The organism is Mycobacterium fragae (assembly GCF_002102185.1).
Classification (GTDB): Bacteria; Actinomycetota; Actinomycetes; order Mycobacteriales; family Mycobacteriaceae; genus Mycobacterium; species Mycobacterium fragae.
The window spans coordinates 225,589-283,259 of the sequence record NZ_LQOW01000006.1 but is presented as its reverse complement, the minus strand read 5'-3'; the positions used below and the strand labels follow the sequence as shown (position 1 = coordinate 283,259).

The window sequence follows — 57,671 nt, the reverse complement described above, 5'->3', positions numbered from 1 at the left end:
CTTGCCCGTTGCGCCGGTCAGTCCTGAGAACGCGCTCGCCGGAGCATAAGCCGCTGACGACACCGCCGACGCCCCAGTGCCCATCACCATCGACGGCAGCCCCGATGTCGACGTCGACTGCAACGGCTGGGCGAGTCCCTGAAGCGCCTGCGGCACTGTCGACATCGACGCCAGGGTGTGGACACGGGTGGCCGCCGATATACCCGTGGCGTGGGCCACCGCGGCCGACTGACCGGCCAGTCCTCCCGGGTTGGCGATGGGCTTCGGCGGCGTGAATGGCGCCAACGTCGCCGCAGCCGCAGAGCTGCCGGCATAGCCGTACATCGCCGTCGCGTCCTGCGCCCACATCTCCGCGTAGTGGGCCTCGGTGGCCATGATCGCCGGCGTGTTCTGACCGAGAAGATTCGTTGCGACCAGCGTCATCAGCTGAGCCCGGTTGGCCGCGATCAGCGGTGGCGGCACCGTCATCCCGAACGCCGCCTCGTAAGCGCTTGCAGCCGTCCTGGCTTGGTTCGCCACCTGCTCACATTGGGCTGCGATCGCAGTCAACCAGGTCACATACGGCGCCGCTGCCGCTGCCATCGCCGTGGACGCCGCGCCCAGCCACGGTCCACCCGTGAGCGTTGAGATCACCGAGCCGTACGACGTTGCCGCGGACTGCAAGTCGGCGGCCAGCCCGTCCCATGCGCCGGCGGCGGCCAGCATCGACCCCGCGCCCGGCCCTGCATACATGCGAGCGGAGTTGATCTCCGGTGGCAATGCTCCAAAGTCCATACCCGTGCTCCTCCTGCTGGCCGGGTCAGCTGGCCGCGATCGCGTCGTTGATGACAGTTACGTTGGATGTGGTCATCGCAAGCTGCGTAAGACGCTCGTACACAAGCGGTTAGCGACACGCCACCGCTTCGTCTGCCGTTCTCCTCGGCCAACGGCTCTGTTACACAGTATTTTTGGAGCAAAGACGCACATCAAGCCAGCTGATCAGACGCATAGAAAACGCATATCCGACGGCGCCAACTCATGCCGGCCGGATGGGCGTCACATTTGAGAACGCTATGAGCTTGGTGACAACCACGTGTGCGCCGGGAAGAATCGAGGAACATGGCGATAATGTCGGATTCCGCGCGCGATCAACGGCCACGCCAGGCCATTCTCGGGCAACTGCCCAGGATCAATCGTGCCGATGGTTCACCGATCCGGGTTTTGCTGGTCGATGACGAACCGGCGTTGACGAACCTGGTCAAGATGGCGCTGCACTACGAAGGCTGGATCGTCGAAGTCGCGCACAACGGTCGCGAGGCCGTGACCAAATTCGAAAAGGTCGGCCCCGACGTGCTGGTCCTGGACATCATGCTGCCCGATATGGACGGCCTGCAGATCCTGCAACGAGTCCGCGAGGCCGACAGCTACACGCCGACCCTGTTTCTGACCGCGCGCGACTCGGTGATGGACCGGGTCACCGGCTTGACCGCGGGCGCCGATGACTACATGACGAAGCCGTTCAGTCTGGAAGAGCTGGTCGCCAGGCTGCGCGGATTGCTCCGCCGCTCCAGCCATCTCGCTCCGCCGGCGGAGGAGCGCCTGCAGGTCGGCGACCTCACGCTCGACGGCCCCAGCCATGAAGTCACGCGGGCAGGTATGCCCATTTCGCTCACCTCAACGGAGTTCGAGCTGCTGCGTTTCTTGATGCGCAATCCACGCCGGGCGCTGACCCGCACCGAGATCCTCGACCGGGTATGGAACTATGACTTCGCGGGGCGTACCAGCATCGTCGATCTGTACATCTCCTATCTGCGCAAGAAGATCGACGCCGGCAGAGAGCCGATGATCCACACCGTGCGGGGTGTTGGATACATGCTCCGGCCTCCGGAATGACCCGCACGCCAACCAGATTCTGGTGGCGCCCGCGAACCCTGCGCCGGCAGCTGGTATTGGGCGTGTCCGCCGTGGTCACGATTGTCCTAGTAGTGGTCGGCGTGGTTTCGGTATTGAGCCTGCGAACCTACGTCACCGCGATGAACGACGCCGAAGTCGCCGAATCACTTGACGCCCTTAACCATTCGTTCGCCAGGTATCGCCTGGGCAGTGCGGAACATCACCGCTCCGATATCGGACACGCGTTGCTCGGGTTCACCGGACAGAATGCGGGAAATGTCATCGCCGTACTGCACGACGGCGATGTGATCGGCTCGGCGGTGTTCTTCGAAGACGATCCGCGCCCTGCCCCACCCGACGTTGCTGCCGCCATCGAGGCCCAGCCCTGGCACGACGGACTGCCCCGCACAGCGACACTGGGCAGTCTCGGTTCATTCCGGGTGGACAGCCAACGCGTAGGCGAGCACGACCGCCTCGTCGTGGGTGTGTCCCTGAACCTTGCCAACAAGACTGTCGCCAGCCGAATCGTCACTGCCACAGCGGTTTTGATAGCCGTCCTGCTGTTCACCGCGGCACTCACGACGTTGGTGGTCGGCTACGCGTTGCGCCCCTTGCGCCGTGTCGCCGCGACCGCCGCGGAGGTGGCCGGCATGCCGCTGATCGGCGACGAGCGGCGCATCACCACCCGAGTGCAGCTCGATGACACCGACCCGGCCAACGAGGTCGGAATCGTCGGACACACCTTGAATCGGTTGCTGGACAACGTGGATAGCGCGCTGGCGCATCGCGCCGAGTCCGACCGCCGGATGCGGCAGTTCATCGCCGATGCCAGCCATGAACTGCGCACGCCGCTCGCGGCGATCCAGGGATACTCCGAGCTCACCCGGCAAGACAGTTCTGCACTGCCGCCGACCACCGAGTACGCGCTGGCCCGCATCGAGTCCGAGGCACGGCGGATGACCTCGCTCGTCGACGAACTGCTGTTGCTTTCCCGACTGAGCGAGGGCGAGGACCTGCGCACCGAAGACGTCGACCTCGGTGACGTGGTCATCGATGCGGTCAACGACGCGGCCGTGGCGGCCCCGACACACCGTTGGGTCACGGATCTGCCCGATGAGCCGGTCTGGGTCCGCGGGGACCGCGACCGGCTGCACCAACTGGTCAGCAACCTGTTGAGCAACGGTTGGGTGCATACTCCGCCCGGTGTCACGGTGACGACAGCGGTCAGACTCGACCGGGAGGGCGCCGACGGGCCGCATGCCGAGTTGACCGTTACCGACGACGGGCCCGATATCGAGCCCGATCTGCTGCCTCACCTGTTCGAGCGCTTCGTGCGCGCCGACAAGTCGCGATCCGAGGGAACGGGCCATGGGTTGGGCTTGGCGATCGTCGCCTCGATCGTCGAGGCACATCATGGCTCGGTCACCGCCGAATCAGCCAACGGTCAGACGGTGTTCCGGGTGCGTCTGTCCGTCAGCGAGCCGGCGACCCGAGGCTGAAAGTCTGCTGGCAGCCTGCGTAAAGAGTGCTCGCAAGCGGTTAACAAACTGTTAACTACAAGCCTCCGCGCGGCAACGGGGACTTACCGTCACTCCAAGCTCTCATGTCGAGGGCTAGGTTGTACTGCCCGTATTCGGTCGGCGACCGATCTGAATCGGCTGGTCGCGAAGGGAGAAACCGTGTTGGTACCACGATGGCCCGGAATACCGCGATCAGCTTTGTGACTAACACCTCCCGGACGGGCATCCCGCTGTCGATCGGCGACGTGTGCAAGCGCGCCTTCCTGGGCAGGCCGATGATCACCGACCAGCTGCAGCACCAGCGGTTGTCGAAGCCGGTTGCTCTGGGCGTGCTGTCACCGGATGCGATCTCCTCAACGGCTTACGGTTCCGAGCAGGTCATGATCGAACTGCTGCCGGCCGCCGGGCTCGCCGCCTTCGCATTGTTACTGCCGATCACCGGTGTCATTTTGTTGATCCTGGTGTTGGTGGCCGCGTCGTATCGGCAGGTCGTGATGGTCTACACCCGATCCGGCGGCTCGTATGTGGTGGCGCGGGAGAACTTCGGGCCCCGGGTGGCGCAGATCGCCGCCGCGTCGCTGTTGATCGACTATGTGGTCACCGTCGCGGTGCAGTGCGCGGCCGGGACGGTGGCGGTGGTGTCCGCGGTTCCTGTGCTGGGCCCCTACAGCCTGGAAATCACCGTGCTCGTGGTGCTCGTGATGTGTTATGCGAACCTGCGCGGGCTGCGCGAAGCCGGATTTCCCTTCGCGCTGCCCACATACGCCTTCGTGGCCATGGTCTCGTTGACGATCGTGACCGGCATCGTTCGCGAAATCTTCTGGGGTCTACCGCAATACGATCCAGAGCACATCGCGGGAGCGGTGCCGGTCCATCAAGGCGGCGGCCTGGTGATGGGAGCGACGATCCTGGTCCTGCTGCGCGCATTCGCCAACGGCGGCTCGTCACTGACCGGTGTGGAGGCGATTTCCAACACCGTCAACAGCTTTCGCAAGCCGGAAGGCCTGAATGCCCGTCGGGTGCTCACCGTAATGGCCTGCATCCTCGGGTTCCTGTTGGCTGGTGTGGCCTGGCTTGCGCACGTCACCCACGCCACTCCATACGCCAACGGCTATCCCTCGATGCTTTCCGAGATCGCCAGGGCGGTTTTCGGCAACGGGATATTCGGAAACGTCTTGTATTTCCTAGTGCAGGCGTCGACCGCCGCGATCCTCTTCACCGGCGGCAATACCAGCTTCAACGGTTTTCCCGCCCTGGCCAGTTTCGTCGCCGAGGACCGTTTCCTGCCGCGTCAACTCACGAAACGCGGTCATCGTCTGGTGTTCTCCAACGGCATCATCGTGCTGGCGGCGCTGTCGCTGGTATTGCTGTTGGTGACCGGCGGGTCGGTCAACGCGCTGGTGCCGTTCTATGCGATCGGCGTGTTCACCGGTTTCTCGATGACCGGCTACGGCATGACCAAACACCATCTCACGCATCGCGGACCCGGCTGGCGACGCAAGCTGGCGATCAACCTGTCCGCGGGGATCTTGTCCACCATCGTGGTGGCAATCTTCGCGGTGGCCAAGTTCACCGAGGGAGCCTGGCTGATCGTCGTCGTCTTCCCGATTCTGGTGTTGGCATTGATGCGGCTCAACCGCCAGTACCGCGCCGAGGCCTCTGCGCTGGAGATGTCTCGCAGCGACCCGCCCGAGTTGGCCCGCCATGCGCGCCATCGGGTGTTCGTGTTTGTCGACTCGGTCGACCTCGCCGAGGTCGAGGCGCTGCGCTACGGCAAAGGGTTGCACGCCGACGATCTGACTGCGGTGCATTTCGTGATAGATGCGACGCGTTGCGCGCGGTTACAGGAGCGCTGGGAGCACTTCGACCACGACACCGCCTTGCGGATAATCGACTGCCCGGATCGTCAGCTCACGCGCGCCGCGCATGAGCTGGTGCTGCACGCGCTCGACAACCATCCGGGCACCAAGGTGACGGTACTGCTGCCGCGCCGAACATATTCGCCGCTGCTGGGCAGACTGCTTCATGACCGCACCGCCGACAAGATGGCCAAGGTCATCAGCCGAATCCCCGGCGCGAGCGCGCAGATCCTGCCCTACGACATCAAATCCCGGATAGCACAGGCAGCCCGGGCGCAGCGCGCCGACATCCGGTCCGGTGAACCGCTGCGGATCTCCGCAGAGCAGCCCCGAAACGGGAACCATCCCGTGCCTATGCCCGAACCCGCACAGCTGGTTCCGGCAATCCCCGAAAGTGATGCATCGTGACACCGCCGACCGCCGCACGAGGCATATCTCCGTCGTTTTCGGACTTGTGGAAGCGGACCTTTCTGGGCAAGCCACTGATCAACGAGCACTTGGAATCGGAGAGCTTGTCGAACGTCGTTGCACTGGGCGCGCTTTCGCCGGATGCGATCTCATCGACCGTCTACGGCCCTGAACAGATCATGGTCGAGCTGCTGCCGGCTGCCGGGCTGGCTGCATTCGTACTGGTGCTCCCGATCGCCGCTGTCATTTTGCTGATTCTGGTTTTGGTCGCCGGGTCCTATCGCCAGGTCGTGATGACCTATACCCAACGGGGCGGCTCGTATGTGGTGGCCCGCAGCAACTTCGGGCCCCGGATTGCGCAGCTCTCCGCCGCCGCGCTGTTGATCGACTATGTGGTCACCGTCGCGGTGCAATGTGCGTCGGGGACATTTGCGGTGGTGTCGGCGATACCTCCGCTGGGCCCCTACCACTTGGAAATCACCGTGGTTGCGTTGCTCATCATCTCCTACGCCAACCTGCGAGGAATGCGCGAGGCGGGACGGATGTTCGCGGTGCCGGTCTACGCCTTCATCGTCATGCTGACGGTGATGATCGTGACCGGCGTGATTCGCCAAATTTTCTGGGGTTTACCGCAATACGATCCACAGCACATCGCGGGTGCGGTGCCGGTGCATCAGGGCAACGGCCTGGTGATGGGAGCGACCATCCTGGTGCTGCTGCGGGCATTCGCCAACGGCGGCACGTCGCTCACAGGCGTCGAGGCGATCGCCGACGCGGTCAATGTCTTTCGTAAGCCGCAGGGCCCCAACGCGCGGCGGGTGCTCACCGCAATGGCCTGCATACTCGGGTTCTTGTTGGTTGGTGTCATCTACCTGGTACACGCGACCCACGCCACTCCATATGTCGCCGAGTATCCGTCGATGCTTTCCGAAGTCGGCCGGGCGGTCTTCGGCAACGGAATCATCGGGAACGTCATGTACCTGCTGCTGCAGGCGGCGAGCGCGGCCATCTTGTTCTTCGGTGCGAATACCAGTTTCAACGGTTTTCCCGCCCTGACCAGTTTTGTTGCGGAGGACAGTTTTCTGCCGCGGCCGCTGGTGAAACGGGGCCATCGTTTGGTGTTCTCCAATGCCATCATCACGCTGACGGCGCTTGCGCTGGTACTGCTGTTGGTGACCGGCGGATCGGTCGACGCAATCGTGCCGCTTTTCGCGATGGGCGTGTTCACCGGTTTCTCGATGGCCGGCTACGGCATGACGAAACACCATCTCACCCACCGCGAACCCGGCTGGCGACACAAACTGGCGATCAACCTGTCCGCGGGGATCCTGTCGACGATCGTGGTGGGGATCTTCGCGGTAGCCAAATTCACCGAGGGAGCCTGGCTGGTCGTCGTTGTCATGCCCCTACTGGTGTTCGCGTTGATGCGGCTCAACCGGCAGTACCGCGCCGAGGCCGCCGTTCTCGAGATGTCGGCCACCGAACAGCCCGAACTGGCGAGGCATGCGCGCCATCGGGTGTTCGTGTTCGTCGACTCGGTGGACCTCGCCGAGGTCGAAGCGCTGCGCTACGGGAAGGGACTGCAGGCGGACGAATTGGTCGCCGTGCACTTCGTCATCGACGCGGCGCACGCGGCGCGGTTAAAGCAGCGCTGGGAGCGCTTTGACCACGACACCCGGTTGCGGATAATCGACTGCCCGGATCGTCAGCTCACGCGCGTCGCTCATGAGCTGGTCCTGGAGGCGCTGGAGGACCATCCGGGCACCAAGGTGACGGTACTGCTGCCACGGCGAACATATTCGCCGCTGCTGGGCAGGCTGCTTCATGACCGCACCGCCGACAAGATGGCCAAAGTCATCAGTCGAATCCCCGGTGCGAGCGCGCAGATCCTGCCCTACGACATCAAGTCCCGGATAGCACAGGCAGCCCGCGCGCGGCGTGCCGACATCCGATCTGGCGACCTAATGCAGATCTCCGCGGACGCAGAGCAGCGCCGAAACGGCAACGAGCCCGCACCGATGGCTGATGCCGCGCAGCAAGTCGTCGAAAACCCTAGGAAGTGATGCGTGTGACAACATCGGCTGACGCACGGGCGATACCACCGTCGTTTCCTGACGTGTGTAAGCGGGTCTTCCTGGGTAAACCGCTGACCAGCGAGCAGCTCGAGTCGGAGAGGCTGTCGAATCCGATTGCACTCGGGGCGATTTCACCGGACGCGATCTCATCGACCGCTTACGGTCCCGAACAGGTGATGCACGTACTACTGCCTCTTGTTGGCATGGTCGCGTTCGCGCTGTTGCTTCCGATCATCGGAGTGGTCTTGGTGATTCTGGCGTTGATGACCGCGTCGTACCGCCAGGTCGTCATGGCGTACACCAAGGCCGGCGGATCTTACGTGGTCGCGCGGGAGAACTTCGGTCCCCGAATAGCGCAGATCGCCACTGCCGCGCTGTTGATCGACTATGTGGTGACGGTCGCAGTGGAAACTGCGGCCGGGACCGTGGCAGTGGTATCGGCGATACCCCATCTCCGTCCCTACAGCTTGGAAATCACCGTGGCTTCGGTGATCCTCATATGTTTTGCCAACCTGCGCGGATTGCGCCAGTCAAGCCGGGCATTCGCGACCACGACCTACGCTTTCGTCGCCATGATCACGCTCACGATCGTGACGGGCATCGTTCGCGAAGTCTTCTGGGGTTTACCGAAATACGATGCGCAACACATTGTCGGGGCGGTGCCGATTCATCAGGGCGGTGGGCTGGTGATGGGCGCGACGATTGTCGCGTTGCTGCGAGGCTTTGCCAATGGGAACTCGTCGCTGACCGGAGTCGAGGCGATCTCCAACACCGTCAATGTCTTTCGTGAGCCACAGGGACCCAACGCACGTCGAGTCCTCACCGTGATGGCCTGCATCCTCGGATTTCTGTTGATCGGGGTGTCCTGGCTTACCTACGCCACCCACGCCACACCGTATATCGACGAATACCCCTCGATGTTGTCCGAGATCGCCCGGGCGGTCTTCGGCAACGGGACAACCGGCAACATCTTGTACTTGCTTGTACAGGCGTCGAGCGCGGCGATCCTGTTCACCGGCGCCAATACCGGCTTCGGCGGTTTCCCCGCACTGGCCAGTTTCGTTGCCGAGGACCGCTTTCTACCCCGGCCGCTGACGAAGCGCGGCCACCGCCTGGTGTTCTCGAACGGCCTCATCACACTGGCCGCGCTGGCGGTGGCACTGCTTCTGGTGACCGGCGGCTCGGTCCACGAACTGGTGCCGCTCTTCGCGATCGGCGTGTTCACCGGTTTCGCGATGGCCGGCTACGGCATGACCAAACACCATCTGACACACCGAGATCAAGGCTGGCGACGCAAGGCGGTGATCAACCTGGCCGCGGGAATCATGTCGACGATCGTGGTGGGAATCTTCGTCGTGGCAAAGTTCACGCAGGGGGCCTGGCTTGTTGTCGTCGTCTTCCCCGTGCTGGTGTTCGCACTGATGCGGCTCAACCGGCAGTACCGCGCCGAGGCCTCCGTCCTGGAAATGTCTCGCACCGACCGTCCCGAATTGGCCAGGCATCCGCGGCTTCGGGTGTTCGTCTTTGTCGATTCTATCGACCTCGCCGAGATCGAGGCATTGCGCTATGGGAAGGGACTGCAAGCCGCCGAGCTGACCGCGGTGCATTTTGTCGTGGACGCGGCGCATGCCGCACGATTGCAGGAGCGCTGGGAGCGGTTCAATCGCGATACGCCCCTACAAGTGATCGACTGCCCCGATCGCCACCTCAGTCGGGCCGCACAAGAGCTTGTCCTGCAGGCGTTGAAGGACCATCCGGGCTCCAAGGTCACCGTTCTGTTGCCGCGCCGAACATATTCGCCGCTGCTGGGCCGGCTGCTTCATGACCGCACCGCCGACAAGATGGCCAAGGCCGTCAGCCGGGTGACGGATGCCACCGCGATAATCGTGCCCTACGACGTAGGTTCTCGGATATCACGGGCAGCCCCAGACGCTTTCGAGGAAATGCTCGCGCGAGAGATCGGCGAGGTGCAGACCGGGATGTCGCGCGTCGAGGCCGACTGACACCGCCTGATTCCTAGGCCAAGACGAAGTAGCGCAGCCACAGGTAAGCCACGGAAAGCCCCAGCGAGGTCGCGGTTACGATCGCGCCCTTGCGAGTGAACTCCCAAAAGGAGATGGGATTGCCCGTGCGTTGCGCGATTCCGATGACGACGATATTCGCGCTGGCCCCGACGGCGGTGAGGTTGCCACCGAGGACGGTGCCCAGTACCAGGGCCCACCACAGCACGCCGTGGCTGGTGTGGTCGTGGATCGACGACGCGAACTGGCCGACGATCGGTGTCATCGCAGCGGCATAGGGGACGTTGTTGACAAAGCCGCTGAAAAGGAAGGACACCCCGAGGATCAGCATCGTCGTCAGAAAGGCGTTGCCGCCGGTCACATGGCTGGCCGAATGGGCCAATTGATCGATGACGCCGGTCTTCACCAGAGCCCCGACCATGATGAACAGCCCAGCGAAGAACAGCAACGTCTCCCATTCGACGCTGGAGAGGTAGAAGTCACGCGTCAGTCCGGAGATCACGATCAGGATGCCGGCGCCGGCCATCGCCACCAGCGACGGCTCCATGTGAATCTCCTTGTGCAGGACGAACCCGGCGAACACCGCAGCCAGGACAATGCCGCACTGGATCAGCAGCCGGTGATTTTGGATCGCTTCGCGCTCGTCCAGTGACATGACATCGGCGACCCGCTCAGGTTCGACGGTGAAAGCTCCGGGGAACATGCGAGGCAGAAGCGCCACGAGTGCAGCGAGGACGATGAGCACCGCCGGCCCCATGTTGGCCAGAAAGGAGATGAAACTCAGGCGGGCTCCGGTACCGATGATGATGGTGGTCGGGTCGCCAACCAGGGTCGCCGCGCCACCGATGTTGGCTGCGAATGCCTCGACGATGAGAAAGGGCGCCGGGCTGACCGCCAGCCGGTCGCACACCAGCAGCGTGACCGGTGCGATCAACAAGACCGTGGTGACGTTGTCCAAAAATGCCGATCCGAACGCGGTGACGAGCACCAGCAGGATCATGATCCGCAGCGGGGAGCCTTTGGCGCGCTTGGCGGACACGATCGCCACGTATTCGAACACCCCGGTCTGGCGCACCACGCTGACGATGATCATCATCCCGAGCAGCAGAAAGATGACGTCCCAGTCGATCCCGGTGTCGCGGGAGTAGAAGACCTCATCGGAATTGATCACCGGCAAAAAGAACATGGCCGTCGCGCCGGCCAGCGCAACCAATGTCGTGTTGACGCGGTCGCTGGCAATCAACGCATAGGCGACCACGAATACCGTGGCCGCGAAAATAGCGCTCAAGATCGCAGCACCGCGGCCAGCAGGCGTGATGCGGTGATCACGCCCAGCAACCTGCCGTCCCTGGTCACCGGGATCAGCGGACTTCGCAGCCGTGCCATCACGGTGGCGACTTCGATTATGGTGTCGTCGAAGTTGGCCGGCGGCACGTCGGTCAGGTGTTCGGGCAACATGTCGCCAACTGTCTTACCTTCCAACCTCTCCGCGAGGTGATCGGCCATCGATTCCTCGAACACGCCTGCCAGCGGCGGATCTTCCTGGACATAGCGGGGCACGATGAAGCGAACCACCTGCGAGGCCGGCAGCACCGCGTAGGGGCTGCCGGATGCGTCGACGACCAAGACCCCTGGTAGGCGTTGCTCAGCGAGCATGCGGACAGCGTCGAGTGCGTCGGAGTCGGTGGTCAAGACCGGGAAATCCTCGGCCATATCGGCGGCACGCATGTGGCGAAGTTACTACCGCGGCGCGGTAATCGCATGCCAAGCGGTATCTCCGCTGCCATCACCGTAAAGGTCGGGGCGGGACCCGTAAAGAAAGCGTCAAGGCTGATACCGCCCCGTGCTCAACGGGCTTAGCGTCATGTCAGTCCTGAAGGCCGAGGGCCTGGTAAAGGCCGCCTTGAGGGCGGCGGAGCTCGGAACGGAGACGGTGTGTCGATCGTGCTCTACCTGCTGTTGACGGTGGCGGTATTCGCCCTGTTGGGCACCGCGGTGAAGCTGGTCGAGAGACTGTGAGCCCCGCCAACGCTGTCGGTCTTGCGCTGGCCGTCGTCATCGCACTGTTATTGGTTGCGGCCCTGCTCTTTCCGGAGCGGTTCTAGTGAGCGGCACAGCAGCGGGTCTGCTGTTCCTCACGCTGTTGGCGCTGGCGTTGGCGATCGTTCACGTGCCGCTTGGTGACTACATGTACCGGGTCTACAGTTCCGAGAAGGATTGGCGCTCAGAGCGATTCATCTACCGGCTGATCGGCGCCAGCCCCAAGTCCGAGCAGTCCTGGGCGGGTTATGCCCGCAGTGTTCTCGCGTTCTCCGCAGTGAGTGTGGTGTTCCTGTTCGGCTTGCAGCTCGTGCAGCACAGGCTTCCGTTGCACCTGCATGATCCGGCGACACCGATGACTGCGCCACTGGCGTGGAACACTGCGGTCAGCTTCGTCACCAACACCAACTGGCAGGCCTATTCCGGTGAGACCACCCAGGGGCATCTGGTGCAGATGGCCGGCTTGGCGGTGCAGAACTTCGTCTCCGCCGCGGTGGGGATGGCCGTCGCCGTCGCGCTGGTGCGCGGATTCGTCCGCAGGCGCACCGGCGAACTCGGCAACTTCTGGGTGGATTTGGTCCGCGGCACGTTACGCATCCTGCTGCCGATAGCGGTCGTCGGCGCAGTAGTCCTGGTCGCCGGCGGCGTCATCCAGAACTTTCACATGCACGACCAGGTGGTCAGCACGCTGGCCGGCTCCTCGCAGAGGCTCACCGGCGGTCCGGTCGCCAGCCAAGAAGTCATCAAGCTGCTGGGCACCAACGGCGGCGGTTTCTACAACGCCAACTCCGCGCACCCGTTCGAGAACCCGACCATGTGGACGAACTGGGTCGAGATCTTCTTGCTGCTGGTCATCAGCTTCTCGCTGCCACGCACCTTCGGTCGCATGGTGGGCAACAAAAAGCAGGGCTACGCGATCGCCGCGGTCATGGGCGTCATCGCCGCGATCAGCGTCACCGTGATGATGCTGGTTCAGTTGCAGCATCACGGTACGGTCCCCAGCGCGGTGGGCGCCGCGTCGGAGGGGGTCGAGCAGCGTTTCGGCGTCGCCGACTCGGCGGTGTTCGCCGACGCCACCACGCTCACGTCGACCGGAGCGGTCGACTCAACGCACGACTCCTACACCAGCCTGGGCGGGCTGACGACCATGTTCAACATGCAGCTCGGCGAGGTCGCGCCCGGAGGGACGGGTTCCGGCCTGTACGGGATGCTCATTCTCGCGGTGATCACCGTGTTCGTCGCCGGGTTGATGGTCGGTCGCACTCCGGAGTACCTCGGCAAGAAGATCACCCCCCGCGAGATCAAGTTCGCGGCCGGCTATTTCCTGATCACCCCGCTGATCGTGCTGCTGGGCACCGCAATTGCGATGGCATTGCCGGGCCAACGCGCCGAGATGGCCAACAGCGGGCCGCACGGGCTGTCGGAAGTGCTGTATGCGTTCACCTCCGCGGCCAACAACAACGGTTCCGCCTTCGCCGGGCTGATGGCCAACACGACGTGGTACAACAGCGCTTTGGGCCTGGCGATGGTGTTCGGGCGGTTCCTGCCGATGATCCTGGTCCTCGCGCTGGCGGGCTCGCTGGCCCGTCAGGGTACGACGCCGGAGTCCACCGGCACCCTGCCCACGCATAAGCCGCAGTTCGTCGGTCTGGTCACCGGCGTCGCCATCATTCTGGTCGCGCTCACCTTCCTGCCGGCGCTGGCGCTCGGACCGCTAGCGGAGGGGATTCACTGAAATGCTTGCGCCGACAATGAATTCAGCTGAGGCTCCGCACGCCCACCGGGTATCGGTGGAGCCGGTTTCCGGCGGCCTGCTCGACCCCGAGATGCTGCTGAAGTCGCTGCCCGGGGCGCTGCGCAAGCTCGACCCGCGAACCCTGTGGCGCAACCCGGTGATGTTCATCGTCGAGATCGGCGCCGTGTGGTCCACCGTGCTGGCGATCACGGAGCCGAGTTGGTTCGGCTGGCTGACCGTGTTCTGGCTGTGGCTGACGGTCGTTTTCGCGAACGTGGCCGAGGCTGTCGCCGAGGGACGGGGCAAGGCTCAGGCCGACGCACTGCGAAAGTCCAAGGCGGACACCGTCGCACGCCGCCTGCGCGATTGGCAGCCCGGCGTGTCCGGCGCCGAAGAGCAGATCGCCGCACCACTTCTGCAACAAGGCGACATCGTCGTCGTCGAGGCCGGCCAGATCATTCCCGGCGACGGAGACGTGGTGGAAGGCATTGCGTCAGTGGACGAATCGGCTATCACCGGCGAATCCGCACCGGTGATCCGGGAATCCGGTGGGGATCGCTCAGCGGTGACGGGCGGAACAACCGTGCTCTCGGACCGCATCGTCGTCAAAATCACCCAGCAGCCCGGCCAGAGCTTCGTGGACCGGATGATCGCGTTGGTCGAGGGAGCCAACCGCCAGAAGACGCCGAACGAAATCGCGCTGAACATTCTGCTGGCGGCCCTCACCATCATCTTCGTCTTCGCGGTGGCCACGCTGCAGCCGCTGGCGATCTACTCCAAGGCCAACAACCCGGGTGTGCCGGACACCCGAGCCCTGGACGGCAACGGGGTCACCGGCATTGTCCTGGTCGCGTTGCTCGTATGTCTGATCCCCACGACCATCGGCGCGCTGTTGTCGGCCATCGGCATCGCCGGCATGGACCGGTTGGTGCAGCGCAACGTGCTGGCGATGTCCGGTCGCGCCGTCGAGGCGGCGGGCGACGTCAACACCTTGCTGTTGGACAAGACCGGAACGATCACCCTCGGCAATCGGGAGGCCACAGAATTCATTCCGGTCAACGGAGTGAGCGAAGCCGAACTTGCCGACGCCGCACAGCTATCCAGCCTCGCCGACGAAACCCCCGAGGGCCGGTCCATCGTCGTCTACGCCAAAGAGGCCTACGGATTGCGGGCGCGCACACCGGGCGAACTCGCCAACGCTTCATGGGTCGAATTCACTGCGGTGACCCGGATGTCGGGGGTGGACATCGACGGGCGGCAATTGCGCAAAGGCGCGGCCAGCTCCGTCGCAGAATGGATCCACGCGCACGGCGGCACCGCTCCGGCAATCCTCGGCGAGATCGTCGACGGCATCGCCGCTGCCGGCGGAACACCGCTGGTGGTGGGCCAGGTGTCAAATGGGCCGACCGGCAAGCAAGCTCAGGTGCTCGGCGTCATCCACCTCAAGGACGTCGTCAAGCACGGCATGCGTCAGCGCTTCGACGCAATGCGCCAGATGGGAATTCGGACGGTGATGATCACCGGCGACAATCCGCTGACCGCCAGGGCGATCGCCGACGAGGCCGGCGTCGACGACTTCCTCGCCGAGGCCACCCCCGAAGACAAGCTGGTGCTGATCAAACGCGAGCAGGAGGGCGGGCGCCTGGTCGCGATGACTGGTGACGGCACCAACGACGCGCCGGCGCTGGCCCAGGCCGATGTGGGGGTGGCGATGAACACCGGCACCACCGCGGCCAAGGAAGCTGGCAACATGGTGGACCTCGATTCGGATCCCACCAAGCTCATCGAGATCGTCGAGATCGGCAAGCAGCTGCTGATCACCCGCGGGGCACTGACGACGTTCTCGATCGCCAACGACATCGCCAAGTATTTCGCGATCATCCCGGCGATGTTCGTGGCGATCTTCCCGGGCCTGGACATGCTCAACGTGATGCGCCTGCACAGCCCGGAGTCGGCGATCCTCTCGGCGGTCATCTTCAACGCGGTGGTCATTGCCGCGCTGATTCCGCTGGCGCTGCGCGGCGTTCGGTACCGCCCCAGCAGCGCCTCGAAACTGCTCAGCCGCAACCTCTACATCTACGGGCTCGGCGGGATCGTCACCCCGTTCATCGGCATCAAGCTGATCGACTTGGTGGTTCAACTGCTTCCGGGGATGGCCTGAGATGGCTTTCACCAATCTGATGCGCCAGCACTGGGCGGCGTTACGCGCGCTGTTGGTCCTCACCGCGCTGCTCGGTGTGGCCTACCCGCTGTCCATCTGGTTGGTGGCGCAGCTGCCCGGCCTCAGCGACAAGGCGCAGGGCTCGATCATCCGGGTCGACGGCAAACCGGTCGCCAGCTCATTGATCGGCCAGTCGTTCACCGACGGCTCCGGCAACCAACTGCCGCAGTACTTCCAGTCCCGACCATCGGCCGCCGGCGACGGATATGACCCGATGGCCAGCGGCGGCAGCAACCTCGGGCCGGAGGACATCGTGGACAGCCCGACCAGACAGAGCCTGCTCACACTCGTGTGTTCGCGAAGCAAGGCCGTCGGCACATTCGAGAACGTCGACGGGTCGCGCCCGTTCTGCACCGGCGGCGGCGTCGGCGCTGTGTTGTCGGTGATCGGCCCGCGTGATCGAGGCGGCAACGTCGTGCGCCCGGTGCGCGTCGTCAGCGTCAACGAACCCTGCAGAACCACCAGCCGGCCGTTCGTCGACACCTATCACGGCGTGCGGGTCGAGTGCGCAAAGTCCGGCGAGGACTACTCGATCGGCCAGATTGTGCCCATCCGGGGGGCGGCCCCCGGCAATCCGGCGGTGCCGGCGGATGCCGTCACGGCAAGCGGCAGCGGCCTGGATCCCGATATCTCGGTGGCCTACGCGGATATCCAAATCGCCCGGGTGGCCAGGGCGCGTCACGTGGACCCGGCTCAGATACGCGAGGTGGTGCGCGAGCATAGGCGCGGCCACGATGTCAACGTGGTGGCGCTCAATCTGCAACTCGACCGGAACTACCCGGTCACCCATTAGCCCCAGGTCGCCGCGGCGGGAGGATGATGTTCAGGTGAGCGTCGACTATCCGCCGAAACGCGGAGACCTCCGCATCTACCTGGGCGCAGCGCCCGGTGTCGGCAAGACGTACGCCATGCTGAGCGAGGCGCATCGCCGCCTAGAACGCGGCACCGACGTGGTCGCCGCCGTGATCGAGACCCATGGCCGCCGCAAGGTCGCGGAGCTGCTCGATGGAATCGAGATGGTCCCGCGGCGCTACATCGACTATCGCGGCAGCCGGTTCGCCGAGCTCGACGTGCCGGCCGTGCTGGCACGCCGTCCGCAGGTGGTTCTGGTCGACGAACTCGCCCACACCAACACCCCGGGCAGCAAGAACCCGAAACGTTGGCAGGACGTCGAGGAACTGCTCGAGGCAGGTATCACGGTGATCTCCACGGTCAACATCCAGCACTTGGAGAGCCTCAACGACGTCGTCGCCCAGATCACCGGCATCGTCCAGCAGGAAACTGTCCCCGATTCGATCGTGCGGCAGGCCTCGCAGATCGAACTCATCGACATCGCGCCGGAAGCGTTGCGGCGCAGGCTATCTCACGGAAACGTCTACGCTCCGGAAAAGATCGACGCAGCGCTGTCGAACTACTTCCGCAGCGGAAACCTCACCGCGCTAAGGGAACTCGCGCTGTTGTGGCTGGCCGATCAAGTTGACGCCGCTCTGGCCAAATACCGCGCGGACAAGCGGATCACCGACACATGGGAGGCGCGTGAGCGCGTCGTCGTCGCGGTTACCGGTGGGCCGGAATCCGAGACGTTGGTCCGGCGGGCATCCCGGATAGCAGCGAAGTCCAGCGCCGAGCTGATGGTCGTGCACGTCTTGCGCGGCGACGGGCTTTCCGGTGCCTCCGCGCCGCGGATCAGCAAGGTCCGTGAGCTGGCCATCAGTCTCGACGCATCGATGCACATCGTCGCGGGCGACGACGTGCCCACGGCCCTACTGGATTTCGCCCGGGAAATGAACGCCACCCAGCTGGTGATCGGCACATCACGCCGCTCACGCTGGGCGCGCATCCTCGACGAGGGCATCGGCGCGCGGGTGGTGCAGCTGTCCGGCAAGATCGACGTGCACATCGTGACCCACGCGGAGTCCAAACGCGGTTTTCGGGCGGCGCCGCTCTCGCCCCGCGAACGACGGGTCGCATCCTGGCTCGCAGCGCTCGTCGTTCCCTCCGCCATCTGCGCGATCGCGGTGACTTGGCTAGACCCGTTTTTGAACAACAGCGGCGAGAGCGCGCTGTTCTTCGTCGGCGTGCTGGCAGTCGCCCTGCTGGGAGGTATTGCCCCTGCAGTACTTTCGGCGGTGCTGTCCAGCCTGCTGTTGAACTACTTCTTGACCGCCCCGCGGTACACGTTCACCATCGCCGAACCCGACGCCGCCGTCACCGAAATCGTCCTGCTGATGCTGGCGATCGCGACCGCGGTTCTGGTCGACGGCGCCGCCAAGCGGGCCCGGGAAGCCGGACGCGCATCGCAGGAGGCAGAACTGCTGACCCTGTTCGCAGGATCGGTGCTGCGTGGCGCGGACCTCGACACTCTTCTCGAGCGCGTGCGGGAAACCTATTCGCAGCGCGCCGTCAGCATGCTGCGCGAACAGACCACCGACGGATCGACGCATGTCAAGATCGTCGCATCGGTCGGCAAAGACCCTTGTAGCTCAGTCGATTCCGCCGATACCGCGATCGAGGTCGGCGACGACGAATTCTGGATGTTGCTGGCGGGCCGCAAGCTGCCCGCCCGCGACCGCCGCGTGCTCTCGGCGGTGGCCAAGCAGGCCGCAGGCTTGATCAGGCAACGCGAGCTCAGCGAGGAGGCCAGCCGGGCGGAGGCCATCGGGCGGGCGGACGAGCTGCGCCGGTCGCTACTTTCCGCAGTCAGCCATGACCTGCGCACTCCGCTGGCAGCTGCCAAGGTGGCGGTGTCGAGCCTGCGCGCAGAGGACGTCGACTTCAATCCCGAGGACACCGCCGAGCTGCTGGCCACCATCGAAGAATCGGTCGACCAGCTCACCTCGTTGGTCGGCAACCTGCTCGATTCGTCCCGGTTGGCCGCCGGCGTCATTCGACCCGCGCTGCGGCGCGTGTACCTGGAGGAGACGGTGCAGCGGGCGCTGATCGGTATCGGCAAGGGCGCCACCGGGTTCCTGCGGTCGGGCATCGATCGGGTGAAGGTCGACGTCGGTGGCACCGTGGTGATGGCCGACGCGGGGCTGCTCGAACGCGTGCTGGCCAATCTGATCGACAACGCGCTGCGCTACGCACCCAACTGCGTCGTCCGCGTCAACGCGGGGCGGGTGGGCGACCGTGTGCTGATCAATGTGATCGACGAAGGTCCCGGCATCCCCCGCGGCAGCGAGGAGCACCTTTTCGAAGTCTTTCAACGGCTCGGCGACCACGACAACAGCAGCGGTGTCGGCTTGGGATTGTCGGTTGCGCGTGGTTTCGTCGAAGCGATGGGCGGCACGATCCAGGCGACCGACACCCCGGGCGGGGGCCTCACCATTGTCGTGGACCTGGCGGCGCCGCGGGAGAACCCATGACTCGCGTACTGGTGATCGATGACGAGCCACAGATCCTGCGTGCGCTGCGGATCAACTTGTCGGTGCGCGGCTATGAGGTCATCACCGCGGCCACCGGTGCCGGTGCGCTGCGCGCTGCCGCCGAACACCGTCCGGACGTGGTGATCCTCGATCTCGGTCTGCCGGACATCTCCGGCATCGAGGTGCTCGGCGGTTTGCGCGGTTGGCTGAACGCACCGGTCATCGTGCTCTCGGCGCGCACCGACTCGTCGGACAAGGTCGAAGCGCTGGACGCCGGCGCCGACGACTATGTGACCAAGCCGTTCGGCATGGATGAGTTTCTGGCCCGACTGCGCGCCGCTGTGCGCCGCAATGCGGCCGCATCCGAAACCGATCAGCCGGTCATTGAAACCGATTCCTTCACCGTCGATCTGGCGGCGAAAAAGGTCACCAAAAACGGTGCCGAGATACACCTCACGCCGACGGAATGGGGCATGCTCGAAGTGCTGGTACGCAATCGCGGCAAGTTGGTCGGCCGTGAAGAACTCCTAAAAGAAGTGTGGGGACCGGCATATGCGACCGAGACGCATTATTTGCGCGTTTATCTAGCACAACTGCGGCGCAAACTCGAGGACGACCCGTCGCGGCCCCAGCACTTGCTGACCGAGGCCGGCATGGGCTACCGCTTCGAGGTGTGACCGTCAATCGGTGCAGCGTACGGCGCTGTGCCGGTTTGCTCCGAGGCCAGGAAATCCCACGGCTGCCAGCTAGCCCCTTTATAGTCATGCCATCAGCGTCAGCGGAAGGGTCTTTATGCCTGACGACATGAATCCATGGTGTGACAGTCGAGATTGTGAGGTTTGCCGCATTGTCCGTCGACTGGAACCGGGGCGGCCGCTGCCGGCCTTTCCCGAGTAGCGGATGAACGCATGGACCTCCACATCATTGTCAGCGGTGACGACGCGCTGGCGACGACGATCATCGATGAGCTGACGAACGCCGGCGCGAGCGTCGTCCGACTCGGCGACACCGAGATCGCCGATGCCCTCGCCGCCGCCGGGATCGGCCGAGCGGCGGCCGTCGTCTGCGCCGGAGATGACGACGCAACAAACCTCGAAATCGCGCTGTTGGCAAGGGAAGCCAACCCTGACGTGCGCGTGGTGGCGCGACTGGCCAACGACGTGCTGCGAGAGGCGATCGCCGACGACAACGGGCCCGGAGCGATCCTCAACGTGTCCGACCTGGCGGCGCCGTCGATCGTCGAAGCGTGTCTGGCGCAGACCAAGCACCCGTTCGAGGCGGCCGGCATCAAATTCGTCGTCTCGGGCGCCGAAGCACCACGTCAGGCGACGCTGCGCGACATCTACGGCGACCTGGCCCCGGTGGCGGTGATCCACGGCGAGAACTCCCCCACGCCCGGCGAGGTGGTGGTCTGTCCGGGCCGGGATCTACGGGTGCACGCCGGTGACTGGACGACGATGATCGGCACCCCCGCCGAGCTGGCCGCCCGGGGATTCAAGCCTCCGCGGGTCAGAGGTGAGCGCGCACGCCGACCTCGGCTGGGACGAATGCTCGACGCAGTCCGCACCCTGCGCGACGACATCAACCCGGCGTTTTATCCCGTGATAACTGCGGTGCTGATCCTGCTGATCGGCGCCACGGCCGTGTTGCGTTTCACCTACCAGGGCCGTGGGATGAGCTGGGTCGACGCGTTGTACTTCACCACCGAGACAATCACTACCACGGGGTATGGCGACTTCAGCTTCAGCCACCAGCCCACCTGGCTGCGGCTGTTCGCCGCCCTGCTGATGTTCGGCGGCGTGACCACCATCGCGCTGCTGGTCTCGTTCATTGCCGACGTGCTGCTTTCGCGCCGCTTCATCTACACGGCCGGACGTCCCCGGGTACGCCATCTGCGCAACCACATCATCGTCGTCGGGCTGAACGCGCTGGGCATCCGAGTCGTCAGTGATTTGACCGCCGCCGGACACGACGTCGTGGTTGTCGAGCGCGACGAAAACAACCGTTTCCTGATGTCGGCGGCCAAACTCGACGTGCCGGTGATCTTCGGCGACGCGACGCTGCGCCAGACATTGGAAGCGGCCCATGTCCACCGCGCCCGCGCGGTGGCGGTGCTGACTCGCGACGACATGATCAACATCGAGACCGGGATCGTGCTGCTCGAAATGTTGGTGCCCAAGCTGCCCGGGGTCACCCGGACCGAGGTTCCGCTGGTGTTGCGGATTTACGACCGGACGCTCGGCTTCGCCGTGGCGCAGCGGTTCGGTTTCGAAAACGTTCGCTCGACCGTCGAACTGGCCGCACCGTGGTTCATCGGTGCCGCGATGGGACTCGAGGTATTGGGGACGTTTTCGGTCGGGCAAAGTTCTTTCATGATCGGCGCCATGCATGTGGAAGCAGGCAGCGAACTCGACGGATTGCGGATGTTCGAGATGTCCACCCAAACCCGCGTCATCGCGATCACCCGGCCGAACGAACCGGTTCAGCTGCACCCGCGCCGCGACGTCAGGCTGAGAGCCGGCGACACCGCTTATCTCGTGGGTCCCTACCGCGAATTGCTGGATACGCTGCGCAAGGGGCAGCCTCCCCCGCCCCCCACTACCCGCGAGGAGCGCGCGCGCGAAGGCCAGGAGGTCGACGCAGGTCGCGCAGCGACAACAGGCTGAAAAGCAGCAAGCGACGGCGAGAATTTCAAAGCCCTCAAACCGGAATCGACCGTGATAAAAAATCTGTTAAGAAATGCGTTACCCATTCGTCGGAGTCTGGTAACCCACCCATAATGGGTTGGCCCGGCGGTCACCACGTCTTCTGGCGACACCCCGGCCGCAACCGAATTTCTTGAGCAAAGGGAATCCCATGTTTTCGGGTGGCAATTCAGTCCGAAATGCCGGCAGCGGCAGCATGGTGAGCGCCGATATTGTTGCGGCCCTGGCGACCCCGGTGATTCCAGCCGTTGGTTTCTACCCGGGCAACGAAGCCGTCAACCCACCCACGATCAGCTAGGGTCGTGCAGCAATGGATTTCGCGACGCTACCGCCGGAGGTCAATTCCGGCCGCATGTATGCCGGTCCCGGGGCGGGACCGATGCTGGCCGCCGCGGCAGCTTGGGACGCCTTGGCCGCTGAGCTTCAATCGACGGCAAACGCCTACCAATCCGTGGTGTCGGGTCTGGTTGCCGGGCCGTGGTCGGGTCCCTCCTCGGCGTCGATGGCGGCCGCGGCCGCTTCCTATGTGACCTGGCTGAACGCCACGGCCGTCCAAGCCGCGGAGACGGCCACCCAGGCCAAAGCGGCGGCCGGGGCCTACCAGGAGGCGTTTTCTTCGACGGTGCCGCCGCCGGTGATCGCGGCCAACCGCGCCCTGCTGATGAAGCTGGTGGCGACCAATCTCTTCGGGCGCAATGCGCCGGCAATCGCGGCCACCGAGGCCCGGTACGCCGAGATGTGGGCCGAGGACGCCGCGGCGATGTACGGCTACGCGGCTTCATCGGCATCGGCGACAAAACTGACGTCATTCAGTCCACCACGACAGAACACCAATCCGGGGGGCGCGGCCGGCCAGTCCGCCGCCGTCGGCCAAGCGTCCAGCACGTCGGCCGGCAACGTGCAAAACACCGTATCGTCTGCCCAGCAAGCCTTTTCGGCGGTCCCCAACTCACTGCAGAACCTCGCAGCCGCGGCACCGGCAGCCGCCGCGGACCCCCCGGACCCGCTTGGCACGTTGGCCAACCTGATCACAGTTTTTCTTGACGCGCCCGCAGCGCTGGCCACCTTCTTTGGCGACATACCACTAGGCGCCGTCGGGGTCGCGTCCCTTCCCTTGGGCATCATCGGTGCCGGGACTGGTTTGCACACGGACCAAATCGTCAGTGGCTGGGATGGGGTACAGCCGTGGCCGGGGACAGGGCCGGCGCCAGTAACAGAGTTCCCGGCGAGAATCACGAACATCAGCCCGACGGCGTTCGCGGCGCCGCCGGTGTCGGCAGGTGTGGGCCAGGCCAACGCGGTCGGGGCGCTGTCGGTGCCGCCGACGTGGACCATCGCCACACCGGCGGTACGCCCGGTCGCGGTGACATTGCCGGCATTGCCGGAAACCGGTGCCCGGGCCATCCCCGTGGTCGCCACCGCGGAGACGGTCGAGGCCGGCTCGGGCAGCACCCTCGGCGAGATGGCACTGGCGGGTATGGCCGGGCGAGCGATGGCCGGCACCCTGGGCACCGGCGGCGGCAAGGCGGAGGCCGGCAAACGGGCGGCGGCGCGTGCCGCGGGCGCGGCGCCCAGCGGTGAACGTGCGGCGACCGACGCCGAGGGCGAAGCAGCGCAGAGCAAACCTCGCACCGTGGTGACCGGCGTCGCGGCCGAGCTGCGCGAGTTCGCCAAGCTCCGCGACGAGGGAATTCTGACCGATGAGGAATACACCGAACAGAAGAACCGCCTGCTCGGGCGCTAAACGACAATCCGCCCGTTAGCGCGAGCGCCGGTTATCCGGGACGAGGGACATGCAGCAATGGATTTCGGGATTTATCCACCGGAGATCAACTCCGGTCGGATGTACACCGGTCCCGGATCAGGGCCGATGCTGGCCGCTGCACTGGCCTGGCAAGAATTAGCCGACGAGCTGTACACCGCGGCCAGCTCGTATCAGTCGGTGGTGTCAGGATTGATCGCCGGACCCTGGTCGGGTCCTTCGTCGGTCTCGATGGCGACCGCTGCCGCTTCCTATGTGGCGTGGCTCAGCGCGACGGCCACGCAGGCCGAGGAAACCGCTGCCCAAGCCAACGCCGCAGTCGCCGCCTACGAAACGGCGTTTGCATCGACGGTGCCGCCGCCGGTGATCGCGGCCAACCGCGCCCTGCTGATGACGCTGGTGGCGACCAACTTCTTTGGGCAGAACACACCCGCGATCGCGGCCACCGAGGCGCATTACGCCGAGATGTGGGCCCAGGACGCCGCCGCGATGTACGCCTACGCGGGTTCGTCGGCATCGGCGTCAGCGCTGACGCCGTTCAGCCCGCCTCGGCAAAACACCAACGGCGGCGGGTTGGCCGGCCAAGCCGCCGCGGTCGGACAAGCCACGAGCACCTCCGCCGGCAACGTGCAGGGCACTGTATCGACTGTCGCGTCCCAGAGCCTCGCAACCGCGGCACCGGCGGCCGCCGCGGACCCCCCGACCCCGCTGACCACGTTGAGCAACCTGATCACGATCTTTCTCACCGGGCCGGCCAACGCGGCGACGCTTTTCGGCGTCTTGCCGATGGCGGTCGTGAACGGCCCGGTGGGCGTTGCCGTCGATGCCATCGGCACTGTGGCCAGTCTGCACACCGATGACAGCGTCAGCGGGTGGCAAGGGGTAGAGCCCTGGCCGGGGACGGGGGCAGTGCCTCCGACGGATTTCGGGGCGCGAATCACCAACATCAGCCCGACCGCGTGGGCGGCGCCGAGCGTCTCGGCGAGTGTGGGCCAGGCCAACACGGTCGGGGCATTGTCCGTGCCGCCGACGTGGACCGTCTCGGCGCCGGCGGTGCGTCCCGTGGCGCTGGCCTCGCCCGCCACCAATGTCAGCGCCGCCGGCGTCGCCGCCGCCGCCGCGGAGGAAGTGGAAATCGGCTCGGGCAGCGCGTTCAGCCAGATGGGTCTCGCGGGGATGCTCGGCCCCGCCATGGTCGGCGCGCCGGCCGGCGGCAACGGCCGTGATGACGGCAAGGCCGCGGCAGGCAAACGGGCGGCGACTCTCGCGGCCACCGGCGACCGTGGGGCGACTGACGGTGAAGGCCAAGTTTCTGCGGACAATCCCCGAATCGTGGTGACGGGAGTCGCAGCCCGGATACGCGAGCTCGCCAAACTTCGCGACGAAGGCAGGCTGACCGAGGAAGAGTTCACCGAGCAGAAGAACCGCCTGCTTGGTCGGTGAGCGTCACGGACCCCTCTGCGCCGGCTACGCGATTGACAGCGCGATGCCATCCAGGATGTCGTGTTCGCTTACCGTCAGTGCGTCGATGCCGGCGCGCTCGTGTAGTGCATACGCCAGTTCCTCGACCACGATCGCTCCCGCGCCGATGACGTCGGCGCGGCCCTCGTGCATCGGCCCCAGCGCGGCGCGTTGTGCTCGTGTCATGCCGATCAACCCGTCACACACCGCGAGCAGTCGGTCGATGCCCACCCGTGAAAGATGAATGGCCGCAGAGTCGTAGCGCGTCATGTCTTGTGCAAGTGCGGCGAGCGTCGTCATTGTGCCGGCGACTCCCACCCAGGTCCTGGCCCGCTCCACGGCCACCACGCCCAGCGCTTCGCCAAGCCGCTCGCGGACCACGTCGCGCGCGGCGGCCACCTCGGCCGCTTTCGGCGGGTCGGAGTGCAGGCAGCGTTCGGTCAGCCGTACACAGCCGATATCGGCCGAGAAGCTCGCGATCACATGTGCCTCGCCCAGCACGATTTCCGTCGACCCGCCGCCCAAGTCGACAACTACGAAAGGCGCTCCCGCGGAATCTAATTCGTCTACCGCACCGCGGAACGACAACTCCGCCTCTTGCGCGCCGGTGACCACTTCGGCGCTCACTCCCGGCACGTCGGCCGTCATCGCGAAAAAGACATCGCGGTTGGCGGCATCACGGGCAGCCGACGTGGCGACCATTCGCACCCGCTCGACGTGATGGGCAGTGCACAGCGCCGCGTAGTCGACGAGGGCGGCGCGCGTGCGCTCCAAAGCATCCGCCGCGAACCTGCCGGTTGCGTCGACACCTTGACCCAGCCGCACGATGCGCATCTCACGGTGCACCTCACGCAAGCGCCCGTCGACCGCGTCGGCGATCAGCAACCGAATCGAGTTGGTACCGCAGTCAATTGCGGCGACTCGCATCATGTCCACTGCCCCGGCGCCAGGATCCCGTCCATCGACGGCTCTGCGGCCAGCACCGCCAGCGCCTCGTCGCCGAGCGGGTTGACCCCCGGGCCTTTGGCCAGCGAGTGCGCAATCAGCACGTGCAGGCATTTGACCCGGTCAGGCATGCCGCCGGCGGAGAACGTCGTCCCGAGTGGCTCGATCGCGTCGCGCTCGGCCAGATACGCCTGGTGGGCCCGTCGATAGGCGGCGGCCAGTTCGGGGTCGCGGCTCAGCCGTTCGGTCATCTCGCGCATCATGCCCGACGACTCCAACCTGCTCGCCGCAGCGATCAGCACCGGATGCGTCAGGTAGTACAACGTCGGAAACGGTGTGCCGTCAGGCAGTTTCGGCGCCGTCTTCACCACCCCGGGTTCGCCGTTAGGGCATCGATAGGCGATCTCGAGTACGCCACGCGGCTCGCGGCCCAGCTGACGCGTCACCGCATCGAGATCGGCGCGATCAACCACCGGGCGGCAGAGGTTTCGGCGAGGCCGGCGGACTCGGCGGTCCGTGGGGAGTGTCGGCGATGGTGTGCCACAACGACGTGTACCAGGGAGCGCCGCTGGCCGGCGGCGCCGGCTGGGATCCCGGCTCCGCGGGCAGCGCCGCGCTCGGCGGAAGCTGGACCTGATACGGAATGTCGCCCGGTTTCACGAAACCCAGTCGCTCGCGCGCCTGCGCCGCGATGTACGCCGGGTCGGCCAGCTTGGCCTTCTGCTGTTCGAGATCGGCGATCTGGCGCCGCAGTGCGGCTTCGGATGCCGCCAGCTGCGTCATCTCGGTGCGTTGCGCGAAATAGGTGCGGACCGGGCCGGCGATGGTCAGCGTCAGCACGCAGACGACCGCGGCCAGGATCGCTGCGCGCCGCGCGGTCAGACCCAGTCGTTGCTCGGATCGGTGTTCGGCCGATTCGGCGATCGCCCGCTTGATGGGTTCTTTCGCCTCGGGCGCTGCACGCGATGCGGCAGAACCCCGGCGCCCGGCCGGGGATTTACGCGGCCGGCCCTGCTCCGAATCGCCGCCCCGGCCCGGCCGCGATGCGGGTGAACGCCGCTTCGGCTCTGGCCGTTTCGCTTCGGACATGGCGTATGCCGCTATCTGGCTTCCGGCGTGTATCGGGGGAATGCAAGGTCGCCGGCGTAGCGGGCGGCATCGCCGAGGGCTTCCTCGATGCGAAGCAGCTGGTTGTACTTCGCGACGCGCTCGCTGCGCGCGGGCGCGCCGGTCTTGATCTGTCCGCACCCGACGGCCACCGCCAGATCGGCGATCGTGGTGTCCTCGGTCTCGCCGCTGCGGTGGCTCATCATCGTCCGGTATCCGCTGTGGTGCGCCAGCGCCACCGCGTCGAGGGTCTCGGTCAACGTCCCGATCTGGTTGACCTTGACCAGCAACGCATTTGCCGCGCCGCGTTCGATGCCTTCTTCCAGCCGTTCGGGATTGGTCACGAACAGATCGTCGCCGACGATCTGCACCCGGTCCCCAATCGACGTCGTGAGCGCCACCCATCCGTCCCAATCGTCTTCGGAGAGAGGGTCTTCGATGGACACCAGCGGATAGGAGTCGAGCAGCTCGGCGTAGAACTGAGTCATCTGCTCGGCGCCGAGTGTCTTGTTCTCGAAGGCGTAGCCGGTGCTGTCGGTGTAGAACTCGGTGGCGGCGGCATCAAGGGCCAACGCGATGTCGGCGCCGAGCTTGAAACCCGCGGATTGGATGGCCAGGCTGATCACATCCAGCGCCGCCTTCGTGCCGGGCACGTCGGGAGCAAAGCCGCCTTCGTCGCCGAGGGCCGTCGCCAGGCCCTGTTTCTTCAGCGCAGCCTTGAGCGCGTGGTAGACCTCAGCGCCCCAGCGCAGCGCCTCGGAGAAGCTCGGCGCCCCGATCGGGGCGACCATGAACTCCTGGATGTCCACGCCCGTGTCGGCGTGCGCTCCGCCGTTGAGGATGTTCATCATCGGCACCGGCAGGATGTGGGCGTTGGGGCCACCCAGGTACCTGAACAGCGGCAGCTCGGCGGAATCGGCCGCCGCCTTGCTGACCGCCAGCGACACTCCGAGAATCGCATTAGCGCCCAGTCGGGACTTGTCCGGCGTGCCGTCCAGGTCCAACAGCGCCTGGTCTACCAGCCGTTGGTCGTCGGCGGACAGGCCGATCACGGCAGGCGCGATTTCGTCGAGCACGGCCTGCACGGCCTTCTTCACCCCTTTGCCGCCGTACCGGTCGCCGCCGTCGCGCAGCTCGACGGCCTCGTGTTCGCCCGTCGACGCACCGGATGGCACCGCCGCCCGGGCGAATGTCCCGTCGATCAGGGCCACTTCGACCTCGACCGTCGGATTGCCGCGGGAATCGAGGATCTCGCGGGCCCCGACCTGCTCGATAATGGGCACTGGGTTCTCCTTGCGTCGTCGCCTCAGGTGCGTCTTAGCCTAAGGCCTGGGTCAGAACGGATGACCCGCCGCATAGGCGGTGGCCCAATCACGCACGGCGCGCGCATACTGGTCAGAGTTGTTGTAGGCCCGCAGCGCCGTTATCCAGCCCTTCGGAGTAGCGAGATCCTTTCCGCGCCAACATAAATAGCCCGCAGCCGACAGCGCTGCGTCATCGATGTTGTCCACGCTGACGACGCCGTCGTTGTTGGCATCCACACCATAGAGGCGCCAGGTCTCGGGAATGAACTGCATCGGGCCCATTGCCCGCACTGTGCCGTCGTCGTCGGCGAGATCGCCCGCGTCGCTGTCGACGATGTGCAGGGTGCCCCCGCTCCCGTCGAGGCGCACACCCCGGATCGGCGGCCGCACGTCACCGTTGGGCGCCACCGTCGCGTGGCGGTAGGTGCCGTGATGGCTCTCGATCTCACCGATGCCGGCCAATGTCGTCCACGACAGCTGGCATTTCGGGTTTTCCACCTCGGCGACCCGCGCGGCGTAGGCGTAGGCCTCCAGTGCGATGACCGGGATGTGCAACTTCGGGGCACGCTCGTTGGCCCACGTGTAGAGCTGGTTGGCGGGCCGGCCCTTGGCATGCGTGTCCACCGGCGGAACGGGGGCGCCGGCCGGCGGCGGCACGCCCTTGGGGATGGGCGTGCCCAGCTGCCAGCTACAGCTCGACGCCAACAGCAGCGCCGTGGCAGCCATGACGGCGAACGCTCGCAGCCAACGGACTGGCGACACAACACTCCCTAAACCAGGTTTTACTCGACCATGGTCCCACGGGAACCGACGACGTCACCTCGTCTCCGCCGACGTGTGTGATGACGTGCGCCACTGCTACAGCGACCGCGACCTTACCGGGCTGCGCCGATAACCGACTCCTCGGCCTGGTGGGGGCCTACTCGGGTTCGTCGTCGGCGGGCTGGTCGCCCTCGGGATCGCCCTGCGGTTCTTCGAGTGCTTCGCCGTTGGGCGTAACAGTTTCGGCGACGGTCTCTTCCAATTCGCTCGCAGCGGAGGGCCAATAGGCGCGCCACTCCTCCTCGGTAATGGCTCCGAGCGGAGCGACATCCAACTCCTCGGGAACGCCCTCGCCGCGGCGCTCGGCCGCGACTGCCCGCTCGGTACCGCGGACGGTGTCCATGAATGCCAGAACCGCGGCGCGCAGCTCATTTTCGGCATCCACATCGGCGGTCACCGTGATCGACGTGATTTCTGGCGGAATCAGGTCCGCGGGAAACCCGGCCTGGTTGACTCGTTGAATGACCTTCTGCGCCAAGGCTAAAGCCGGCTGCGCGGTCGGGAGGTTGTCCATCGCCGAATTCCGGGGCTTCTCGGCCGCTTTGCGCTCTTCCCATTGAGCCAACTGCTCGTCCAGCGAAATAGACTCTCCTGCAAGGACTCCCGGCACCCTGTTGCCGAGCTTGCGCAGCAGTGTGTCAGCCACGTCGTCGATGGTGAACGGATGCTGCGGCGCATCTTCGGCGATGCGGGCGTGGAAGAGCACCTGCAGCAGCACGTCTCCGAGTTCTTCGCGCAGCTCGTCGGCGTTGCCGCTGCGCACCGCGTCGAACAGTTCGTAGGTCTCTTCCAGTAGAAACCGGCGCAACGAGTCGTGGGTTTGCTCGCTTTCCCACGGCCCGGCCGTGCGTAGCTTGTCCATCATCGCGACCGCGTCGACCAGCCGTTCGCCGGGCTGCTGCTCGGGCGCCGAAATCAGCCTTTCGCCCGCGGCCAGCCGCGCGGTGACCGACGGATGCTCTCGGTCGGACGAGAGCAGCACCGGGGCATCCTCGCCGGTGTGCGCCGGTCGGGCCGCGGGAAGCGACCAGGGCACCGCGACCGGCATCTCCTCGGTGTATTGCACCTCGCCGCGCAGCAGTTCGATGGCTTCCACGGGCACCAGTGACGGGCGGCGGGGATCGACCAAGACGACGGTCATCGCGCTTGTCGCTCCCCACTGGACATCACGGCCTTCGTTATACCAACCTCGGACTGCGGCTTCCCATCAAGCGCAGATAGCAGATCGGCCACCATTTGCACCAACTCGAGATCACGGATGCGCGGGGCACCCATGCCGCCACCACGCGGAATCGGAACCTGCACCGTCGACGTCGTGGCTCGGTACCGCGCGCCGGGATACAGCCGCGCCAGGCGCACCTGGGCGGAGTCCGCAAGCGTGAGCGGCGCCAGCCGCACGGTGGCCGCCGAGGTTGCGCTGACTTCGGTGACGCCGGAGTGCCGGCACAGCAACCGCAGTCGCGCCACCGCCACCAGCCGCTGCGCCGGTTCGGGCAGCACGCCGTAGCGGTCGGTCAGCTCCTCGACCACGGCGTCGATCTCGGCGTCGTTGGCCGCGGCGGCCAGCCGCCGGTAGCCCTCCAGCCGCAGCCGGTCGCTGGGAATGTAATCCGGCGGCAGATGGGCATCGACCGGCAGGTCGATCCGCACCTCTTTGGGCTCCTCGGCGCTGGTGACGGTTTTGCCGTCGGCGGCCGCTCGGTATGCCTCGACGGCTTCGCCGACCAGCCGCACATACAGATCGAAGCCCACCCCGGCGACGTGTCCGGACTGCTCGACGCCCAGCACGTTGCCGGCGCCGCGGATTTCCAGATCCTTCATCGCCACCGCCATGCCGGCGCCGAGCTCGTTGTTCTGCGCGATCGTGGCCAGCCGGTCGTAGGCGGTCTCGGTCAGCGGGGCGTGCTTCGGATACAGGAAATACGCGTAACCGCGTTCCCGGCTGCGGCCGACCCGGCCCCGCAGCTGGTGCAGCTGGGCCAGCCCGAAAGTGTCGGCACGCTCGACGATCAGCGTGTTGGCGTTGGAGATGTCCAGACCCGTCTCCACGATCGTGGTGCACACCAAGATGTCGTATTCCCGGTTCCAGAACCCCTCGACCGTTCGCTCCAGGAGGTCTTCGGGCATCTGCCCGTGCGCGACGGCGACCCGGGCCTCGGGCACCAGTTCCCGCACCCGCGCGGCCGCCTGGTCGATCGAACTGACCCGGTTGTGCACATAGAACGCCTGCCCGTCGCGCAGCAGCTCACGCCTCAGAGCGGCGGCGACCTGCTTGTCGTCCTGCGGTCCGACGTAGGTCAGCACCGGGTAGCGCTCCTCGGGCGGGGTCAGGATCGTCGACATCTCCCGAATCCCGGCCAGGCTCATCTCCAACGTCCGCGGGATCGGGGTGGCGCTCATGGTCAGCACGTCGACGTGGGTGCGCAGGCTCTTGATGTGCTCCTTGTGTTCGACGCCGAACCGCTGCTCCTCGTCGACGACGACCAGACCCAGATCCTTCCACCCCACCCCGGTCTGCAGCAGCCGATGCGTGCCGATCACGATGTCGACGGACCCGTCGGCCATACCCTCGATCACCGCGCGGGATTCGGCCGCGTCGGTGAACCGCGACAGGCCCTTGATCCGGACCGGGAACCCGGCCATCCGTTCGGTGAAGGTCTGCAAATGCTGATCGGCCAGCAGCGTGGTGGGCACCAGCACCGCGACCTGCTTGCCGTCCTGCACGGCCTTGAAGGCCGCCCGCACGGCGATCTCGGTCTTGCCGTAGCCGACGTCACCGCAGATCACCCGATCCATCGGGACCGGCTTCTCCATGTCGGCCTTGACCTCGGTGATCGCAGTGAGTTGGTCGACCGTCTCGGTGAAGCCGAACGCGTCCTCCATCTCGGCCTGCCAGGGGGTGTCCGCCCCGAACGCATATCCCGCCGCGGTCTGCCGCTTGGCGTACAGCGCGACCAGTTCGCTGGCGATCTCCCGGACCGCCCTGCGGGCCTTGGTCTTCGTGTTAGTCCAGTCGCTGCCACCCAGCCGGCTCAAGGCCGGCGCCTGACCGCCGACATACCTCGACAGCTGGTCCAGGGAGTCCATCGGCACATAGAGCTTGTCGGACCCGCCGCCTCTTTTGGCCGATGCGTATTCGAGCACCAAATACTCGCGCCGGGCTCCACTGACGGTTCGTTCCGTCATCTCCACAAACCGTCCGATGCCGTGCTGGTCGTGCACCACCAGGTCGCCCGCGGTCAGCGCCAGCGGGTCGACGGTGTTGCGCCGCTTGGCAGCCAACCGTTTGCCGTCGGTCGCGGTCACCCGGTTGCCGGTCAGATCGGTTTCGGTGATGATCACCAGCTCCGCGCCGGGTATGACGACGCCGTCGTGCAACGGGCCCTTGAGCACCCCGACCACGCCGGGCTTTGGCGCCGCTCCGGGCTCCAACATCGTTGCGGGCGTGTCGGATTCGGCGAGCTGCTCGACCACGCGGTGCGCGGTCCCTGTTCCGGGTGCGACGACGGCGGCGTGCCTGCCGGTCGCTACGTGCGCGCGCAGCATCGCGAAGATGCTGTCGATGTCGCGCTGATGGCCGCGGGCCGACGGCGCCGCCCGCACGTCCAGCTCCACCGCCGACTCGTCGGACAGCTGGCTGAGCGTCCACCACGGGTGCCCGGACTGCCGTGCCGCGGTCTGAACCTCGTCGAGCTCGCGGAAACCCGACCCGCCGAGCTGCTCGACGTCGATCGGCGCGTCCCCGCCCACCGCCGCCACCGACCAGGACGCCTCGAGGAACTCGCGGCCGGTCTTGATGAGGTCGGCGGCGCGGGTGCGCACCTTCTCCGGGTCGCAGACCAGCACCGGCGTGCTGTCGGGCAGCTGATCGGTCAGCAGCGACGGCTCGTCAGGCCGCAGCACCGGCTGTAACGCCTCCATCCCGTCGACGGCGATGCCCTCGGCGAGTTTGGCCAGCATGTCGGCCACGCTGCCGGTGACGGCGGGCTCGGCGTGCGGACGGCGCCCGGCCAGCTCGGCGGCGCGCCGGCGCACGTCGTCGGTCAGCAGCAGTTCGCGGCAGGCGACCGCGACGAGGGTGTCCATGTTGATCTCGGGGATCGATCGCTGGTCGGCCACCGAGAACATCCGCATTTCGCTGACCTCGTCGCCCCAGAACTCCACCCGCACCGGATGCTCGGCGGTCGGGGCGAAAACGTCGAGGATGCCGCCCCGGACCGCGAATTCACCGCGGCGGCCCACCATGTCCACCCGTGTGTAGGCCAGCTCGACCAGCCGGGCGATCACGTCCTCAAACGGCAGCTCCTGTCCGACGGCCAAAGTCAGCGGTTCCAGCGCGCCCAGCTGCGGCGTCATCGGCTGCAACAACGAGCGGACCGCGGTGACCACCACCCGCAGCGGCGGGCCCAGCCGCTCGTCATCGGGGTGGGCCAGCCGGCGAAGCAGCATGAGGCGCGCACCGACGGTATCGACACCGGGTGAGAGGCGTTCGTGTGGCAAAGTTTCCCAAGACGGGAACATCGCGACGGCGTCGCCGAACACACCTTGCAATTCAGCGGTCAGCTCGTCGGCTTCGCGGCCGGTGGCCGTGACAACCAGCAGCGGGCCGTGGCGGGCCAGCGCACTGGCGACGAACAGCCGCGCGCTGGCAGGCCCGACCAGCCTCAATTCATCCGGTCGGTCGGTCGTCTGCTCGATGAGTTGCTGAAACGTCGGCGCAGTCAGCGCAAATTCGACGAGTCCCGCGATGGGTGCGGTCATGATTTCGCCATTCTATGGCCGCCGAACTCCGTCAATTTTGAGCCCGGCGCCGTCAAGGATTCGTAAGGACAGCGGCATTCGGCGATGGCCGCGCGTTGTTTGAAATCGTGACGACAACATTGGCGGACGTCCTACCGTCCCTCGGTTATGCCGCTCCGCCGCGGTTCCATCCGGCGGTTTGGCCGCTTACCACCCATTCCGACGAGGAGGGCCGGCTGTGCATCGGCGATGTGCCGCTTACCGACATCGCCGACGAGTTCCGTACACCGACGTACGTGATCGACGAAGCCGACTTCCGGTATCGCGCTCGCCGTTATCGGACAGCGCTGCGCGACGCTGAGATCGTCTACGCCGGCAAGTCGCTGCTGACCGTCGCAGTAGCACGCTGGGCGCGCGAAGAAGGGCTGGCCGTCGATGTGTGCTCTGCCGGTGAGCTGGCCATCGCCTTGGTCGCTGGGGTTGAACCGGGCCGCATCGTCATGCACGGCAACGCGAAATCGCACGACGAGCTGCGTGCCGCGGTCCGGGTCGGGGTGGGACGCGTCGTGCTGGATTCCTGCATCGAGATCGCTTACCTCGCGGGGTTGGCAGATCGGCCCCAGCGGGTCCTCATCCGCGTGACCCCCGACATCGACATTCACGGGCACCGTGCGGTCACCACCGGGACCACGGACCAGAAGTTCGGTTTCACGCTCGACGGGCCTCAGACCGCCGACGCGGTGGCGAGGGTCCTGGCGCAGCCCAACCTCAGGCTGATCGGGCTGCACTGCCATATCGGCTCGCAGGTGACCGATCCTGCCCACTACGGCGAGGCGATTCGTCGGATGATCGCCGTCATGGCGGACATCCGCGCCCGGCACGGCGTCATCCTCACCGAGCTGAACATCGGTGGCGGCCATGGAATCCCTTATCTGGCCGGCGGTCCCGAGCTCGACATCGACGAGCTGGCCCACGTCATCGACGACGCCCTGGACGTGGCCTGCGCTGTCGAGCGCTTCCCACGGCCACTCATTGTGGTCGAGCCTGGTCGGGCCATCAGCGCGCGGGCCGGTGTCACGCTGTATCAGGTGTGTTCGGTCAAGTCGCGGCCGGGCGGGCCCACCTTCGTGGCGGTCGACGGCGGAATGAGCGACAACCCGCGGGTGTCGCTGTACGGCGCGAAATACACTGTCGCGCTTGCCAACCGGCATTCCCTGGGTGAGCGCCGTCGCGTCACCGTGGTGGGGCGGCACTGCGAAGCCGGCGACGAGATCGCCCGCAACGTCGAGTTGCCTGCCGACGTGCATCCCGGTGACCTGTTGGCCGTGGCATGCACCGGCGCCTATCACCACAGCATGGCGTCGAACTACAACATGGTCGGCCGGCCCCCGCTGATCGCCGTGGCCGATGGTCGCGCCCGTGAACTGGTCCGCCGGGAAACCGTCGCCGATCTGTTGTCCAGAGACAGAGGATAAGCGGGGTTTAAGGCTATTCGTCGAGCAGGTCGGGGTCGGGCTCCAGATGGCTGAGGCCGTTCCAGCACAGGTTGACCAGGTGCGCGGCGACCACTTCCTTCTTGGGCTCGCGGGCGTCGAGCCACCACTGCGCGGTCATCGACACCGAGCCGACCAATGCCTGGGCATACAGCGGCGCCGTTTCGGGATCGAGGCCCCGCCGGGCGAAGTCGCCGGCCAGGATGGAGCTGACCTGGTTGACCGCGTCGTTGAGCAAGGTGGAATAGGTGCCCGAGCTGATGGACGCCGGCGAATCACGGATCATGATCCGGAAGCCGTCGGTGTGTTCCTCGACGTAGGTCAGCAGCGCTAGCGCCACCCGTTCGATGCGCAGCCGCGACCGGTTGTTGGTCGACCTGGTCAACGACGACGTGATGCCGTCCAGCAATGCGGACATCTCCCGGTCGACCACTACCGCGTAGAGCCCTTCCTTGCCGCCGAAGTGCTCATAGACCACCGGTTTGGAGACGTTGGCGCGCAGCGCGATCTCCTCGATCGAGGTGCCGTCGTAGCCTCGCTCGGCAAAGAGCGAGCGGGCGATGTCGATGAGCTGGTGACGCCGCTCGCTGCCGGTCATCCTGGCGCGCGGCGTGCGCACCTCTTTCTCAGGCGCTGCCACGGCTACCAGGGTATCCGCTTGCATTAGAGTCGTCGCTGGTCCTAACGATCCGTCGTGGTGTAATCGGCAGCACATCAGATTTTGGTTCTGAGAGTTCAGGTTCGAGTCCTGGCGACGGAGCTGGTTATTGCTGGGCTATTGCCGCACTTCTTTGCCGCGAGCGTGCGGAGAATGACACGCTTAACGGCGTGTCGGCGTACAAACACGCACACTCGCGGCGAAGGCGAAGTGGTGGCGAAGAGGTGAGGCCCGATGACTACCCACGGTGAATCAGCGGTCCTGGTATTGGCGGCGGGGGCCGGAACCCGGATGCGTTCGGACACCCCCAAGGTGCTGCACACGATCGCCGGTCGCAGCATGCTGGCGCATTCGCTGCACGCGATCGCCAAACTGGCCCCCCAACATCTGGTCGTGGTGCTGGGCCAAAACCACGAACGGATCACCCCAGTGGTCGCCGAGTTGGCGGTCACGCTCGGGCGTGGGATCGGTGTGGCGATGCAAGACCAGCAGCTCGGCACCGGACACGCGGTGCTCTGTGGGTTGTCCGCGCTGCCGGACGACTACCGCGGCGTCGTCGTCGTCACATCCGGCGACATACCGCTGCTCGACGCCGATACGCTGGCCGACCTGATCGAGACCCACACCTCCCGGCCGGCAGCGGTCACCGTGCTGACCACCACGCTGGCCGATCCCACCGGCTACGGCCGCATCCTGCGCACCCAGGACAATGAGGTCATCGCGATCGTCGAGCAGGCCGACGCCACTCCCTCGCAGCGGGAGATCCGCGAGGTCAACGCGGGCGTGTACGCCTTCGACATCGCGGCGCTGCGGGCGGCGCTGAGCCGGCTGTCAGCCGACAACGCCCAACACGAGCTCTACCTCACCGACGTGGTCTCCATCGTCCGGCAGGACGGTCAGACGGTGCACGCCCGCCATGTCGACGACAGCGCGCTGGTGGCCGGGGTCAACAACCGCGTGCAGCTGGCCGAGCTGGCCGCCGAACTCAACCGCCGCATCGTGGCCGCCCATCAGCTGGCCGGGGTCACCGTCGTCGACCCGGCCACCACCTGGATCGACGTGGATGTGAGCATCGGCCGCGACACGGTCATCCAGCCCGGAACCCAGCTACTCGGGGCCACCCGCGTGGGCAGCCGCTGCATCGTGGGCCCGGACACCACCTTGACCGACGTCGCCGTCGGAGACGGCGCATCGGTCGTTCGCACCCACGGCAGCTCCGCGGCGATCGGCGACGGCGCAACAGTCGGCCCGTTCACCTACCTGCGGCCGGGCACCGTGCTGGGCGCCGACGGCAAGCTGGGCGCGTTCGTCGAGGTCAAGAACTCCACGATCGGCACCGGCACCAAGGTGCCGCACCTGACCTACGTCGGTGATGCCGACATCGGCGAGCACAGCAATATCGGCGCGTCCAGCGTCTTCGTCAACTACGACGGGGAGTCCAAGCAGCGCACCACGGTCGGCTCGCATGTGCGCACCGGCTCGGACACCATGTTCGTCGCGCCGGTCACCGTCGGCGACGGCGCCTATACCGGGGCCGGCACGGTGGTCCGCGAAGACGTGCCGCCAGGGGCGCTGGCCGTGTCCGGCGGCCCGCAGCGCAACATCGAAAACTGGGTGCTGCGCAAGCGGCCGGGCAGCGCCGCCGCGCAGGCCGCCGAAAAGGCACAAGCCGCCGAGAAGACGGAAGAGCGACCCGATCGGTAACCCAACCACACACCTGGCGTTTCGCTACGTACCATGAAGCGGTCATCTCGATCCCGAGCGGTGAGGGCACCACGTTGAGCCACGACTGGACCGACAATCGCAAAAACCTGATGCTGTTCTCCGGTCGTGCTCACCCCGAGCTAGCCGAACAAGTGGCCAAGGAACTCGACGTCCACGTCACCGCGCAGACCGCCCGTGACTTCGCCAACGGTGAGATCTTCGTTCGGTTCCACGAGTCGGTGCGCGGCTGTGATGCGTTCGTCCTGCAATCGTTCCCCGCGCCGCTGAACCAGTGGCTGATGGAACAGCTCATCATGCTCGACGCGCTCAAGCGGGGCAGCGCCAAGCGGATCACCGCCGTCGTGCCGTTCTATCCCTACGCCCGGCAGGACAAGAAGCACCGTGGCCGCGAACCGATTTCCGCGCGCCTGGTCGCCGACCTGCTCAAGACCGCCGGCGCCGACCGGATCGTCACCGTCGACCTGCACACCGACCAGATCCAGGGTTTCTTCGACGGGCCCGTCGATCACATGCGCGCGCAGCACCTGCTGACCGCCTATATCAAGGACAACTACACCGGGCACGACATGGTGGTGGTCTCGCCGGACTCCGGCCGGGTGCGTATCGCCGAGAAATGGGCTGATTCGCTCGGCGGCGTTCCGCTGGCCTTCATCCACAAGACCCGCGACCCGCGGGTGCCCAATCAGGTCAAGTCCAATCGCGTCGTGGGCGAAGTCGCCGGCAAGACCTGCATCCTGATCGACGACATGATCGACACCGGCGGAACCATCGCCGCCGCGGTCGCGCTGCTCAAGGAGGACGGCGCCGGTGACGTGATCGTCGCCGCCAGTCACGGTGTGCTTTCCGACCCGGCACCCAAGCTCCTGGCCGAATCCGGCGCCCGCGAGGTGATCGTCACCAACACGCTGCCGATCGGCGAGGAGAAACGCTTCCCGCAGCTGACGGTGCTGTCGATCGCCCCGCTGCTCGCCAGCACGATCCGCGCCGTATTCGAAAACGGCTCGGTCACAGGGCTTTTCGACGGAGATGCCTAGATGGGTGACGCCGTCATCTACCACAATCCGCGCTGCTCGACCTCCCGCAAGACATTGGAACTTTTGCGCGACAACGATTTCCAGCCTGAGATCGTCGAGTACCTGAAGACTCCGCCCACGCGCGCGCAACTGGCCAAGATGATCCGCGACGCCGGCGTCGACGTGCGAGCCGCAGTGCGGAAAAACGAAGACGTGTACCGCGAGCTCAACCTCGACGAGGCGACCGACGACGAGTTGCTCGACGCCATGGTCGCCAACCCGATCCTCATCCAGCGGCCGTTCGTGGTCACCGCCAAGGGCACCCGACTGGCTCGGCCGGTCGACGCCGTCCGCGAAATTCTGTGAGACTGCAACTCTGCGCGGCCACGCTCATGCTGGCGCTCGTCGGCTGTGGACCGAAATCCCCTGACTACGGGTCGATCTGGACAACAACGGCGACAACGACCACGACGACGTCCGAAGAGCCCGTCCCGTTGGCGCAGTACCTCGACACCATCGGCGTGATCAAAGAGCAAGTAGCGCCCGACAAACTGCCCGACCTGACTGTGTCGATGCCGATACCACCGGGATGGGAGAGGTACACCAGCCCAACCATTCCGCCGACAACCGAAGTGATCACCAAGGGCGGCCCGTATCCGAACGCGATGTTGATGGTCTTCAAATTGACCGGAGACTTCGATTCGCGCGAAGTGGCCAAGCACGGCAACGCCGATGTCGTCACGTCGGCGAACTTCAAGCAGCTCGACGCGTCGGACGCCGACTTCCACGGCTTCCCGTCGTCGATGGTTCAGGGCACCTTCGACCTCGAGGGCAAGCGATTGCATACCTTCAACCGGGTCGTCATCGCCACCGGGTCACCGCCCGCCCGCCAGCCCTACCTCGTCGAGTTCTCGGTCACCAGCCTGGCCGACCAAGCTGTGCCGGAATCCCGTGACATCGAGTCGCTGATCAAGGGGTTCACCGTCGCGGCGAAGAAGTAGTGCTCGGGCCACCGCATCCGCGGCATTAATCTGTCTGCCATGACTTCGTGGACCGCCGCAGACCTGCCGTCGTTCGCCGGACGCACCGTCATCGTCACCGGTGCCAACAGCGGTCTCGGCGCCGTCACAGCACGCGAGCTGGCCCGGGTCGGCGCCCAGGTCATCCTGGCCGTCCGCAACACCGGAAAAGGCGAAGCTGCGGCCCGCGAGATGACCGGAGACGTCGAGGTCCGCCGGCTCGACCTGCAGGACCTGGCCTCGGTACGGCAGTTCGCCGACGGAGTCGACGCCGTCGACGTCTTGATCAACAACGCGGGCGTGATGGCCGTCCCGCACGCGGTGACCGCCGACGGTTTCGAGAGCCAGATCGGCACCAACCACCTCGGTCATTTCGCCCTGACCAATCTGCTGTTGCCCAAGCTCACCGACCGAGTGGTGACGGTGTCGTCGATGGCGCACTGGGTGGGCCACATCAGCCTCAAAGACCTGAACTGGACCTCCCGTCCCTACTCGGCGTGGTCGGCCTATGGCCAGTCCAAGCTCGCCAACCTGCTGTTCACCAGCGAGTTGCAGCGCCGCCTCGACGGCGTCGGATCGCCGCTGCGTGCGCTGGCCGCACACCCCGGTTATTCGCACACCAACCTGCAGGGGCGGTCAGGCCGCAAATTCGGCGACGCGGTGGTCTCGTTCGGCACCAGGCTGCTGGCCACCGACGCCGACTTCGGCGCCCGGCAGACGCTCTACGCCGCCTCCCAGGATTTGCCGGGCGACACGTTGGTCGGACCGCGCTTCGGCATGGTCGGGCGCACCAAGCCGGTGGGGCGCAGCCCGCTGGCCAAACGCCCGGCAACCGCCGGCGCGCTGTGGGAGCTCTCCGAGCGGCTGACCGACACCAAATTTCCGCTCTGAGGTGCTGATGCGCTAACCTGGCCGGGCGTCACGGCGAGGGTGGCCGGCTGTAGAAATTTATGCCGATCACCGTTATCGACGGGGACCTTCTGGTTGTCGCGATTGCTGGCCGTGCCCCGACCAACACAGGAGCGACACCATGGCTAAATCCGCGGCTTCGGCGGCCAATGAGCTCGCCGTCACGGTACGCACCGAGACCGGCAAAGGCGCATCCCGGCGGGCGCGCCGGGCCGGCAAGATTCCCGCCGTGCTCTACGGTCACGGCGCCGCCCCGCAGCACCTGGAGCTGCCGGGGCATGACTTCGCCGCAGTGCTGCGCCACTCCGGCACCAACGCCGTGCTGGCGCTCAAGATCGACGGCAAAGAGCATTTGGCGCTGACCAAGGCGCTCGACATCCACCCCATCCGCCACACCATCCAGCACGCCGACCTGCTGGTGGTGCGTCGCGGTGAGAAGGTCGTCGTCGAGGTCACCGTCGACGTCGAGGGCGAGCCGGTGCCCGGCACCCTGGTCACCCAGGAGACCAGCACCATCGAGATCGAGGCTGAGGCACTGTCGATTCCCGAGCAGTTGACCGTCTCGGTCGAGGGCGTCGAGCCGGGCACCCAGTTCACCGCCGGGCAGATCAACCTGCCGCCGGGCGTCACCCTGGTGACCGACCCAGACCAGCTGGTGGTGAATGTGGTGATCGCGCCGACTGCCGAGGAGCTCGAGGCCGAGGGCGCCGGCGAGGTGCCCGAGGCGGCCGAGGAGGAAGAGGTGCAAGCCGAAGAGGCTGCCGAAGCCGAGGCGCCCGAGTCCGAGCCCGAATCCGAATAACTCGTGGCCGACCCACTATTGGTGGTGGGCCTGGGCAACCCGGGACCAAACTATGCCCAGACGCGGCACAACCTGGGGTTCATGGTGGCCGACCTGCTTGCCGGGCGGCTGGGTTCAACCTTCAAGGCGCACAAGAAGTCTGGCGCGGAGATTGTCACCGGCCGGCTCAGCGGCCACCCGGTGGTGCTGGCGAAGCCGCGCTGCTACATGAACGAATCGGGGCGCCAAGTGGGTCCGCTGGCCAAGTTCTATTCGGTTACGGCGGCTGACATCGTGGTGATCCACGACGACCTCGATATCGACTTCGGTCAGATCCGGCTCAAGATCGGCGGCGGCGAGGGCGGCCACAACGGGCTGCGCTCGCTCGCGGCGGCGTTGGGCACCAAGGATTTTCAGCGGGTGCGGATAGGGATCGGGCGCCCGCCCGGGCGTAAGGACCCGGCGGCGTTCGTGTTGGAGAACTTCACTGCCGCCGAACGGCCGGAGGTGCCCGCGCTCTGCGAGCAGGCCGCCGATGCCACCGAGCTGCTCATCGAGCTGGGGCTCGAACCCGCCCAGAACCGGGTGCACGCCTGGTAACTCGGGCTCTCGTCCCGCGGGCGAACCGCAGACGCTAGGTGACGAGCGTGACCGAGTTGGCCCGGCGCAGTTTGCCCGACGGCGTCTTCGGGATCGTTCCGGGGCCGAGCACCACGACGTTGCGTGGACGCACATCGACCTCGGCGAGCACCTCGTGCGCAACCTGATGCTCGATGCGGCGCACCTCGCCCGGATCCTCGAACGCGTTCGATTCCACAGCGACGGCGAACGTCTCGCGCGAATGCCCGGCGTCCAGTCGCACCGCCACCGCGCAGCCCGGACGGACACCCTCGACGCGGCACGCCGCCCGCTCGATGTCGGTCGGATACACGTTGCGGCCGGCCATGATGATGACGTCCTTGACCCGGCCGCAGACCACGATGTGGCCCTTCTCCGTGATGTAGCCGAGGTCCCCGGTGTCATACCAGCCGTGCTCGTCCTGCGCCGGGATGAATCCGCCCATCGTGATGTAGCCGGGGGTCAGCGGCTCACCACGCAGCTCGATCACGCCGACGCCGCGCGGCGGCAGCACGTTGCCGTCCTCGTCGACGATGCGGGCCTCGATCCCGTCGAGCACCGGCCCGAGCGAAGCCAGCCGGCGAATGTTGCCCTTGGTGGCCGGTACGGCGCGCCGTAGCGCCGCCAGCAGGTCGGCGTCCACCTCGTCGACGTGCAGCCCCGTCTCCACCGGGGAGAACGACACTGCCAGCGTGGTCTCCGCCATGCCGTACGCGGGCAGGATGGCCTCCGGCCTGAGCCCGAACGGCCTGCCCGCGTCAATCAGGTCTTCCACGTCGGCGGGGTCTACCGGCTCGGCGCCCGACATCGCGATCCGCAGCGTGGACAGGTCGAATTGGCCGGGTTTGGCTTGCTTGCGCAGCCGCTTGGCGAACAGTGAGTAGGCAAAGTTCGGGCCGCAGATGAAGGTGCCCTTGTACTTGTCGATCAGCTTGGCCCACAACAACGTGTCACGCAGGAAGTCCATCGGCGTGACCTTGACCAGCTCGGCGCCGAAGTACATCGGCACGGTCAAGAAGCCGATCATGCCCATGTCGTGGAAACAGGGCAGCCAGCTGATCATCACGTCGTTCTCGATGTCGTATCGCACGCCGACGAACATCGCCTCGACGTTGGAGTACACGTTGCGGTGGGTGATCTGCACCGCCTTCGGCGATCCCGTCGAACCCGACGTCAGCTGCATCAGGGCCAGATCGTCCTCGTTGGTGTCGATGGGGTCGATGGGATCGGACGCCAACAGCTGCTCGACTGTGAGCACCTTGACACCGCGCTCCACCAGCACCGGCGCCGCCGCCATGAAGGGGTCGGAGACGATCACCGCCTTGGCTTCGATCATGTCGATGACGGTGGTGGTGTCCTCTGCCCACACCGCCAGGTCGGTGCGCGGCGTGGGCTGGTGCAGCATGGTCAGGCTGGCGCCGCGCATCCACAGCCCCTGCGCGGTCGGGGCGATTTCCACCGGGGCGCCGACCAGCACGCCGACCGCGTCGTGGTGGCCCACGCCGGCCGCGGCCAGGCCACCGGCCACCCGGCGGGCCCGCTCGTGGACCTCACCCCAGGTGTGCCGGACCGGGTGGTGCGGCTCGCCGGTCACCATGCCCTTCTTGCTCTCGCGGGCGTTGCGGAACATCTTTTCGGTAAATCTGCTCACGCGAACCTCCTCAGCTCCGGCGCCGACGCCCAGCGTTTAATGCTGCCCCTGTTAATGCGCACTTCGCTGCATGCGCACGCCCACAATTGGGGAGCGATTTCGTCTCGAAACGGTGATGAACCGATCACCTTACGCAACGTTGCGGTGTCGGTGAGGACACGGCCTGGGTTCGTGCACCGCCCGCCGGCATGGTCGGCGGGCGGGAGAATCGGGCGCGTTTCTTGACCGGTATTTATCACCGCAGCACATCTTAAACTCCTCTTAAGTAACCGCCAACTTCAGCGGCTACTCGACTGCGTCACACCCCGGTGACGGGGGTCGGCACCACTCGAGCACCGTGGACCGGCCCGCTGGCGACGCGAACCGTGCGGCAGACACCGGCACCGGACAGCTGCGTGCCCACGTCGACGGCTGCGGGCGCCGACGAGCACAGGAACGTGCACGTCGGCCCGGAACCCGACACGATGCCCGCCAGCGCGCCCGCTTCGACGCCGGCCCGCAAGACACGACGCAACGCCGGATCCATGCTCATCGCCGCCGCTTGCAGCTCGTTACCCAGCAGCGGCGCAAGCTGCTCCGGGTCGCCGGCGGCGAGCGCGGCCAAGACCGGCCCCGGTTCGGCCAGCCGTGGCGGCCCCTCCGCTCCCCCACCCTCGCCTTGCCTGAACCGCTGGAACTCGCTGAAAACCGCCGGCGTCGACAACCCACCCTCGGCGAACGCCAGCACCCAATGGAAGGTGTTCCGGGCCAGCACCGTGGCCAGCTCTTCCCCGCGGCCCGTGCCCAAGGCGGTGCCGCCGTGCAGCGCAAAAGGCACGTCGCTGCCCAGTTTTGCGGCCAGAATGTGCAGGTCGCGGCGCGGCACGCCGAGTTCCCACAGCGCGTTTATCGCGACCAGCACGCCCGCCGCATCCGCACTTCCGCCGCCCATCCCGCCGGCCACCGGTATGGATTTGTCGATCGCGATCGACACGTCGGGTGCCCGGCCCACGTGGTCGGCCATCAGCTCGGCCGCCTGCCAGGCCAGGTTGCGCTCGTCGACGGGCAGCTGGTCGGCGCCCTCACCGGTGAGTTCGAGCGAGAGCACATCGGCGTTGCGGACGGTGAGCTCGTCGAATAGGGAGACAGCATGAAACACCGTCGTCAACTCGTGATAGCCGTCCTCGCGACGGTCGCCGACGGCCAGATAGAGGTTGATCTTCCCCGGCACCCGCACGGTGACCGACCCAGTGGGCACCCACTGAGCAGCAGTGTTTCCGTCCATCGGCACCGCACGAGACTATCGCCGGAACCTACTCTGTGGGCATGGTTGGCGCCCGCCGTATCGCCGGCTACGTCATCGACCGCGAGGTCGGCCGCGGCGGCCACGCCACGGTGTACCGGGCGCATGCGGTGCGGTGCCCCGACCGGCCGGTCGCGCTCAAGGTTCTCGGCGAGACCCATCGCGGTCCGGCAGACCGTGCCCGCCTGCACCGCGAATTCGAATTCGCGCATCGGCTCAGCCATCCGCACATCGTCACGATGTACGAGCACGGGCCGTTCTGGCTCGCGATGCAGTTCCTCGGCGGCGGCAAGTCCACGCGGTTGCAGCGGCTCGACGACCGGCTGGCGGCACTTGTGCAGATCGCCGATGCACTCGACTACCTGCACGGCAACGGGATCGTTCACGGTGACGTCAAGCCAGCCAACATCCTTGTCGGCGAGGACTTTTCGCGTACAGGCGCTTGTTTGATCGATTTCTCAGTGGCACATGCCGTCGTCGACGACGTCTTCGGCCGCCCCAAAGACATGCAGGCTTCGCTGCCGTATATCGCGCCGGAGATGCTGGGCGGTCATGCCCCGACGGCCGCAACGGACGAGTACGCGCTGGCGTGTTGCGCAGTCGAGTTACTCACCGGCACAACGCCATTCGAGGCCGACGACTCCGCCGAGCTGGTGAACGCACACCTTCGTGGCGTCCCGCCGCGGATATCCCACCGAGTCCCCTGGGCATCGCGTGCAGTCGACACGGTGGTGGCCAGGGGCATGGCGCGAGAGCCCGACTTGCGCTATCAATCCTGTACGGAATTCGCCGAGCGCATCGCCCGCGCGGTGGACACTTAGCTCGCGGAGGCGTGTGGCTGAGACGTTCCGGCTTCACCCGAGCGCTGATGCAGCCGCACAAAGTCTTCGATGGTCAGCGTCTCACCCCGGCGCGCCGGGTCGATGCTGGCAGCCAGCAATCGGCGTGCCGACTCGTTACCCGAACCCGCCCATTGGGCGAAGGCGTTGCGGGATGTCTTGCGCCGCTGGGCGAATGCGGTATCGATAAGGTCGAAGATCTGCTGACGGAAGGTCTCGTCGGTGGGCCACGGCGAGGTCTCGTACCGATCGATGCGCACCAGCCCGGAATACACCCGCGGAATCGGCCAGAACACCGTCGGGGAGACCATGCCGTATCGGCGGACCCGCCCGAAGAAACGCACCTTGACGCTGGGCACACCGTAGTCCTTGCCACCCGGTTCGGCGGCCAGCCGTTCGGCGACCTCGGCCTGCACCATCACCATCACCGTACGCAGCGACGGGAATTCGGCCAGCAGGTGCAGCAGCGCCGGGACGGCGACGTTATAGGGCAGATTCGCCACCACCGCGGTCGGTTCGGCAGCCAGATCGGCGCGGCGGATCGACAACACGTCGCGGTTGAGCACAGTCAGCCGGTGAATTTCGCTATGCGAATGCTCGGCAACTGTTTTCGGCAGCCTGCCGGCCAGCACGGGATCGATTTCCACGGCGGAGACCGTCGCCCCGCGGTCGAGCAGCGCCAGGGTGAGCGATCCCAGCCCGGGGCCGACCTCGAGGACGTGATCGTGCCGGTTGATTCCGGACGACGACACGACCCGGCGCACCGTGTTCGCGTCGTGGACGAAGTTCTGTCCCAGAGATTTCCGCGGCCGGAATTCGAGTTCTTTGGCCAGCCGCCTGATCTCGGTTCGCCCGAGCAGCCGGATGGTCAGCGTAGACCCGCTCGTCCGCTGCACACTGGCCAAGCACCCCAGCCCTGGCGCGCCCGGGTGACCTCGGCCACCGCGATCTGCTCTTCGCGGGTGGCGAGGTCGGCGCGCGGCGCAAAGCGCAGGCCGCCGTTGCGTTCCCAGGTGCTCTGATCGAATTGCACACCGCCGTAATACCCGTTGCCGGTGTTGATCGCCCAGTTCCCGCCAGCCTCGCACCGCGCGATGGCGTCCCAGACGCCTCCGTTGCCGACCTCAGGAACATCGGTGCCCGGTTTGGTGCCCACCCGCACGACCGCCTCACGGGCCGGTGTGACCACGCGGCTGGCCACCGGCAGCCGGCCGGTTTCGACGCCGTTCACCTTGGACACCGCGAACGTCACGTCCTGGGTGCCCGGGGTGCCCGGGTCTTCGACGACCTGACGGCTGATGTTCATCTCCGGGTCCTCGACGCGGCGCCTGGGCGGAGGCAGCGGCACTCGCTCGGTGATTTTCTCGATCCGGTTGCGGGTCACCTGGATGTGCATCCCGTCGACCACCGGCGCCGATGCGCCCGGGCTGACCTGGTCACTTTGCTCCAGCGGCGCCTTGATGGCAGCCAGCAGGTCCCCGACCCGGGCCGCCGCGACGTGTACGTTGCGCACCGCGCCGCCGTCGTTGAGCTCGACGTTCTTGGCGCTGACCACCGGTAGGGCCATCCCGGCCAACGGAACCCGGCTCCCCCGCGAGGCCGCGGCCGGCGCCGTGTCGGTCATCGCGAGCTGGGCCAGCGCCTCGTCGACGGTGGACGCCGTGGTCCACACCTGCTTGGTGTCGTGGCCGTCCAGCGAGATCTGCAGCGGCCGGCTGCGGCGCAGCACGATGTTCTCGGCGTCGTGCACCCGCTCGTCCGCCGCCGGGTAGAGGTCGTCACGCTCGCTGACGCTGAAGCCGTTCTCCCTGATGATGTCGACCACGCGCGACTTCATCGTCGTCACGGTCATCGCGGTGCCATCGACACTCAGCGTCACCGTTTTATACGCGGCGATCGCATATCCGCCGGCGCACGCCAGTACCAGCAGTAACGCCGCGACCAGGAGCCGCAAAACCGGTGATGGAGTCTGGTGCAGTCTCGTTAGTACGTTCAACGCGCCTGTATCCCCGACCTCAGCAACAACTTCGGCAACAACCCACTGACACAGCAAAGGGGCCTTTCGGCCCCACCCGTACGATCACAAGACGGTAACGAATCGGCCTAGATAGAGCAACTCAGGCACGGCCCTCTTAACGGACTCTTAACCGCCGCCCAACCGGTAGGCTCGGCGAGCATTGGCGGTGGTGATCTCCGCCAGTTCCTCGGCGCGCCGGCCGAGCAGATCAGCCAGCGCCCGAACAGTGTAAGGCAGACAATACGGTTCGTTGGGAGCCCCGCGGTGCGGGTGCGGGGTCAGAAAGGGTGCGTCGGTCTCCACCAGCAGCTGCGCCAGCGGGATCAGCGGGACGGCCTCCCGCAGCTCACGGGCATTGCGGAAGCTCACCGTCCCGGACAGGCTGACCAGCCATCCGGCGTCCACACAGGCGCGGGCCATGGAGCTGCCCGACGAGAAGCAGTGAAAGATCACCGTGTCGGGCGCGCCCTCGGCGCGCAGCACGTCGAGCACCTGCGCGTCGGCGTCGCGGTTGTGAATCATCAGCGGTTTACCGATCCGCTTAGCCAGGTCGATGTGCCATGCGAAGGCCTCGCGTTGCGTGGCCGGCTCCGCGCAGGCCTCCAGCCGGCCCGGCCAGTACAGGTCCATGCCGGTCTCGCCGACCGCCACCACGCGTGGGTGGCCGGCCAGTTGTTCGATCTCGGCGCGTGCCGCGGCCGTGAGCGCGTTCGCGCGGGTCGGGTGCAGGGCCGTCGCGGCGTAGACCCTGGGGTCCCAGTCGGCGGCGCGAGTCACCCAATTCGCGGAGGCGAGGTCATCGGCGATGGTGACCACCGCTTCGACCCCGACGGCCGCGGCGCGGTCCACGATCGCCCGCACGTCGTCGCCGTCCTCGGCGCCGCACGCGTCCAGGTGGGTATGCGCGTCGACCAGCGGGCGCAACGGCTCGGGCGTCGGCGGACGTTTGGAGCTCACGCGCACACAATAGGGTGGACTTTCAAATGAAGCCCTACTACGTCACTACGGCTATCACGTACCCGAACGGCGAGCCGCACGTGGGGCATGCCTACGAGTACATCGCCACCGACGCGATCGCCCGCTTCAAACGGCTCGACGGCTTCGACGTGCGCTTTTTGACGGGAACCGACGAGCACGGCCTCAAGATGGTCGAGACGGCCGCCGCAGAAGGCGTTCCGACCGCGGAGCTGGCCCGGCGCAATTCGGATGTTTTCCAGCGGTTGCAGCAGAAGCTCAACATCTCCTTCGACCGGTTCATCCGCACCACCGACGCCGACCACCTGGAGGCATCGAAGGCGATTTGGCAACGGATAGCCGATGCCGGAGACATCTATCTGGACACCTACTCGGGCTGGTACTCGGTGCGCGACGAGCGGTTCTTCACCGAGTCGGAGACCAGACTGTCGGAGGACGGCACCCGGATCGCGACCGAGACCGGGGCGCCGGTGACCTGGACCGAGGAGCCCACGTACTTCTTCCGGCTGTCGGCGTATGCGGACAAACTGTTGGCGCACTACGACGCTCATCCCGATTTCATCGCACCCGAGGTGCGGCGCAACGAGGTGGTCAGCTTCGTCTCCGGCGGCCTGCGGGACCTGTCCATTTCACGGACATCGTTCGACTGGGGCGTGCCGGTGCCCGACCATCCCGACCATGTGATGTACGTGTGGATCGACGCGCTGACCAACTACCTGACCGGCGTCGCCTTCCCCGACACCGACTCAGAGATGTTCCGCCGCTACTGGCCGGCCGATCTGCACATGATCGGCAAGGACATCATCCGGTTCCACACCGTGTACTGGCCGGCATTTCTCATGTCGGCCGGAATCGAGCTTCCTCGAAGGGTTTTCGCGCACGGGATGCTGCTCAACAGCGGTGAGAAGATGAGCAAGTCCGTGGGCAACGTCATCGACCCGGTCACGCTGGTCGACAAGTTCGGGCTCGACCAGGTGCGCTACTTCCTGTTGCGTGAGGTGCCGTTCGGCCAGGACGGCAGCTACAGCGACGAGGCGATGATCACCCGGATCAACACCGATCTGGCCAACGAGCTGGGCAACCTGGCGCAGCGGTCCCTGTCGATGGTGGCCAAGAACATCGACGGAAAGGTCCCGGAGCCAGGCGATTTCACCGCCGACGATTTAGACCTGCTGGCCGCGGCCGACGGGCTGGTCGAACGCGTGCGCGCCGAATTCGATGCTCAGGCAATGCATTTGGCGTTGGAGGCGATCTGGCTGATGCTCGGCGCCGCCAACCGGTATTTCTCGGCTCAGCAGCCATGGGTGCTGCGAAAGAGCGAGTCCGAGGCCGACCAGACCCGGTTACGCACCGTGCTCTACGTGGCGTGCGAGGCGGTGCGCATCGCGGCGCTGCTGATCCAGCCGGTCATGCCCGAGTCGGCGGCCAGGCTGCTGGACCTGCTCGGTCAGCCCAACGATCAGCGGACTTTCGCGGCGCTAGGAACGCGGCTGGTACCCGGCACCGCGTTACCGGCGCCGACGGGCGTGTTCCCCCGCTACCAGGCGGAGTGATCTAGGTCACGCACTGTCACATCCGCAGGCTCGGCGGTGTCTCAAGGGCAGCATCCCCTGAGACCCGCGATAAACGAGGAAACAGCAATGACCGACCAGCGCACTCACGTCGTCGTGATCGGCGGCGGATATTCCGGCACCATGGCCGCCAACCACCTGCGGATGCGTCCGGACGTCGACGTCACCCTGGTGAACCCGCGCCCGACCTTCGTCGAGCGAATTCGCCTCCATCAGCTCGTCGCCGGCACGCGCATCGCAACCGTGGATTACGGCAGCATGCTCGGTGAGGGCATCCAGCTGGTCGTCGACTCCGCCGAGCGGATCGACACCGGCGACCGCAAGGTGCTGCTCGGCTCCGGCGCGGTACTGGACTACGACTACGTCATCTATGCGGTCGGCAGCACCGGCGCGGTGCCCTCGACGGTTCCCGGCGCAGCCGAATTCGCCTACCCCATAGCGGAACTCGAGCATGCCGAGCGGCTGCGCGACACACTGGAAGACCTGCACCCGCAAGCCCCGGTGACCGTGGTGGGCGGCGGATTGACCGGAATCGAAACGGCCTCCGAGCTCGCCGAGCAGGGGCGGCGCGTGACGCTGGTCTGCGGCGGCGTGCTCGGGCCTTCACTCAGCCGGGCCGGCCGGCGCTCGGTGGCCAAGTCGCTGTCGCGGCTGGGCGTCGATGTGCTGGAGACCGCCGTCGTCGTCCGGGTGCAGTCGACGGCGGTATTGCTCACCGACGGCGGCTCGGAATCCGTGCTGCCCAGCGTCGTGACGGTGTGGACCGCTGGCTTCGGCGTGCCGGATCTGGCTGCCCGCAGCGGGCTTCGCACCGATGCGCCGGGCCGGTTGCTCACCGACGAGACGCTGACCAGCGTCGACGACCCCCGCATCGTCGCCGCCGGCGACGCCGCCGCCCCGTCGGGCGAGCCGCTGCGGATGAGCTGCCAGGCCGCGATCCCGCTCGGCGCCCAGGCCGCAAACACCGTGCTGAGCCGCATCGCCGGCACCGCGCCCGCGGTGGTCAACCAGGCGTTCGTCGGGCAGTGCATCAGCCTGGGCCGCAAGCACGGCACTGTCCAGCTCGCCCACCTCGACGACACGCCGGTGAACCTGTACATCGGCGGGCGGGTCGCCGCGTCGATCAAGGAGGCGATCTGCAAAGGCACGGTCTGGGGTATCCGTCACGAGGCCGCCAAGCCCGGCTCGTACTTCTGGCTCAAGGGCGGCAAGCGGCCCGAGCAGGCCGCGCCCGAGGCGGTCACCGTACCGTGACCGCCTCGGCGAGCGAACACGCCGACCGGTTCACCCTGTTGCGGCCGTTGCTGTTCACCATCGCCTACGAAATCCTCGGCAGCACAACAGAAGCCGACGATGTGCTGCAGGACAGCTATCTGCGGTGGGCCGACGTGGATCTGTCGACGGTGAACGATACCAAGTCCTATCTGGCCCGGCTGGTCACCCGCCAGGCGCTCAATGCGCTGCGGGCGGGTGCCCGTCGCCGGGAGGACTATGTCGGGCCATGGCTGCCCGAGCCACTGCTGCTCGACGAGCAGGATCCGTCGGCCGATGTGGTGCTCGCCGAATCGGTGTCGATGGCGATGCTGGTGCTGCTGGAAACGCTCACCCCTGACGAGCGCGCGGTGTTCGTGCTGCGCGAGGTGTTCGGGTTCGACTACGGCGAGATCGCCGAGGCAGTCGACAAGTCCGCGGCGACGGTGCGGCAGATTGCGCACCGGGCGCGCCAACACGTGCAGGCTCGACGTCGCCGCTTCGCGCCGGTCGACCCGGAGCAGAACGCCCGGATCACCGCGGAGTTCATGGCCGCCGCGTCCAGTGGCGACGTGCAGACGGTGATGTCGATGCTGGCCCCCGACGTGGTGTGGACCGCCGACAGCGGCGGCAAGGCCAGCGCCGCGCGCCGCCCGGTGGTCGGCGCCGACAAGGTTGCCCGGGCGGTCGTCGGGCTGATGAGCCGGGGCATGCAAATCCCCGATGTCCGGGTGGACACGGTGATCTGCAACGCCGCACCTGCGGTCCTGCTCTACCGCGGTGACCACCTCGAGGGGGTCTTCACTGTCGAGATCGCCGACGGCAAGATCACCAACTTCTACGCGATGCGCAACCCGGACAAGCTGGCGGCGGCGACCACAGTGCGTGAAATCCGCCGCAGCTGATTGTTCTGTCAAGCTAGAGCCGTGCGAATCGACCGGCTCGGCGACCTTGGCAGCGCACCGCGGGTGCTGCGCGCCGTCGGCGACGCCGCCAATCGGCTGGACCTGCCGCCGCCCGCTGCGCTGACGGGCGACTGGTTCGGGGCGCTCGCGGTGATCGCGCCGAGTGTGTCGGTGCGAACCGTCGACGTGGTCGATGCGTTTGACGTGCGAGCGGGTTCTCACGGCCCGGCGGTCGGCGGTGGTTGGATCGGTTACCTGTCCTACCCGGATCCCGGCGCCGACGGGCGACCCGCACGCATCCCCGAAGCCGCCGGCGGCTGGACCGACTGCGTGTTGCGCCGCGACCGCGACCGGCAGTGGTGGTACGAAAGCCTCTCGGGCGCACCGATGCCGCGGTGGCTGGCCGACGCTCTGGCGACGCCCGCACCGCCGCGGGCCTGGCGCATCGACTGGGGCGCCGCCGACCGTCGCGCTCACCGCGCCGGGGTGCTGGCCTGCTTGGAGGCCATCAGCGCGGGCGAGGTTTACCAGGCCTGCGTGTGCACGCAATTCGCCGGCACGGTCGAAGGGGATCCGTTGGACTTCTTCGCCGACGGCGTTGCCCGCACGGCACCGGCGCGGGCGGCCTTCGTCGCCGGGCCCTGGGGCGCGGTGGCGTCGCTGTCGCCGGAGCTGTTCCTGTGCCGGCGGGGCGATGTCGTGACGTCCAGCCCGATCAAGGGCACGCTGCCGTTGGACGCTTCCCCGTTGGCGCTGCGGGGCTCGGTCAAGGATGTCGCCGAGAACATCATGATCGTCGATTTGGTCCGCAACGACCTGGGCCGGGTCGCGGTCACCGGGTCGGTCACCGTGCCCGAGCTGCTGGTGGTGCGGCCCGCGCCCGGCGTGTGGCATCTGGTGTCGACGGTGTCGGCGCGGGTGCCTGTCGACTTGCCGACCTCGATGCTGCTCGACGCCGCTTTCCCGCCCGCTTCGGTGACCGGCACGCCCAAACTACGTGCGCGGCAATTGATTTCAGGGTGGGAATCATCCCGGCGGGGAGTGTATTGCGGCACAGTAGGTTTGGCGTCGCCGATGGCCGGATGCGAGCTCAACGTCGCGATCCGCACCGTCGAATTCGACGCTGTGGGCAATGCCGTGCTGGGGGCGGGCGGCGGGATCACGGCCGACTCCGACGTCGACGCGGAATGGGAAGAGTGCCTGCACAAGGCCGCGCCGATCCTCGGGGTTGCGTCAGCGTCTAGACCGCAGCACGGCGTCGTAGAGGTCGCGCCGTGATGGTGCGCCGGGCGTCGCGGCGATCACCTGCGCGCAGGCGTCCTTGACGCGAATCCCTTGGCGCGTCAGGTTTTCCACCTCCGCAACCAGCGGCGCTAGGTCGGCGCGCGGCGTGGCGCCCGCCAGCACGACGGTAATCTCGCCGAGCACACCGTCGGCCGCCCAGGTCGCCAGCTCGGCCAGCGATCCACGGACCACCTCCTCGTGCACCTTGGTCAGCTCACGGCAGACCACCGCGCGACGGGCCCCGCCGAGCTGCTCGACCGCATCTCGCAAACAGGCCGGCAGCCGGCGTGGCGATTCGAAGAATACACACGTGCGCTGCTCGTGTTCGAGCGACGCCAGCCAGGCCCGTCGTGCCGACTGCTTGCGCGGGACGAAACCCTCGAAACAGAACCTGTCCGACGGCAGTCCGGACACAGCCAGCGCAGTGGTGACCGCCGACGGGCCCGGCAGGCACCGCACCGGCAGGCCCGCGTCGACGCAGGCCGACACCAGTCGGTGCCCCGGGTCGCTGATCAGCGGCATCCCCGCGTCGCTGACCACCAGCACGGTGGCGCCGGCGGCGATCTCGTCGACCAAGGCAGGCACCCGCGACGCCTCGACATGATCGAAAAAGCTGACCACCTTGCCGGTGATCCGAACCTCGAGCGCCCTGGCCAGTGTCCGCACCCGACGGGTGTCTTCCGCGGCCACCACATCGGCCGACCCCAGGGCCTCGATCAGCCGCGGCGACGCATCGGACGGCTGACCCAACGGCGTCGCGCCCAGCAGCAATCGGCCAGCGGTCATGGCGAACAGCCTACGATCGGGGTGATGACCGCCCCGCCTCTCGACGCCGCGACCGAGGAGCGGGCAGTACCTGTCATCAGCCCCGGGCCGCTGATGCCGGTTCCCGACTTCGGGCCCGTCGACCGGCTACACGGCTGGGTTGTGACCGCCGTGATCACCGCGCTGGCGGCGGTGACCCGGTTTGTGAACCTCGGTTCGCCGACGGACGCGGGCACACCGATTTTCGACGAGAAGCATTACGCGCCACAGGCATGGCAGATGCTGCACAACCACGGGGTCGAGGACAACCCGGGATACGGGTTGGTGGTTCACCCGCCGGTCGGCAAGCAGCTGGTCGCGATCGGTGAGGCGATCTTCGGCTACAACGGGGTGGGTTGGCGGTTCATTGGTGCGCTGCTCGGCGTGGTCATGGTGGCGCTCGTGGTGCGGATTGTGCGGCGGATAAGCCGCTCCACGTTGGTCGGCGCCATCGCCGGGCTGCTGCTCATCGCCGACGGGGTCAACTTCGTCGCGTCACGAACCGCGCTGCTCGACGGCTTCTTGGCGTTCTTCGTGGTCGCCGCCTTCGGTGCGCTGGTCGTCGACCGCGATCAGGTGCGAGAGCGCATGCACATCGCGCTGACCGAAGGCCGCATCACCGAGACGGTGTGGGGACCGCGCCTGGGAGTGCGCTGGTGGCGCTTCGGCGCCGGCGTGCTGCTCGGATTGGCTTGTGCGACAAAGTGGTCCGGGCTGTACTTCGTGGCGTTCTTCGGGCTGATGTCGTTGGCGTTCGACATCGCGGCGCGCCGGCAATATCGCGTGCTGCGCCCATGGCTCGGAGTGATCCGCCGCGACATTGCGCCGACCGGCTATGCGTTGCTGCTCATTCCGTTTGCCGTGTATTTGGCTTGCTACGCACCATGGTTCGCCTCCGAGACGGCGATCGACCGACACGAGGTCGGCCAGTCGATCGGACCGCACAGCCGTTTCCCGCTGCCCGACGCCATCCGGTCGCTGTGGCATTACACCTACAAGGCCTACCAATTTCACGCCGGGTTAACCAATTCCGCGGGCAACTACCACCCGTGGGAATCCAAGCCGTGGGCATGGCCGATGAGCCTGCGACCAGTGCTCTATGCCATCGACCAGCAGAACGTTCCCGGCTGCGGCGCGCAGTCGTGCGTGAAAGCGCTCATGCTGGTCGGCACGCCGGCGCTCTGGTGGCTCTCGCTGCCGGTACTCGGCTACGCGTGCTGGCGGACATTCGTGCGCCGCGACTGGCGCTACGCCGTGGTGCTAGTCGGCTACTGCGCGGGCTGGCTGCCGTGGTTTGCCGACATCGACCGGCAAATGTACTTCTTCTATGCGGCCACCATGGCGCCGTTTCTCGTGATGGCGATCGCGTTGATCTGCGGCGACGTCCTGTATAGGCCCGGACAAAATGCCGAGCGTCGTACCCTTTCGCTCATCGCCGTGTCCTGTTACGTGGCCCTCGTGCTGACGAACTTCGCGTGGCTGTTTCCCGTGCTTACCGGGCAGCCGATTTCGCCGTCCACCTGGAACATGGAGATCTGGCTGCCCAGTTGGCGCTAGTTCTCAGCGCGAGATAGAAGCCAGGGCTGTGGTTTTGCGCTCTTCCACAGCCGTGGCTTCTGACTCGCGAACGTGTCGGTGCTGAGCGCAACGATCGCATGCATGGACGAGGTCATCATCGGCAGCGAAGCCATTGCTCAAGGCTCGCTCACCCGTGGCCAGCTGCGCTGGAACTACCGGCCAATCCTTCCGGATGTCTACATCCCGAAATCGCTGTGCCGATCGCTGGAGCTGATGACCATCGGCGCATGGCTGTGGTCGGGCCGTAGAGCGGTGATCACCGGACGCGCAGCTGCGGCACTGCACGGCGCGGAGTGGGTCGACGAGTACGCGCCGGTCGAATTGCTCTGGCGCAACAATCATCGCCCGCCCGGCACGATCGTTCGCAACGAGCGATTCCAGCCCGACGAAGTGATGTCTGTTGAGGGACTACCTATTGCGACGCCAGCGAGAACGGGATTCGACCTCGCTCGACATCTCCCGCGAACGATGGCCATCGCCCACCTCGACGCGCTAGCGAGAGCGACAGGCATGAAACAGATGGACGTGCTACGCCTGGTGAATCGTTATCCCGGTGCACGCGGGAACAAACGCGCCCGGGAATTTATCGACCTGATGGACGCCGGCGCCGAGTCACCCAAGGAATCTTGGCTGCGGTTGCTCTTGGTCGACGCCGGGTTTCCGCGTCCAACCACTCAGATCCGGGTAACAGACGGAGCGATGACGGCATTTGTCGACATGGGTTGGGAAGACCTCAAAATCGGCGTTGAGTACGACGGTGATCATCACCGCACCAGTCGACACCAATTTCTCCGGGATATCGCCCGCATCGAGATGCTCGAGCGCAAGGGCTGGATCATTATTCGCGTCGTGATTGAGAGCCACCCGGCCGACATTCTGCAGCGCGTGCGCCACGCCTTTGTCCGTCGCGGTTACGACCGCCCGCCGCGAGATAGCAGCCAGGGTCGTGACGCCGCCTGAAATCACAGCCGTGGCTTCTATCTCGCGTAAGAGCTCAAGTATGGTTTAGGTATGAATTCCCAGGAGCTGTCGCCCGGTGAACTGGCCGCCCGGGCCGGCGTGGCGATCTCAGCTCTGCACTTCTACGAGCGGCAGGGGCTGATCACAAGTCGGCGCACGTCGGGCAACCAGCGCCGCTACGCTCGCGACACGCTGCGCCGCGTCGCATTCATTAGGATGTCGCAGCGACTGGGCATTCCGCTGGCCCGCGTTCGCGAGGCGCTGGCCACCCTGCCCAGCGACCGGGTGCCGACCAGCAAAGACTGGGCGCGGCTGTCCGCCGGCTGGCGGGCCGACTTAGACGACCGGATCCTGCACCTTCAGCGGCTGCGCGACA

The 57,671-nt window shown here is 66.4% G+C and carries 43 protein-coding genes, 1 tRNA gene and 3 pseudogenes (2 of these 47 only partly in view); 30 read left to right on the top strand and 17 right to left on the bottom strand.

Features of this window, described 5'->3' with window-relative positions; genetic code table 11:
* On the bottom strand, positions 1-774 hold the 5' portion of the coding sequence (locus AWC06_RS05385; protein ID WP_085195087.1) for a PPE family protein. Its footprint begins 585 nt before the window's first position; only the first 774 of its 1,359 coding nucleotides appear in the window; its start codon is at positions 772-774; its stop codon lies off the left edge, out of view.
* 324 nt (positions 775-1,098) lie between these two features.
* Between AWC06_RS05385 and AWC06_RS05380 the strand changes: the two genes are divergently transcribed.
* From AWC06_RS05380 to AWC06_RS05360, 5 genes and pseudogenes are all read left to right on the top strand, one after another.
* Entirely contained in the window at positions 1,099-1,872 is a 774-nt protein-coding gene (locus AWC06_RS05380; RefSeq protein WP_085195085.1) for a response regulator transcription factor, read from the top strand.
* The gene (locus tag AWC06_RS05375; protein WP_085195083.1) at positions 1,869-3,371 is read left to right on the top strand and encodes a sensor histidine kinase; all 1,503 of its coding nucleotides are present in this window, start codon (positions 1,869-1,871) and stop codon (positions 3,369-3,371) included. The genes AWC06_RS05380 and AWC06_RS05375 overlap by 4 nt, the downstream gene beginning before the upstream one ends.
* A 194-nt stretch (positions 3,372-3,565) precedes the next feature.
* Positions 3,566-5,518 (top strand): annotated as a pseudogene (locus tag AWC06_RS05370) (APC family permease); the annotation flags it as partial.
* Between the two features lie 137 nt (positions 5,519-5,655).
* Positions 5,656-7,584 (top strand): annotated as a pseudogene (locus AWC06_RS05365) (APC family permease); the annotation flags it as partial.
* 137 nt (positions 7,585-7,721) lie between these two features.
* A pseudogene (locus AWC06_RS05360) lies at positions 7,722-9,728 on the top strand (APC family permease); the annotation flags it as partial.
* 22 nt (positions 9,729-9,750) lie between these two features.
* Here the strand turns inward: AWC06_RS05360 and AWC06_RS05355 are convergent.
* Positions 9,751-11,043 carry an ArsB/NhaD family transporter gene (locus tag AWC06_RS05355; RefSeq protein WP_085195079.1) on the bottom strand — a complete coding sequence of 431 codons (1,293 nt, stop codon included), beginning with the start codon at positions 11,041-11,043 and terminating at the stop codon, positions 9,751-9,753.
* Positions 11,040-11,483, bottom strand: a complete 444-nt coding sequence (locus tag AWC06_RS05350) for a CBS domain-containing protein (RefSeq protein ID WP_085195078.1) — start codon at positions 11,481-11,483, stop codon at positions 11,040-11,042. Before AWC06_RS05350 ends, AWC06_RS05355 begins: the two co-directional genes overlap by 4 nt.
* Positions 11,484-11,859: 376 nt before the next feature.
* Between AWC06_RS05350 and kdpA the strand changes: the two genes are divergently transcribed.
* From kdpA to AWC06_RS05305, 8 genes are all read left to right on the top strand, one after another.
* A complete protein-coding gene (kdpA, locus tag AWC06_RS05340) occupies positions 11,860-13,530 on the top strand; it encodes a potassium-transporting ATPase subunit KdpA (protein WP_085195076.1) in 1,671 nt (556 codons plus the stop codon).
* A gap of 16 nt (positions 13,531-13,546) precedes the next feature.
* Positions 13,547-15,691 carry a potassium-transporting ATPase subunit KdpB gene (gene kdpB / locus AWC06_RS05335; RefSeq protein ID WP_276050174.1) on the top strand — a complete coding sequence of 715 codons (2,145 nt, stop codon included), beginning with the start codon at positions 13,547-13,549 and terminating at the stop codon, positions 15,689-15,691.
* 1 nt (position 15,692) lies between these two features.
* Complete coding sequence (locus AWC06_RS05330; RefSeq protein ID WP_085195072.1) at positions 15,693-16,544, top strand: potassium-transporting ATPase subunit C; 852 nt, start codon at positions 15,693-15,695, stop codon at positions 16,542-16,544.
* Positions 16,540-19,116, top strand: a complete 2,577-nt coding sequence (locus AWC06_RS05325; RefSeq protein WP_227370995.1) for a sensor histidine kinase — start codon at positions 16,540-16,542, stop codon at positions 19,114-19,116. The genes AWC06_RS05330 and AWC06_RS05325 overlap by 5 nt, the downstream gene beginning before the upstream one ends.
* The gene (locus tag AWC06_RS05320; RefSeq protein ID WP_085195068.1) at positions 19,113-19,793 is read left to right on the top strand and encodes a response regulator; all 681 of its coding nucleotides are present in this window, start codon (positions 19,113-19,115) and stop codon (positions 19,791-19,793) included. The genes AWC06_RS05325 and AWC06_RS05320 overlap by 4 nt, the downstream gene beginning before the upstream one ends.
* A gap of 231 nt (positions 19,794-20,024) precedes the next feature.
* Positions 20,025-21,782, top strand: a complete 1,758-nt coding sequence (locus AWC06_RS05315) for an NAD-binding protein (RefSeq protein ID WP_085195066.1) — start codon at positions 20,025-20,027, stop codon at positions 21,780-21,782.
* Between the two features lie 349 nt (positions 21,783-22,131).
* A complete protein-coding gene (locus tag AWC06_RS05310) occupies positions 22,132-23,565 on the top strand; it encodes a PPE family protein, SVP subgroup (protein WP_085195064.1) in 1,434 nt (477 codons plus the stop codon).
* A gap of 57 nt (positions 23,566-23,622) precedes the next feature.
* Positions 23,623-25,026, top strand: coding sequence for a PPE family protein, SVP subgroup (locus AWC06_RS05305; protein ID WP_085195062.1), 1,404 nt, complete (start codon positions 23,623-23,625; stop codon positions 25,024-25,026).
* A gap of 24 nt (positions 25,027-25,050) precedes the next feature.
* On the opposite strand, the gene AWC06_RS05300 is transcribed toward AWC06_RS05305, so the two are convergent.
* From AWC06_RS05300 to mfd, 7 genes are all read right to left on the bottom strand, one after another.
* Positions 25,051-25,980 carry a Ppx/GppA phosphatase family protein gene (locus tag AWC06_RS05300; RefSeq protein WP_139819912.1) on the bottom strand — a complete coding sequence of 310 codons (930 nt, stop codon included), beginning with the start codon at positions 25,978-25,980 and terminating at the stop codon, positions 25,051-25,053.
* Entirely contained in the window at positions 25,971-26,462 is a 492-nt protein-coding gene (locus AWC06_RS05295) for a DUF501 domain-containing protein (protein ID WP_085195060.1), read from the bottom strand. Before AWC06_RS05295 ends, AWC06_RS05300 begins: the two co-directional genes overlap by 10 nt.
* Positions 26,455-27,078 carry an FtsB family cell division protein gene (locus AWC06_RS05290; RefSeq protein WP_085195058.1) on the bottom strand — a complete coding sequence of 208 codons (624 nt, stop codon included), beginning with the start codon at positions 27,076-27,078 and terminating at the stop codon, positions 26,455-26,457. Before AWC06_RS05290 ends, AWC06_RS05295 begins: the two co-directional genes overlap by 8 nt.
* Positions 27,079-27,089: 11 nt before the next feature.
* Positions 27,090-28,379, bottom strand: a complete 1,290-nt coding sequence (eno, locus tag AWC06_RS05285) for a phosphopyruvate hydratase (protein ID WP_085195056.1) — start codon at positions 28,377-28,379, stop codon at positions 27,090-27,092.
* A 51-nt stretch (positions 28,380-28,430) separates the two neighbouring features.
* On the bottom strand, positions 28,431-29,162 hold the full coding sequence (locus AWC06_RS05280; protein WP_085195054.1) for a lytic transglycosylase domain-containing protein: 732 nt from the start codon (positions 29,160-29,162) through the stop codon (positions 28,431-28,433).
* Positions 29,163-29,319: 157 nt separating this feature from the next.
* Positions 29,320-30,363, bottom strand: a complete 1,044-nt coding sequence (locus AWC06_RS05275) for a nucleoside triphosphate pyrophosphohydrolase (RefSeq protein WP_085195052.1) — start codon at positions 30,361-30,363, stop codon at positions 29,320-29,322.
* Complete coding sequence (gene mfd, locus AWC06_RS05270) at positions 30,360-33,983, bottom strand: transcription-repair coupling factor (protein ID WP_085195050.1); 3,624 nt, start codon at positions 33,981-33,983, stop codon at positions 30,360-30,362. Before mfd ends, AWC06_RS05275 begins: the two co-directional genes overlap by 4 nt.
* Before the next feature lie 107 nt (positions 33,984-34,090).
* On the opposite strand from mfd, the gene lysA reads away from it, so the two are divergent.
* A complete protein-coding gene (gene lysA / locus AWC06_RS05265) occupies positions 34,091-35,437 on the top strand; it encodes a diaminopimelate decarboxylase (protein WP_227370992.1) in 1,347 nt (448 codons plus the stop codon).
* Between the two features lie 13 nt (positions 35,438-35,450).
* Here lysA and AWC06_RS05260 read toward each other — a convergent pair whose 3' ends face one another.
* Positions 35,451-36,053 carry a TetR/AcrR family transcriptional regulator gene (locus AWC06_RS05260; protein WP_085195161.1) on the bottom strand — a complete coding sequence of 201 codons (603 nt, stop codon included), beginning with the start codon at positions 36,051-36,053 and terminating at the stop codon, positions 35,451-35,453.
* Positions 36,054-36,143: 90 nt separating this feature from the next.
* On the opposite strand from AWC06_RS05260, the gene AWC06_RS05255 reads away from it, so the two are divergent.
* From AWC06_RS05255 to pth, 8 genes are all read left to right on the top strand, one after another.
* Positions 36,144-36,215: transfer RNA gene (locus tag AWC06_RS05255), tRNA-Gln, on the top strand.
* A gap of 132 nt (positions 36,216-36,347) precedes the next feature.
* A complete protein-coding gene (gene glmU, locus AWC06_RS05250; protein ID WP_085195048.1) occupies positions 36,348-37,817 on the top strand; it encodes a bifunctional UDP-N-acetylglucosamine diphosphorylase/glucosamine-1-phosphate N-acetyltransferase GlmU in 1,470 nt (489 codons plus the stop codon).
* A gap of 74 nt (positions 37,818-37,891) precedes the next feature.
* A complete protein-coding gene (locus tag AWC06_RS05245; RefSeq protein ID WP_085195046.1) occupies positions 37,892-38,872 on the top strand; it encodes a ribose-phosphate diphosphokinase in 981 nt (326 codons plus the stop codon).
* Positions 38,873-39,217 carry an arsenate reductase (glutaredoxin) gene (arsC, locus tag AWC06_RS05240; RefSeq protein ID WP_085195044.1) on the top strand — a complete coding sequence of 115 codons (345 nt, stop codon included), beginning with the start codon at positions 38,873-38,875 and terminating at the stop codon, positions 39,215-39,217.
* 26 nt (positions 39,218-39,243) lie between these two features.
* Positions 39,244-39,852 (top strand): LpqN/LpqT family lipoprotein, encoded by a 609-nt coding sequence (locus AWC06_RS05235; protein ID WP_085195159.1) that lies wholly within the window; start codon positions 39,244-39,246, stop codon positions 39,850-39,852.
* Between the two features lie 39 nt (positions 39,853-39,891).
* Positions 39,892-40,761, top strand: coding sequence for an oxidoreductase (locus AWC06_RS05230; RefSeq protein ID WP_085195042.1), 870 nt, complete (start codon positions 39,892-39,894; stop codon positions 40,759-40,761).
* 139 nt (positions 40,762-40,900) lie between these two features.
* Positions 40,901-41,581 (top strand): 50S ribosomal protein L25/general stress protein Ctc, encoded by a 681-nt coding sequence (locus AWC06_RS05225; protein WP_085195040.1) that lies wholly within the window; start codon positions 40,901-40,903, stop codon positions 41,579-41,581.
* A 3-nt stretch (positions 41,582-41,584) separates the two neighbouring features.
* Positions 41,585-42,160 carry an aminoacyl-tRNA hydrolase gene (gene pth / locus AWC06_RS05220; protein ID WP_085195038.1) on the top strand — a complete coding sequence of 192 codons (576 nt, stop codon included), beginning with the start codon at positions 41,585-41,587 and terminating at the stop codon, positions 42,158-42,160.
* Between the two features lie 34 nt (positions 42,161-42,194).
* Here the strand turns inward: pth and AWC06_RS05215 are convergent, their stop codons facing one another.
* Together AWC06_RS05215 and AWC06_RS05210 are read right to left on the bottom strand one after the other, a co-directional pair.
* Positions 42,195-43,829: a fatty acyl-AMP ligase gene (locus tag AWC06_RS05215; protein WP_085195036.1), complete on the bottom strand. Its 1,635-nt coding sequence runs from the start codon at positions 43,827-43,829 to the stop codon at positions 42,195-42,197.
* A 298-nt stretch (positions 43,830-44,127) separates the two neighbouring features.
* Positions 44,128-45,093: a 4-(cytidine 5'-diphospho)-2-C-methyl-D-erythritol kinase gene (locus AWC06_RS05210; RefSeq protein WP_085195034.1), complete on the bottom strand. Its 966-nt coding sequence runs from the start codon at positions 45,091-45,093 to the stop codon at positions 44,128-44,130.
* Positions 45,094-45,134: 41 nt separating this feature from the next.
* Between AWC06_RS05210 and AWC06_RS05205 the strand changes: the two genes are divergently transcribed.
* On the top strand, positions 45,135-45,932 hold the full coding sequence (locus AWC06_RS05205; RefSeq protein ID WP_085195157.1) for a serine/threonine-protein kinase: 798 nt from the start codon (positions 45,135-45,137) through the stop codon (positions 45,930-45,932).
* Here the strand turns inward: AWC06_RS05205 and rsmA are convergent.
* The 3 genes from rsmA to AWC06_RS05190 all read right to left on the bottom strand — a co-directional run bounded on the left by rsmA (position 45,929) and on the right by AWC06_RS05190 (position 48,930).
* Positions 45,929-46,855, bottom strand: coding sequence for a 16S rRNA (adenine(1518)-N(6)/adenine(1519)-N(6))-dimethyltransferase RsmA (gene rsmA / locus AWC06_RS05200; protein ID WP_085195032.1), 927 nt, complete (start codon positions 46,853-46,855; stop codon positions 45,929-45,931). The genes AWC06_RS05205 and rsmA overlap by 4 nt on opposite strands.
* On the bottom strand, positions 46,819-47,946 hold the full coding sequence (locus AWC06_RS05195; protein ID WP_085195030.1) for a resuscitation-promoting factor: 1,128 nt from the start codon (positions 47,944-47,946) through the stop codon (positions 46,819-46,821). Before AWC06_RS05195 ends, rsmA begins: the two co-directional genes overlap by 37 nt.
* A 147-nt stretch (positions 47,947-48,093) precedes the next feature.
* Complete coding sequence (locus AWC06_RS05190) at positions 48,094-48,930, bottom strand: TatD family hydrolase (RefSeq protein ID WP_085195028.1); 837 nt, start codon at positions 48,928-48,930, stop codon at positions 48,094-48,096.
* A gap of 20 nt (positions 48,931-48,950) precedes the next feature.
* Between AWC06_RS05190 and metG the strand changes: the two genes are divergently transcribed.
* From metG to AWC06_RS05170, 4 genes are all read left to right on the top strand, one after another.
* The gene (metG, locus tag AWC06_RS05185; RefSeq protein WP_085195155.1) at positions 48,951-50,495 is read left to right on the top strand and encodes a methionine--tRNA ligase; all 1,545 of its coding nucleotides are present in this window, start codon (positions 48,951-48,953) and stop codon (positions 50,493-50,495) included.
* A gap of 87 nt (positions 50,496-50,582) precedes the next feature.
* Positions 50,583-51,767, top strand: a complete 1,185-nt coding sequence (locus tag AWC06_RS05180) for an NAD(P)/FAD-dependent oxidoreductase (RefSeq protein WP_085195026.1) — start codon at positions 50,583-50,585, stop codon at positions 51,765-51,767.
* Entirely contained in the window at positions 51,764-52,669 is a 906-nt protein-coding gene (locus tag AWC06_RS05175; protein WP_085195024.1) for an RNA polymerase sigma-70 factor, read from the top strand. The genes AWC06_RS05180 and AWC06_RS05175 overlap by 4 nt, the downstream gene beginning before the upstream one ends.
* 21 nt (positions 52,670-52,690) lie before the next feature.
* A complete protein-coding gene (locus AWC06_RS05170) occupies positions 52,691-53,947 on the top strand; it encodes an aminodeoxychorismate synthase component I (protein ID WP_085195022.1) in 1,257 nt (418 codons plus the stop codon).
* Here AWC06_RS05170 and rsmI read toward each other — a convergent pair.
* Entirely contained in the window at positions 53,903-54,739 is an 837-nt protein-coding gene (gene rsmI / locus AWC06_RS05165) for a 16S rRNA (cytidine(1402)-2'-O)-methyltransferase (RefSeq protein WP_085195020.1), read from the bottom strand. The two genes, AWC06_RS05170 and rsmI, sit on opposite strands and share 45 nt — an antisense overlap.
* Positions 54,740-54,763: 24 nt before the next feature.
* Here rsmI and AWC06_RS05160 point away from each other — a divergent pair, with 24 nt between their 5' ends.
* From AWC06_RS05160 to soxR, 3 genes are all read left to right on the top strand, one after another.
* The gene (locus tag AWC06_RS05160) at positions 54,764-56,314 is read left to right on the top strand and encodes a dolichyl-phosphate-mannose--protein mannosyltransferase (protein WP_085195019.1); all 1,551 of its coding nucleotides are present in this window, start codon (positions 54,764-54,766) and stop codon (positions 56,312-56,314) included.
* A 102-nt stretch (positions 56,315-56,416) separates the two neighbouring features.
* Positions 56,417-57,295, top strand: coding sequence for an endonuclease domain-containing protein (locus AWC06_RS05155; protein WP_085195017.1), 879 nt, complete (start codon positions 56,417-56,419; stop codon positions 57,293-57,295).
* Between the two features lie 51 nt (positions 57,296-57,346).
* A protein-coding gene (gene soxR, locus AWC06_RS05150) for a redox-sensitive transcriptional activator SoxR (protein ID WP_085195015.1) crosses the window boundary here: on the top strand, positions 57,347-57,671 show its 5' portion. Its footprint extends 107 nt past the window's final position; only the first 325 of its 432 coding nucleotides appear in the window; it begins with the start codon at positions 57,347-57,349; its stop codon lies off the right edge, out of view.

Excerpts from the sequence above, each read along its gene's own strand:
- AWC06_RS05380 (WP_085195085.1), top strand. The coding sequence starts at position 1,099 with ATGGCGATAATGTCGGATTCCGCGCGCGATCAACGGCCACGCCAGGCC.
- AWC06_RS05375 (WP_085195083.1), top strand. The coding sequence starts at position 1,869 with ATGACCCGCACGCCAACCAGATTCTGGTGGCGCCCGCGAACCCTGCGC.
- AWC06_RS05350 (WP_085195078.1), bottom strand. The coding sequence starts at position 11,483 with ATGCGTGCCGCCGATATGGCCGAGGATTTCCCGGTCTTGACCACCGAC.
- kdpB (WP_276050174.1), top strand. The coding sequence starts at position 13,547 with ATGAATTCAGCTGAGGCTCCGCACGCCCACCGGGTATCGGTGGAGCCG.
- AWC06_RS05330 (WP_085195072.1), top strand. The coding sequence starts at position 15,693 with ATGGCTTTCACCAATCTGATGCGCCAGCACTGGGCGGCGTTACGCGCG.
- AWC06_RS05320 (WP_085195068.1), top strand. The coding sequence starts at position 19,113 with ATGACTCGCGTACTGGTGATCGATGACGAGCCACAGATCCTGCGTGCG.
- AWC06_RS05315 (WP_085195066.1), top strand. The coding sequence starts at position 20,025 with ATGGACCTCCACATCATTGTCAGCGGTGACGACGCGCTGGCGACGACG.
- AWC06_RS05310 (WP_085195064.1), top strand. The coding sequence starts at position 22,132 with ATGGATTTCGCGACGCTACCGCCGGAGGTCAATTCCGGCCGCATGTAT.
- AWC06_RS05305 (WP_085195062.1), top strand. The coding sequence starts at position 23,623 with ATGGATTTCGGGATTTATCCACCGGAGATCAACTCCGGTCGGATGTAC.
- AWC06_RS05290 (WP_085195058.1), bottom strand. The coding sequence starts at position 27,078 with ATGTCCGAAGCGAAACGGCCAGAGCCGAAGCGGCGTTCACCCGCATCG.
- AWC06_RS05275 (WP_085195052.1), bottom strand. The coding sequence starts at position 30,363 with ATGACCGTCGTCTTGGTCGATCCCCGCCGCCCGTCACTGGTGCCCGTG.
- mfd (WP_085195050.1), bottom strand. The coding sequence starts at position 33,983 with ATGACCGCACCCATCGCGGGACTCGTCGAATTTGCGCTGACTGCGCCG.
- AWC06_RS05260 (WP_085195161.1), bottom strand. The coding sequence starts at position 36,053 with ATGACCGGCAGCGAGCGGCGTCACCAGCTCATCGACATCGCCCGCTCG.
- glmU (WP_085195048.1), top strand. The coding sequence starts at position 36,348 with ATGACTACCCACGGTGAATCAGCGGTCCTGGTATTGGCGGCGGGGGCC.
- arsC (WP_085195044.1), top strand. The coding sequence starts at position 38,873 with ATGGGTGACGCCGTCATCTACCACAATCCGCGCTGCTCGACCTCCCGC.
- AWC06_RS05235 (WP_085195159.1), top strand. The coding sequence starts at position 39,244 with ATGCTGGCGCTCGTCGGCTGTGGACCGAAATCCCCTGACTACGGGTCG.
- AWC06_RS05230 (WP_085195042.1), top strand. The coding sequence starts at position 39,892 with ATGACTTCGTGGACCGCCGCAGACCTGCCGTCGTTCGCCGGACGCACC.
- AWC06_RS05225 (WP_085195040.1), top strand. The coding sequence starts at position 40,901 with ATGGCTAAATCCGCGGCTTCGGCGGCCAATGAGCTCGCCGTCACGGTA.
- AWC06_RS05210 (WP_085195034.1), bottom strand. The coding sequence starts at position 45,093 with ATGGACGGAAACACTGCTGCTCAGTGGGTGCCCACTGGGTCGGTCACC.
- AWC06_RS05205 (WP_085195157.1), top strand. The coding sequence starts at position 45,135 with ATGGTTGGCGCCCGCCGTATCGCCGGCTACGTCATCGACCGCGAGGTC.
- metG (WP_085195155.1), top strand. The coding sequence starts at position 48,951 with ATGAAGCCCTACTACGTCACTACGGCTATCACGTACCCGAACGGCGAG.
- AWC06_RS05180 (WP_085195026.1), top strand. The coding sequence starts at position 50,583 with ATGACCGACCAGCGCACTCACGTCGTCGTGATCGGCGGCGGATATTCC.
- rsmI (WP_085195020.1), bottom strand. The coding sequence starts at position 54,739 with ATGACCGCTGGCCGATTGCTGCTGGGCGCGACGCCGTTGGGTCAGCCG.
- AWC06_RS05160 (WP_085195019.1), top strand. The coding sequence starts at position 54,764 with ATGACCGCCCCGCCTCTCGACGCCGCGACCGAGGAGCGGGCAGTACCT.
- AWC06_RS05155 (WP_085195017.1), top strand. The coding sequence starts at position 56,417 with ATGGACGAGGTCATCATCGGCAGCGAAGCCATTGCTCAAGGCTCGCTC.